The 55878-nt window shown below is 61.1% G+C and carries 53 protein-coding genes and 1 tRNA gene (2 of these 54 running past the window's edge); 32 read left to right on the top strand and 22 right to left on the bottom strand.

Annotated features, from left to right (window positions below):
* The 3 genes in view from V7Z56_RS09710 to gloA are tightly spaced (each overlapping or abutting the next) and all read left to right on the top strand, a layout consistent with a single transcriptional unit that may run on beyond the window.
* Positions 1-549 carry the 3' portion of an LpxI family protein gene (locus V7Z56_RS09710; RefSeq protein WP_334129223.1) on the top strand. 327 nt of this gene lie to the left of the window's left edge, so the window shows 549 of its 876 coding nt (coding positions 328-876); its start codon lies off the left edge, out of view; it ends in the stop codon at positions 547-549.
* Positions 549-1718 (top strand): lipid-A-disaccharide synthase, encoded by a 1170-nt coding sequence (gene lpxB, locus V7Z56_RS09705; protein WP_334129222.1) that lies wholly within the window; start codon positions 549-551, stop codon positions 1716-1718. The genes V7Z56_RS09710 and lpxB overlap by 1 nt, the downstream gene beginning before the upstream one ends.
* A complete protein-coding gene (gloA, locus tag V7Z56_RS09700; RefSeq protein WP_334129221.1) occupies positions 1715-2122 on the top strand; it encodes a lactoylglutathione lyase in 408 nt (135 codons plus the stop codon). Before lpxB ends, gloA begins: the two co-directional genes overlap by 4 nt.
* Positions 2123-2125: 3 nt before the next feature.
* Here the strand turns inward: gloA and V7Z56_RS09695 are convergent, their stop codons facing one another.
* The 3 genes from V7Z56_RS09695 to gltX all read right to left on the bottom strand — a co-directional run bounded on the left by V7Z56_RS09695 (position 2126) and on the right by gltX (position 5175).
* The gene (locus V7Z56_RS09695) at positions 2126-2329 is read right to left on the bottom strand and encodes a hypothetical protein (protein WP_334129220.1); all 204 of its coding nucleotides are present in this window, start codon (positions 2327-2329) and stop codon (positions 2126-2128) included.
* A gap of 5 nt (positions 2330-2334) precedes the next feature.
* The gene (gltA, locus tag V7Z56_RS09690) at positions 2335-3642 is read right to left on the bottom strand and encodes a citrate synthase (protein WP_334129219.1); all 1308 of its coding nucleotides are present in this window, start codon (positions 3640-3642) and stop codon (positions 2335-2337) included.
* Between the two features lie 129 nt (positions 3643-3771).
* Entirely contained in the window at positions 3772-5175 is a 1404-nt protein-coding gene (gltX, locus tag V7Z56_RS09685; protein WP_334129218.1) for a glutamate--tRNA ligase, read from the bottom strand.
* Between the two features lie 112 nt (positions 5176-5287).
* Between gltX and V7Z56_RS09680 the strand changes: the two genes are divergently transcribed.
* Positions 5288-7396 (top strand): ComEC/Rec2 family competence protein, encoded by a 2109-nt coding sequence (locus tag V7Z56_RS09680; RefSeq protein WP_334129217.1) that lies wholly within the window; start codon positions 5288-5290, stop codon positions 7394-7396.
* Positions 7397-7714: 318 nt separating this feature from the next.
* On the opposite strand, the gene lexA is transcribed toward V7Z56_RS09680, so the two are convergent.
* From lexA to V7Z56_RS09650, 6 genes are all read right to left on the bottom strand, one after another.
* Complete coding sequence (gene lexA, locus V7Z56_RS09675; protein WP_334129216.1) at positions 7715-8464, bottom strand: transcriptional repressor LexA; 750 nt, start codon at positions 8462-8464, stop codon at positions 7715-7717.
* 92 nt (positions 8465-8556) lie between these two features.
* A complete protein-coding gene (locus V7Z56_RS09670) occupies positions 8557-9771 on the bottom strand; it encodes a molybdopterin molybdotransferase MoeA (protein WP_334129215.1) in 1215 nt (404 codons plus the stop codon).
* On the bottom strand, positions 9768-10244 hold the full coding sequence (moaC, locus tag V7Z56_RS09665; protein ID WP_334129214.1) for a cyclic pyranopterin monophosphate synthase MoaC: 477 nt from the start codon (positions 10242-10244) through the stop codon (positions 9768-9770). Before moaC ends, V7Z56_RS09670 begins: the two co-directional genes overlap by 4 nt.
* A 10-nt stretch (positions 10245-10254) precedes the next feature.
* Positions 10255-11046, bottom strand: coding sequence for an indole-3-glycerol phosphate synthase TrpC (gene trpC, locus V7Z56_RS09660; RefSeq protein WP_334129213.1), 792 nt, complete (start codon positions 11044-11046; stop codon positions 10255-10257).
* Entirely contained in the window at positions 11043-12083 is a 1041-nt protein-coding gene (gene trpD / locus V7Z56_RS09655; RefSeq protein WP_334129212.1) for an anthranilate phosphoribosyltransferase, read from the bottom strand. The genes trpC and trpD overlap by 4 nt, the downstream gene beginning before the upstream one ends.
* The gene (locus V7Z56_RS09650; RefSeq protein ID WP_334129211.1) at positions 12080-12673 is read right to left on the bottom strand and encodes an anthranilate synthase component II; all 594 of its coding nucleotides are present in this window, start codon (positions 12671-12673) and stop codon (positions 12080-12082) included. Before V7Z56_RS09650 ends, trpD begins: the two co-directional genes overlap by 4 nt.
* 306 nt (positions 12674-12979) lie before the next feature.
* Between V7Z56_RS09650 and V7Z56_RS09645 the strand changes: the two genes are divergently transcribed.
* Positions 12980-14116 carry a divergent polysaccharide deacetylase family protein gene (locus V7Z56_RS09645; protein WP_334129210.1) on the top strand — a complete coding sequence of 379 codons (1137 nt, stop codon included), beginning with the start codon at positions 12980-12982 and terminating at the stop codon, positions 14114-14116.
* Between the two features lie 6 nt (positions 14117-14122).
* Here the strand turns inward: V7Z56_RS09645 and trpE are convergent, their stop codons facing one another.
* Together trpE and V7Z56_RS09635 are read right to left on the bottom strand one after the other, a co-directional pair.
* Positions 14123-15646 (bottom strand): anthranilate synthase component I, encoded by a 1524-nt coding sequence (gene trpE, locus V7Z56_RS09640; RefSeq protein WP_334129209.1) that lies wholly within the window; start codon positions 15644-15646, stop codon positions 14123-14125.
* 4 nt (positions 15647-15650) lie between these two features.
* The gene (locus V7Z56_RS09635) at positions 15651-17525 is read right to left on the bottom strand and encodes a SurA N-terminal domain-containing protein (protein WP_334129208.1); all 1875 of its coding nucleotides are present in this window, start codon (positions 17523-17525) and stop codon (positions 15651-15653) included.
* A gap of 216 nt (positions 17526-17741) precedes the next feature.
* On the opposite strand from V7Z56_RS09635, the gene tpiA reads away from it, so the two are divergent.
* From tpiA to V7Z56_RS09570, 13 genes are all read left to right on the top strand, one after another.
* Entirely contained in the window at positions 17742-18500 is a 759-nt protein-coding gene (tpiA, locus tag V7Z56_RS09630) for a triose-phosphate isomerase (RefSeq protein WP_334129207.1), read from the top strand.
* Positions 18501-18605: 105 nt separating this feature from the next.
* Entirely contained in the window at positions 18606-18926 is a 321-nt protein-coding gene (secG, locus tag V7Z56_RS09625) for a preprotein translocase subunit SecG (RefSeq protein WP_334129206.1), read from the top strand.
* A gap of 91 nt (positions 18927-19017) precedes the next feature.
* Complete coding sequence (locus V7Z56_RS09620; RefSeq protein ID WP_334129205.1) at positions 19018-20649, top strand: CTP synthase; 1632 nt, start codon at positions 19018-19020, stop codon at positions 20647-20649.
* 2 nt (positions 20650-20651) lie between these two features.
* Complete coding sequence (gene kdsA / locus V7Z56_RS09615; RefSeq protein WP_334129204.1) at positions 20652-21485, top strand: 3-deoxy-8-phosphooctulonate synthase; 834 nt, start codon at positions 20652-20654, stop codon at positions 21483-21485.
* A gap of 24 nt (positions 21486-21509) precedes the next feature.
* Positions 21510-22787 (top strand): phosphopyruvate hydratase, encoded by a 1278-nt coding sequence (gene eno / locus V7Z56_RS09610; RefSeq protein ID WP_334129203.1) that lies wholly within the window; start codon positions 21510-21512, stop codon positions 22785-22787.
* Positions 22788-23120: 333 nt separating this feature from the next.
* Positions 23121-23618 (top strand): lysozyme, encoded by a 498-nt coding sequence (locus V7Z56_RS09605; RefSeq protein WP_334129202.1) that lies wholly within the window; start codon positions 23121-23123, stop codon positions 23616-23618.
* A gap of 149 nt (positions 23619-23767) precedes the next feature.
* On the top strand, positions 23768-24079 hold the full coding sequence (locus tag V7Z56_RS09600; protein ID WP_334129201.1) for an FtsB family cell division protein: 312 nt from the start codon (positions 23768-23770) through the stop codon (positions 24077-24079).
* Positions 24080-24365: 286 nt separating this feature from the next.
* Positions 24366-25406 carry a pyruvate dehydrogenase (acetyl-transferring) E1 component subunit alpha gene (gene pdhA / locus V7Z56_RS09595; protein ID WP_334129200.1) on the top strand — a complete coding sequence of 347 codons (1041 nt, stop codon included), beginning with the start codon at positions 24366-24368 and terminating at the stop codon, positions 25404-25406.
* A gap of 30 nt (positions 25407-25436) precedes the next feature.
* Positions 25437-26855 carry a pyruvate dehydrogenase complex E1 component subunit beta gene (locus V7Z56_RS09590; protein ID WP_334129199.1) on the top strand — a complete coding sequence of 473 codons (1419 nt, stop codon included), beginning with the start codon at positions 25437-25439 and terminating at the stop codon, positions 26853-26855.
* A 13-nt stretch (positions 26856-26868) separates the two neighbouring features.
* Entirely contained in the window at positions 26869-28203 is a 1335-nt protein-coding gene (locus V7Z56_RS09585) for a pyruvate dehydrogenase complex dihydrolipoamide acetyltransferase (protein WP_334129198.1), read from the top strand.
* Positions 28204-28213: 10 nt separating this feature from the next.
* Positions 28214-29617: a dihydrolipoyl dehydrogenase gene (gene lpdA, locus V7Z56_RS09580; RefSeq protein ID WP_334129197.1), complete on the top strand. Its 1404-nt coding sequence runs from the start codon at positions 28214-28216 to the stop codon at positions 29615-29617.
* Positions 29618-29679: 62 nt separating this feature from the next.
* Positions 29680-30642, top strand: a complete 963-nt coding sequence (lipA, locus tag V7Z56_RS09575) for a lipoyl synthase (protein WP_334129196.1) — start codon at positions 29680-29682, stop codon at positions 30640-30642.
* Positions 30643-30670: 28 nt separating this feature from the next.
* Positions 30671-31114 (top strand): type II toxin-antitoxin system RatA family toxin, encoded by a 444-nt coding sequence (locus tag V7Z56_RS09570; protein WP_334129195.1) that lies wholly within the window; start codon positions 30671-30673, stop codon positions 31112-31114.
* Between the two features lie 24 nt (positions 31115-31138).
* Here the strand turns inward: V7Z56_RS09570 and V7Z56_RS09565 are convergent, their stop codons facing one another.
* The 3 genes from V7Z56_RS09565 to V7Z56_RS09555 are packed head-to-tail and all read right to left on the bottom strand — an operon-like array spanning position 31139 to position 33271.
* Positions 31139-31642 carry a CinA family protein gene (locus V7Z56_RS09565; RefSeq protein WP_334129194.1) on the bottom strand — a complete coding sequence of 168 codons (504 nt, stop codon included), beginning with the start codon at positions 31640-31642 and terminating at the stop codon, positions 31139-31141.
* Complete coding sequence (locus tag V7Z56_RS09560) at positions 31629-32120, bottom strand: phosphatidylglycerophosphatase A family protein (RefSeq protein ID WP_334129193.1); 492 nt, start codon at positions 32118-32120, stop codon at positions 31629-31631. Before V7Z56_RS09560 ends, V7Z56_RS09565 begins: the two co-directional genes overlap by 14 nt.
* Positions 32117-33271, bottom strand: a complete 1155-nt coding sequence (locus V7Z56_RS09555) for a bifunctional 2-C-methyl-D-erythritol 4-phosphate cytidylyltransferase/2-C-methyl-D-erythritol 2,4-cyclodiphosphate synthase (protein ID WP_334129192.1) — start codon at positions 33269-33271, stop codon at positions 32117-32119. Before V7Z56_RS09555 ends, V7Z56_RS09560 begins: the two co-directional genes overlap by 4 nt.
* Positions 33272-33399: 128 nt before the next feature.
* Here V7Z56_RS09555 and dusB point away from each other — a divergent pair, with 128 nt between their 5' ends.
* The 10 genes from dusB to hflX all read left to right on the top strand — a co-directional run bounded on the left by dusB (position 33400) and on the right by hflX (position 46231).
* Positions 33400-34386 (top strand): tRNA dihydrouridine synthase DusB, encoded by a 987-nt coding sequence (dusB, locus tag V7Z56_RS09550; RefSeq protein ID WP_334129191.1) that lies wholly within the window; start codon positions 33400-33402, stop codon positions 34384-34386.
* Complete coding sequence (locus V7Z56_RS09545) at positions 34387-35505, top strand: two-component system sensor histidine kinase NtrB (RefSeq protein ID WP_334129189.1); 1119 nt, start codon at positions 34387-34389, stop codon at positions 35503-35505. It abuts the gene before it with no gap.
* 1 nt (position 35506) lies between these two features.
* Positions 35507-36949 (top strand): nitrogen regulation protein NR(I), encoded by a 1443-nt coding sequence (gene ntrC, locus V7Z56_RS09540; protein ID WP_334129187.1) that lies wholly within the window; start codon positions 35507-35509, stop codon positions 36947-36949.
* A gap of 68 nt (positions 36950-37017) precedes the next feature.
* Positions 37018-39264, top strand: coding sequence for a sensor histidine kinase NtrY-like (locus V7Z56_RS09535; RefSeq protein ID WP_334129186.1), 2247 nt, complete (start codon positions 37018-37020; stop codon positions 39262-39264).
* Between the two features lie 2 nt (positions 39265-39266).
* Positions 39267-40673: a nitrogen assimilation response regulator NtrX gene (gene ntrX / locus V7Z56_RS09530; protein WP_334129185.1), complete on the top strand. Its 1407-nt coding sequence runs from the start codon at positions 39267-39269 to the stop codon at positions 40671-40673.
* A gap of 24 nt (positions 40674-40697) precedes the next feature.
* Positions 40698-42074 (top strand): Trk system potassium transporter TrkA, encoded by a 1377-nt coding sequence (trkA, locus tag V7Z56_RS09525; RefSeq protein WP_334129184.1) that lies wholly within the window; start codon positions 40698-40700, stop codon positions 42072-42074.
* A gap of 4 nt (positions 42075-42078) precedes the next feature.
* The gene (locus tag V7Z56_RS09520) at positions 42079-43566 is read left to right on the top strand and encodes a TrkH family potassium uptake protein (protein WP_334129182.1); all 1488 of its coding nucleotides are present in this window, start codon (positions 42079-42081) and stop codon (positions 43564-43566) included.
* 13 nt (positions 43567-43579) lie between these two features.
* Positions 43580-44440 (top strand): D-amino-acid transaminase, encoded by an 861-nt coding sequence (locus V7Z56_RS09515; RefSeq protein WP_334129181.1) that lies wholly within the window; start codon positions 43580-43582, stop codon positions 44438-44440.
* Between the two features lie 201 nt (positions 44441-44641).
* Positions 44642-44884 carry an RNA chaperone Hfq gene (hfq, locus tag V7Z56_RS09510; protein WP_334129180.1) on the top strand — a complete coding sequence of 81 codons (243 nt, stop codon included), beginning with the start codon at positions 44642-44644 and terminating at the stop codon, positions 44882-44884.
* 33 nt (positions 44885-44917) lie between these two features.
* Positions 44918-46231 carry a GTPase HflX gene (hflX, locus tag V7Z56_RS09505; RefSeq protein ID WP_334129179.1) on the top strand — a complete coding sequence of 438 codons (1314 nt, stop codon included), beginning with the start codon at positions 44918-44920 and terminating at the stop codon, positions 46229-46231.
* On the opposite strand, the gene mazG is transcribed toward hflX, so the two are convergent.
* The gene (gene mazG, locus V7Z56_RS09500; protein WP_334129178.1) at positions 46228-47088 is read right to left on the bottom strand and encodes a nucleoside triphosphate pyrophosphohydrolase; all 861 of its coding nucleotides are present in this window, start codon (positions 47086-47088) and stop codon (positions 46228-46230) included. The two genes, hflX and mazG, sit on opposite strands and share 4 nt — an antisense overlap.
* A gap of 81 nt (positions 47089-47169) precedes the next feature.
* Between mazG and V7Z56_RS09495 the strand changes: the two genes are divergently transcribed.
* Positions 47170-47769, top strand: coding sequence for a regulatory protein RecX (locus V7Z56_RS09495; protein ID WP_334129177.1), 600 nt, complete (start codon positions 47170-47172; stop codon positions 47767-47769).
* A gap of 346 nt (positions 47770-48115) precedes the next feature.
* Here the strand turns inward: V7Z56_RS09495 and V7Z56_RS09490 are convergent, their stop codons facing one another.
* From V7Z56_RS09490 to V7Z56_RS09460, 7 genes are all read right to left on the bottom strand, one after another.
* Positions 48116-48874 (bottom strand): MBL fold metallo-hydrolase, encoded by a 759-nt coding sequence (locus V7Z56_RS09490; RefSeq protein WP_334129176.1) that lies wholly within the window; start codon positions 48872-48874, stop codon positions 48116-48118.
* Positions 48874-49659 (bottom strand): TatD family hydrolase, encoded by a 786-nt coding sequence (locus tag V7Z56_RS09485; RefSeq protein ID WP_334129449.1) that lies wholly within the window; start codon positions 49657-49659, stop codon positions 48874-48876. Before V7Z56_RS09485 ends, V7Z56_RS09490 begins: the two co-directional genes overlap by 1 nt.
* Positions 49660-49679: 20 nt before the next feature.
* The gene (locus V7Z56_RS09480; protein ID WP_334129174.1) at positions 49680-50780 is read right to left on the bottom strand and encodes a DNA polymerase III subunit delta'; all 1101 of its coding nucleotides are present in this window, start codon (positions 50778-50780) and stop codon (positions 49680-49682) included.
* Complete coding sequence (gene tmk, locus V7Z56_RS09475) at positions 50777-51418, bottom strand: dTMP kinase (RefSeq protein WP_334129173.1); 642 nt, start codon at positions 51416-51418, stop codon at positions 50777-50779. Before tmk ends, V7Z56_RS09480 begins: the two co-directional genes overlap by 4 nt.
* 12 nt (positions 51419-51430) lie before the next feature.
* A complete protein-coding gene (locus V7Z56_RS09470; RefSeq protein WP_334129172.1) occupies positions 51431-52582 on the bottom strand; it encodes a D-alanyl-D-alanine carboxypeptidase family protein in 1152 nt (383 codons plus the stop codon).
* A gap of 88 nt (positions 52583-52670) precedes the next feature.
* Complete coding sequence (locus V7Z56_RS09465; RefSeq protein WP_334129171.1) at positions 52671-53681, bottom strand: septal ring lytic transglycosylase RlpA family protein; 1011 nt, start codon at positions 53679-53681, stop codon at positions 52671-52673.
* Between the two features lie 42 nt (positions 53682-53723).
* The gene (locus V7Z56_RS09460) at positions 53724-54716 is read right to left on the bottom strand and encodes a lytic murein transglycosylase (protein WP_334129170.1); all 993 of its coding nucleotides are present in this window, start codon (positions 54714-54716) and stop codon (positions 53724-53726) included.
* A gap of 243 nt (positions 54717-54959) precedes the next feature.
* Between V7Z56_RS09460 and V7Z56_RS09455 the strand changes: the two genes are divergently transcribed.
* The 3 genes from V7Z56_RS09455 to V7Z56_RS09445 form a co-directional block, all read left to right on the top strand.
* Positions 54960-55049 (top strand) — tRNA-Ser (locus tag V7Z56_RS09455).
* Between the two features lie 38 nt (positions 55050-55087).
* Entirely contained in the window at positions 55088-55582 is a 495-nt protein-coding gene (locus V7Z56_RS09450) for a GNAT family N-acetyltransferase (protein ID WP_334129169.1), read from the top strand.
* 111 nt (positions 55583-55693) lie between these two features.
* On the top strand, positions 55694-55878 hold the 5' portion of the coding sequence (locus V7Z56_RS09445; protein WP_443023785.1) for a DUF423 domain-containing protein. Its footprint extends 157 nt past the window's final position; 185 of the gene's 342 nt are visible here — the first part of the coding sequence; it begins with the start codon at positions 55694-55696; the stop codon falls past the right edge of the window.

Genomic DNA, 55878 nt, shown 5'->3' with positions numbered 1-55878 from the left:
CTCGCGCGCATCGCCGCCGCCGCGCGCAAGGGCGATGACGGGCTGATGCGCGCCATTACGGGCTTTCTGAAAGAGCGGGGCTTCGCCATTGTCGGCGCCCATGAAGTGGCGGAGCAACTTCTGACGCCTGCCGGTCAGCTTGGCCGTATCGCGCCGAGCGAGGCGGATGAGAAGGATATCGCCGAAGGCATCCGCATCGTTCGCGCCATCGGGGCGCTCGACATCGGCCAGAGCGCGATTATCCGCAATCAGTATGTGCTTGCCGTTGAAGCCGCGGAGGGCACCGATCGCCTGCTTGCGCGGAGCGCCGAGTTCGCCTGGGAGACGCCGGCGGGCGTCTTCGTCAAACTTTCCAAGCCCGGGCAGGAGCTTCGTGCTGATATGCCGACGCTTGGTCCCGAAACCGTCTCCCTCGCGGCGGCGGCGAACCTTCGCGGCATTGCCATGGAAGCCGGCAGAACGCTCATCATCAACTTGAATGAAATGATCGATCGTGCTGATAAACTTGACCTATTTCTTATCGGTATCGACCCCGGCCGTGAGAGATAATGCGGACGGATGAGGCATATCGTGTCTTTATCGTCGCCGGAGAGCCTTCAGGCGATGCGCTTGCCGCGCCGCTGATGCGGGCGCTTAGATCCCGCGCGCCCCATATCTCTTTTTTTGGCGTCGGCGGCCCGTTGATGGCGGCGGAGGGCTTGAAAAGTCTGTTCCCAATGGACGAGCTCAGCGTCATGGGGCTTTTCGAAGTACTGCCGCGCCTGCCGCGCCTGCTCCGGCGGATCGACCAGACGGCAGACGCGGCGAGACGGATCGCGCCTGATGTCTTTATCACCGTCGATGCGCCCGACTTTAGCTTCCGCGTCGCCCGCAAGTTGCTGGGAACGGCGTTTCCGAAAATTCACTATGTCGCGCCGTCGGTCTGGGCGTGGCGGCCGGGCAGGGCGAAGAAAATCGCTGCCCTTTACGATCATCTGCTGACACTGCTGCCGTTCGAGCCGCCCTATTTCGAGGCGGAAGGATTGCCGGCGAGTTTTGTCGGGCATTCGGTCGTTGAAAGCGGTGCGAACCTTGGCGACGGCGCGGCATTTCGGGCGCGGGGCGGGATCGGCGATAGCGAGCGGCTGCTGATGCTGCTGCCCGGCAGCCGACGGGGCGAGGTGACGCGCCATCTGCCCATCTTCCGCGACGTGGTGACCGAGCTTCGCGCCGGGATCGGAGAGTTCCGGCTGCTTGTGCCGGTAATCGGCCGGGCCGGCGACATTGTCCGGGCCGAGATTGAAAGCTGGGGGTTTGAACATCATATAATTGAGACGGCAGGCGAGAAATATGACGCCATGGCCGCCGCCGATGTGGCGCTCGCGGCCTCCGGCACTGTCGCCCTTGAGCTTGCGCTTGCCCGTCTGCCGGCGGTGATTGCCTATCGCATGAACCCGCTCACCTCGGCCATCGCACGGCGCCTGGTGAAAGCGGATTATGCCAATATCGTCAATATCCTGCTGGGGCGGGAGGCGGTACCCGAGTTCGTGCTCGAGAAGTGTACGCCGGGGCGGATTACGCCCGCGCTTGCCCGTTTGTTCCGCGAGCCGGAATTGCGGGCGGCGCAGATTGCCGCCTGCACGCAAGCCATGCTACTTTTGGGTGAAGGCGGGCCGCCGCCGGCCGAGCGGGCGGCGGGCATTGTCCTTGAAATTCTGAAGGAGGTTGAAAAGCCATGACTGCACAGAGCAGCGATTTCAAGATGCTGCATACGATGATCCGGGTCCGGGATCTGGACAAATCCCTCGCGTTCTACTGTGACCGGCTCGGGATGAAAGTGCTGCGCAAGCAGGATTACCCGGGCGGGAAATTCACCCTCGCGTTCGTCGGCTATGGAGATGAGAAGAACAACACGGTCATTGAGTTGACGCACAACTGGGATCAGGAAGAGCCCTATGACCTCGGCACCGGCTTTGGCCATATCGCGCTTGGCGTTCCCGATATTTACGGCGTCTGCGAGCGGCTCGCCGCCGAAGGGGTCAGCATTCCGCGCCCGCCGGGGCCGATGAAGCATGGCGGCACAGTGATCGCCTTTATCGAAGATCCGGACGGCTACAAAATCGAGCTGATCGAGCGGAAGTAACGCTCAGCCGCCGCGGAAATACCAGACTGCCGCGAAGAACGCCAGCATGGCGAGCGGCAGGATGATCATCGCGAGTTTGCGAATCCGATAGGAGAGGGGCGCCCGGTTGTCGTTGGCGGCCTTGAGGTGCAGCCGCTTCGCCTGTGTGACGCCTTCGGGTCGGACCGAAGGCGCCTTTTTTCTATCCGTATGCGGCGCCCCGCTCATTTTCCTTAACGTTGACTGATGTCAACATACGGGCGTTCGGTCGGGCCCGTATAAAGCTGGCGCGGACGGCCAATTTTCTGCGACGGATCTTCCATCATCTCGTTCCACTGCGCCACCCAGCCGACGGTCCGGGCGAGCGCGAACAGCACGGTGAACATGCTGGTCGGGAAGCCGAGCGCCTGGAGAATGATGCCGGAGTAGAAGTCAACGTTCGGGAACAGCTTCTTCTCGACGAAATAAGGATCCTCGAGCGCAATCTTCTCAAGCTCCATGGCGAGTTTCAGCATCGGCTCATCCTTGATGCCGAGCTCGTCCAGAACCTCGTGGCAGGTCTGCTGCATCACCTTGGCGCGCGGATCGTAGTTCTTGTACACCCGGTGCCCGAAGCCCATCAGGCGGAACGGATCATTCTTGTCCTTCGCCTTGGCGATATATTCCTGGACGCGATCGACGGAGCCAATCTGGTGCAGCATGTTGAGAACTGCTTCGTTCGCGCCGCCATGCGCCGGACCCCAGAGGCAGGCGATACCGGCCGCGATGCAGGCGAACGGGTTGGCGCCGGACGAGCCGGCAAGGCGCACCGTCGAGGTGGAGGCGTTTTGCTCATGATCGGCATGGAGAATAAAGATCCGGTCCATGGCGCGGACCAGCGTCGGGGACAGCTTGTAACGCTCCGCCGGGACGCTGAAGGTCATATGCAGGAAGTTTTCGGCATAGGACAGCTCGTTGCTCGGATAAATGAACGGCTGGCCAATGGAATATTTATAGGCCATGGCGGCAATCGTCGGCATCTTTGCGATCATCCGGTAGCTTGCGATCATGCGCTGCTTCGGATCCGTGATGTCGGTGCTGTCATGGTAGAAGGCGGAGAGCGCGCCGACGATGCCGACCATAACGGCCATCGGATGGGCGTCGCGCCGGAAGCCGCGGTAGAATTGCGTCAGCTGCTCATGCAGCATCGTGTGGTATGTGATGTCGTGGGTGAATTTGTCTTTTTGTGCCTGGTTCGGCAATTCGCCTTTGAGGAGGAGATAGCAGACTTCCATATAGTCGCTTTTTTCGGCGAGTTCCTCGATCTTGTAGCCGCGGTGCATCAGAATGCCCTGGTCGCCATCAATATAGGTGATGGCGGATTCGCACGACGCTGTCGACGTGAATCCCGGATCAAATGTGAAATGCCCGGTGTCGGCATAAAGTTTGCGAACGTCAATGACGGAGGGACCTATCGTGCCGCCCAGCAGGGGGAGCTCGTAGGATTTGCCGTCTTTCCCTTCGGTGAGGGTAACGTTGCCAGTAACAGTAGAGCTACTCATTCATCCACTTCCTTTGTTATTTGCGGACGTCTTTGCCGCCCGGTCATATGAAAAAATTCCGGATGGAATCTTCCCGTTATTATTGCAGACGTCTTGCTCGCGGCGCCTTCAACTGTCGTCCACCGGCACTCAGTCCGATATTGCATCCCTGATCCGCCCGATTGATTGTTCCCGGCCGAGGACGTCGAGAACATCAAAGATACCGGGCGATACTGTCGTCCCCGTAAGCGCGGCCCGCAAAGGCTGCGCAATCTTGCCCAATTTGAGGCCTTCGGCCTCCGCCGCTGCCCGGACGGCGTCTTCGACAAGTTCCATATTCCATGCTTCGAGCCCTTCCAGTCGGTCGGCCAGCCGCTGCAGCACGGCGCATGCCTTTTCGTCCAGAAGACTTTTGGCTTTCACATCAAGGACAAGTGGTCGCTCGGCGACCAGAAATAGAGAACTTTCTGCGAGCGAGTTTACAGATTTCGCACGTTCTTTCAAGCCATTCATGGCTTTTTCTATTCGTCTCAAGTGATTGGAATTTAGGTCGATTCCCGCCAGGCGTTCGACGATCGGTGCGATCAGGCGGGTCAGATAGGCGTTATCGGCATTGCGAATATAGATGCCGTTGAGGTTTTCCAGTTTGGCGAAATCAAAGCGCGCTGCCGATTTTCCAATATTATCAATATTGAACCATTCAATGGCCTGTTCGGTGGAAATCACCTCATCATCGCCATGCGACCAGCCGAGGCGGAGCAGGTAGTTGCGGAGCGCCTCCGGCAGGTAGCCCATGTCGCGATAGGCCTCGACGCCGAGGGCGCCGTGCCGTTTCGAAAGTTTTGCCCCGTCGGCGCCGTGAATCAGTGGAATATGCGCATATTCGGGCACATCCCAGCCGATGGCGGCGATCAGTTGCTGCTGCCGCGCCGCGTTGGTGAGATGATCATCGCCGCGAATGATATGGGTGACGCCCATGTCATGGTCATCGACGACAACGGACAGCATATAGGTCGGGGTGCCGTCGGCGCGGAGCAGAATCATGTCATCGAGCTGCTTGTTGGAGAAGGTGACATCACCTTGCACAAGATCGCGCACCACCGTCTCGCCGTCATCGGGCGATTTGAAGCGGATAACGGGCGCGACGCCGGCCGGTGCTTCGTCGGGCGCGCGATCGCGCCAGCGGCCGTCATAGACCGGCGGACGGCCTTCGGCGCGGGCGCGCTCGCGCATTTCCGCCAGCTCTTCAACGGAGGCGTAGCAGTAATAGGCTTTCCCCTCGGCGAGCAGCTCGCGGGCGACTTCGGCATGGCGATCGCGGCGGGAGAACTGAAAGACCGGCTCGCCGTCCCAATTAAGGCCGAGCCATTTCATGCCCTCGAAAATCGCCTCGATCGCCGCATCGGTGGAGCGTTCGCGATCGGTATCTTCGATCCGGAGCAGGAATTTGCCGTTGTGATGCCGCGCGAATAGCCAGTTGAAAAGGGCGGTCCGGGCGCCGCCGATATGCAGGAAGCCCGTGGGGGAAGGAGCGAAGCGGGTTACAACAGTCATAAGAATTTACTTATATTCCGATCGATTATAAATTAGCGGTCCAAGATCACGCGAAGCAGGCCTTTTTACCCTTTGTCCCGGCGAAGGGCAAGTGCGCCGTTGGAATGCGCCGATGACCCTTTTTGACCGGTACCGAGTGATGCGCATCGTTGATCCGTTCCTGCGGGACCGCTCCCGCTGGTTTATCTGGTCACCGGTGCTGATTGCTGCCGGGATTGTCTGTTATTTCTCGCTTCAAAGCGAGCCGCCGCTCTGGCTCGCGCTCCTGCCGCTCGCGCCGCTGCTTCTGATTATAGGCTCGAGAAACAGATCGGAAGCCATTCTTTCCATTGTATTTCTGGTGATATTCCTTGTCACGCTCGGGTTTGCCGCTGCGCTCCTTCGAACTCATATGGTCGCCGCGCCAGTCCTGCAGAAAAAACAGACCGTAACCCTGGAGGGCACGGTTTTTGAGAAGGAGACGGGATATAGCTCCGCGCGCTTCGTGATTGGAGAGGTGAGGGCGGTGCAGAATCAGCGGCTCCCCCGGCTCAGTCATGTCCGCCTCACCTCGCGCATCAATTTCGAGGAGATTCAGCCCGGTCAGCGTGTCCGCGTGCGCGCGGTGCTGCTGCCGCCGCCAGAACCGGCCTACCCCGGCGCCTATGACTTTCAGCGACGCTCCTTCTTTGAAGGCATCGGCGCGGTCGGCTACACGATTTCGCCCTTCGAGGTGATCGGCGCGGGCGGCGGCGTGCTGCCACGGCTTCGCGCCGCCTCGGCCGGCCTTCGCGCACGGATTGCGGATTTCGTGCTCGCCCACGCCTCGCCCGACAATGCAGGCTTCATCATCGCCATCATGACCGGCGACCGGATGGCCATCCCGGAGGTCCAGAATGAGGAGATGCGGATTTCCGGTCTTGCCCATATTCTCTCCATTTCCGGGCTGCATATGGGCATGATCGGCGGCCTCGTCTTTTTTGCCGTGCGCCTGCTGCTGGTCCTCTCCAGCCGGATTGCGCTTTACTATCCGGTCAAGAAGATCGCCTGCGTCATCGCGCTTCTTGCGCTCCTCGGATACCTCTTTGTAAGCGGGATGAGCCCGCCGGCGGTCCGCTCCTATATCATGGCCTCCGCCGTGCTCTTTGCCGTCTTCTTCGATCGGCGGGCCCTCTCGCTTCGGATGGTGGCCCTCGCGGCCATCATTTTGCTGCTGGTCACGCCTGAAAGCCTCACCGGACCAAGTTTCCAGATGTCGTTTGCGGCCGTTGTGACACTGATCTCGCTCTATGAATTCGTGAGCGCGCCGTTTGCGCGCTTTGCCCGTGGCGGCGGCGTGTGGCGGCGCGGGGCCGTCTATGCGGCGGGCGTGATCCTGACAACGCTCGTCGCCGGTCTCGCGACAGCGCCGTTCGCGCTCTATCACTTCGGGCAGGTCGCCGTCTACAGCGTCATCGCCAATCTCCTTGCCATCCCGCTGATGGGGGTCTGGGTGATGCCGGGCGTGATCCTCAGCTTCATCGGTTATCCCTTCGGCTTCAGTTTTCCGATTGAGTTTCTAGGGTTTGGCGTTGATATCATTATAAAAATAGCGCATGAGACGGCATCCTGGCCGCGCTCGGCCCTCTATTTTCGCACCTTTTCCGTCTCGCTCCTGATCATTCTCACCCTGCTCGGCCTCTGGTTCATCATCTGGCGGGAGAGGATACGCTGGCTCGCCCTGCCGCTTGCCGCGGCCGCGATGATTCTGTTACCGGCTGAGCGGGCGCCCGATATCCTCGTCTCGAAAAGCGGCAATCTCTATGCCATTCGCGCCGGCGGGGAGAAAGTCTATTTTTCTTCGGCCCGGGTGGAGCGGTTCGAAGCGGAACGCTGGCAACTGATCATGGGGAATGAGATGGCCAGCGCGGGCGACGTTCCAATCCGCTGCGACCCTTACGGTTGCGTGCTGCAATGGCGGGAGAGGCGCATCGCCTTTCCGGAAACGGCGCAGAGTATCGAGGACGACTGCCGCCGCGCCGATATCATCATCAGCCGTGTCCCGGTGCCAGAGCGCTGTGCTCGGCCTTATCTTGTCATCGACAGGTTCGACCTGTGGCGCGAAGGCGCGCATAGCCTTTATTTCGGGGAAGGCGGCGAGGTGCAGACTTTAAGCGCGAATAGGATCCGCGGCGAGCGTCCCTGGGTGCCGCTCCATGCCCGAAGTGATCGCGCCAGAACCGGATCCGACGCCGACGAGTAGGGCCGCTGGATAATCGTGATATGATGGCCAGGCAAGAAGTACCGGATTGATCCCTCGGTTAGTGGTAGCGAATTGCCATCCCGGGCAACAGTAATCACGCCGCATAGCACATCTTCAGCGCATCGCGTGAGCGACAGAAGACGCGATCACCGCTCTTTGCGGCTTCCCGCGGCGCAGCCCTGACGGCCGCCCTGAAGTCGACAAATGATAGGTTCCGTACGGTCGCTCGCAAGGATGAGCGGCGTCGCGGCCGACTTTAAAGTGCGCGCCTTTCCTACTGCCTTCATCCGCCGATAAAACTATCCGGCGTAAAACGTTTTAATAACGGCGATAAAGGCCGACCAGATGACCCTGTACCTTCACCTGATCCGGGCCAAAGATACGGGTCTCATAGGCCGGGTTTGCGGCCTCCAACGCGATCGAGCCGCCTTTGCGCCGGAGCCGTTTCAGTGTCACCTCGTTATCATCGATCAGGGCGACGACGATCTTGCCGTTTTCCGCCGTCTGGCTTTCGCGGATGATGACCGTATCGCCATCGAGGATACCCGCCTCAATCATGGAATCGCCCGCAACCTCAAGGCAGAAATGCCGCCCGTTGCCGACCATGTCCGCCGGTATATCGATATAGCTGCCGGGATCGGTCAGCGCTTCGATCGCAAGGCCCGCCGCAATCCGCCCGTAAAGAGGCAGGGTGACGACATTTCGCTCATCGATGAGGTCAAAATCGTCGTCGTCCTCCTCCGCCCAGGACGGGGTGGAGGGGATATCTCCGCGCTTGGCGAAATTCACTTCGACGAGATTTTCCTTGCTTTGCGGCTGCGCCGTCTTCTCCTCATTCAGGCGGCGGCGGATATCTTCGGGAAGTTTGACAACCTCAAGCGCACGCGCCCGATGCGGCAGGCGACGGATGAAGCCCCGTTCCGTCAGTCCCGTAATCAGCCGATGGATGCCGGATTTCGATTTAAGATGAAGCGCTTCCTTCATTTCGTCAAAGGAGGGGGAAACGCCCCGCGTCTCCAGGCACTGATGGATATAGAGGAGGAGCTGGTGCTGTTTTTTTGTCAGCATGACGGGGTTCCTGACCAGAACAAAGCAAAAACATATTTCAAATGTTCTACAAAGGTTCTTCGCTGCCGTCAAGAAAAAACCGCGAACACCACCTAGACGTGCGGCAGGAACGCATCGAAGGGAATGACGCTCACGCTTGCGCCCTTTGCAAGCGCCGGGGCGAGCGGCGGGCGCACGAGGAGGCAGTCCGCGGCGGCGAGGGTGGAGAGCATGGAGCTGTCCTGCCGGCCGAAAAGCTGGACGAGCGGCAGCCCGTCCTCTTCGCCGACGATGCGCCCACGCATGTAATCCTCGCGCCGGTCATTTTCGCCAAGATCGTGGGCGAGACGGGCGGGACGGTGGGCGATTTTTGCAGGCGGCAGCCCTCTAAGCGCGCCAAGCGCGGGCAGCAGGAAGAGGAGGCCGCACACCATTGCCGAGACCGGGTTGCCGGGAAGGCCTAGAACGGGCTGGCCTTTGACGGCGCCGAACATCAGCGGCTTTCCCGGGCGCATGGCGATGCGCCAGAAATCGACGCGGAGGCCTTCATTTGCGAGCGCGGGCTGGATCAGGTCATGATCGCCGACAGACGCGCCGCCAAGGGTGACAAGCATATCGGCCCGCGCGCCTTCGCGGAATTTTTCGCGAATATCCTCAAGGCTGTCGCGGGCGATGCCAAGATCGAGCGCGATGCCGCCCGCCGCGTCAATCATCGCACTGATCAGCAGATTGTTGGTTGAAATAATCTGGCTTTCCCCAATAGGCTCGCCCGGCCTTACCAGTTCATCGCCGCTTGAGAGCAGCGCGATCACAGGTTTGCGCCGGACCGTCACCCAGGGGATATTCATCGCGGCGAGAAGGCCGATATCCCGGGCGGTGAGCCGGCGCGGGGCGGCCAGAGCAACCTCGCCGGCGCGAAAATCAAGGCCGGCCCTTCGCACATAGGTTCCCGTGGGCGCGGCTTCGCGAACGGTGACGCGCGCCGCATCGAAGTCGGTGTCTTCCTGAATGATGATGGTATCCGCGCCATCCGGGAGCGGTGCGCCGGTAAAAATTCGCACCGCTTCGCCCGACCCCACATGCCCTTTAAAACGGCGACCTGCTGCGGCCTCGCCAATGACCTTGAGCGTTACCGGCACCGCCCTGACATCTGCCGCCCGGACCGCGAAGCCGTCCATCGCCGACATATCGGCAGGCGGCTGCGTTCGGCGCGCCGTGACATCTTCGGCAAGGATGCGGCCCATCGCCTGCGGCAGGGGAACAACCTCCGTCCCGATGCAGGCGAGATCCTGAAGGATCCGCATCCTCGCTTCATCCACTGAAATCATGACGCCGTGTAAGTTCCTGATTTTCCGCCTTTTTTGAGAAGCAGGCGGGTGTCGGTGATAACCATGCCGCGATCGGCCGCCTTGCACATATCATAGATGGTGAGCGCCGCGATCGAGGCGGCGGTGAGCGCCTCCATCTCAACGCCCGTGCGGCCTTTGAGTTTGCAGCTCGCCTGCACCTCAATCGCGCTTGCGGTCTCATCGATGACGAAGTCGATGGAGACTTTACTGAGGCTGAGCGGATGGCAGAGCGGGATCAGATCGGCCGTTTTCTTGGCGGCCATGATCCCGGCAAGGCGGGCGACGCCAAGAACGTCGCCTTTTTTTGCATCGCCGTCCCGGATAAGCTTCAGCGTTTCGGGCGCCATGCGGATGGTGGCGCTCGCCGTCGCTTCGCGCGACGTAATATCCTTTTCGCCCACATCGACCATATGGGCCGCGCCCTTGCTGTCGAAATGGGTCAGCTTGCTCATAATTCTATCCTTATGTCCGGGCGAGGAGGGTGCGCACCGCCGCCGCAACATCCGCCTGCCGCATCAGGGATTCACCGACGAGGAAGCAGCCGCAGCCGGCTTTTTTCATGCGCGCAAGGTCCGCAGGTGTGTAAAGCCCGCTTTCGCTCACCGCAACGCACCCCTCCGGCAGGCCGCTCGCCAGTTTCTCCGTGGTCGCGATATCCACATCCAGCGTCTTGAGATTGCGGTTGTTGATGCCGATCAGCGGACTTTTGAGCTTTACCGCGCGCTCGAGCTCGTCGCCGTCATGCACTTCGATGAGGACATCCATACCAAGCTCGTGAGCGGCGGCTTCCAGATCGGCAGCTTCCGCATCATCGAGCGCCGCCATGATGAGGAGGATGCAGTCCGCGCCCAGCGCGCGCGCCTCCACCACCTGATAGGGGTCGATCATGAAATCCTTGCGAAGGACGGGGAGCGTCACCGCCGCCCGCGCCGCAACGAGATATTCATCCGCACCCTGGAAATAGGGAATGTCGGTGAGGACCGAAAGGCAGGCCGCGCCGCCCTCGGCATAGGCTTTGGCGAGCAGCGGCGGATCGAAATCATCGCGGATCACGCCTTTCGAGGGAGAGGCTTTCTTGATCTCCGCGATCAGGCCGTAGTCGCCGTTCGCAAGCTTTGCTTCAAGCGCCCGGATAAAGCCGCGCGGGGCGTCCTGCGCTTTCGCGCGGGCTTCCTGTTCGGCGAGCGACAGGCGGGCTTTTTGTGCGCGCACATGCTCGCGCTTGTCATCGCAGATTTTGGCGAGAATGCTCATGCCGCGGCTCCCGCTTCATTGGAGATGCGTTTCAGCGTCTCGAAGGCCTTTCGCGCCGCGCCGCTGTCGATGGAGCGGCGGGCGAACTCGATCCCATCCGCGACACGCTCGCACTTGCCGCCGATCATGATGGCGACGCCCGCATTCAGAAGCGTCACATCGCGATACGCCCCGGCGGCGCCATTGAGGACGGCCATCAGCGCCTCGGCATTCTCCTCCGGTGCGCCGCCTTTCAGCGCCTCCAGAGGCACGCGGGGGAAACCGAATTCTTCCGGCGTGATCTCAAACTCGCGGATCTCGCCCGCTTTCATCTCGACCACCTGCGAGGGGCCGGTCGTCGAAAGTTCATCGAGCCCGTCGGCGCCATGCATGACCCAGATATGCACCGAGCCTAGCTCGCGCAGCGTTTCCGCCATCGGCCGCATCCAGGCCGGGTCATAGACGCCGATCAGCTGCCGCTTGACGGCGGCCGGGTTCGACATGACGCCGAGCAGGTTGAAAATCGTGCGGATGCCAAGCTCGCCGCGGACCGGGCCGACATGGCGCATCGCGCCGTGATGGCGATAGGCGGCCATGAAACCGATACCGGCTTCCGCAAGCGCCCGCTCGGTCAGCTCGAAATCGCATTCTGTATTGATGCCGAGTACGGCCTGCACATCGGCAGTGCCGGAGCGCGACGAGGCCGCCTTGTTGCCATGCTTGGCGACGGGCACGCCCGCGCCTGCGGTAACGAACGCCGCTGCGGTCGAGATATTGAGCGTCCCGTGGCCATCGCCGCCCGTGCCGACCACATCGACAGCATTTTCGGGCGCCTTGATATAGGTCGCCTTTTCGCGCAGGACCGAAACGCCGCCGATCAGCTCATCGACCGTTTCGCCGCGAAGATGCAGCCCCATCAGGAACGCGCCCATCTGCGCCGGTGTCGCATCGCCTGAAAGGATGATATTGAAAGCGGCCTTCGCCTCTTCCACGGAAAGGGTTTTGCGAGACGCGATCCGGGCGATCAGCGCCTTGAAGTCGGGCTCTCGAGTGCTCATGCGGCGGCCTTGTTATCCGGGCGGGGCAGATCGAGGAAATTGCGCAGCAGCGCATGCCCATGTTCAGACGCGATGCTTTCGGGGTGGAACTGCACGCCGTGGATCGGCAGCGACTTGTGGCTGAGGCCCATGATCACGCCATCGGCGGTCGTCGCGGTGACCTCGAGCGTATTGGGAACCGTCGCCGGATCCACCGTCAACGAATGATAGCGCGTTGCCGTGAAGCGATTGGGCAGCCCTTTGAAGAGGCCGGTGCCGTTATGGATAATCTCCGACGTTTTGCCGTGCATCAGTTGATCGGCGCGAACAATCTTGCCGCCGAACACCTGCCCGATCGCCTGATGGCCGAGACAGACGCCAAGGAGCGGCAGCCCCGTCACCGCCGCGCGCTTTACCACCTCGAGGCAGATGCCGGCGCGGTCCGGATCGCACGGGCCGGGGGAAAGAACGATGCCGCTCGGGTTCTCTGAAAAAACCGCATCGACCGTCACAACATTGTTGCGATAGACCTTCACCTCGGCGCCCATTTCGCCAAGATAATGCACAAGGTTGTAGGTAAAGCTGTCGTAGTTATCAATAAGCGTAATCATATCAGTATCGTATCATGTTTCCGCGGATCTCGGGACGGATTTTCAAGGCTTTTCGCGCCGCGCAGGTATAAACAGCAAGTTTCGCTCATTCTGCTGTAAAATCAAGGGGCAAACGCGGCGCCATGCGTAAGCTCGCGGCGCTTTTATGCCTTGTTTACCATGACCGATTGGAATTACCATAGGGAATGAACAGTATAGTGTGCGTAACCGGGGCAAAGGGGCCTGATTTTTATGACAACCCGGAAGAAGAGTAACCGGCGCGAGAAACGGACCGGACCGGCGAAAGGCGCGCGGGCGGACGGGTTTATGTCATCGCCGATTCGGATTGTCATCCTCTGCGTCGCCGTCCTGATGATCAGCGTGAGCGGCGGCATATTGATCGGCAAGATTTTCGGCCCGAACGGGGCTCCGGATCACTCGGCGACGGAGACAGCGTCCGCCGGGCATGCGGGCGAACCTCCAGCAGCCTTGGACAGCCGTACAAGGGATCCACGGCCGGTCGCAAAAGACACAAACCGTTCCGTCTCCGCGCTTGAAACGCCGCCCCCGCCCTATGGGCGCGTCCTTCCGACCGACCTTACAGCGAGCGCAAGCCCGCCGCCGCTGCGCTATGAGGAGGCGCTGCCCGATCAGGACACCGCGCCGCAGAGGGACGCGGGCGAGGAGGAGTTCGGGACGTCATCGCGCGCCCTCCCTGATGCGTCGCCTGAGCTTATGGGCTCGCCCGCCTGGAAACGGTATGCCGCGCTGTCTCCGGATCCGGATGGCCGGCCGATGATTGCCATCGTCATTGATGACGTCGGGCTCAATATGCAGCGGGTGAGGGACCTCAACGCGCTTCCCGCGCTGCTGACGCTGTCCTTCCTGCCTTACGCCCCGGGGCTGCAGGAAAAAGTCGATATCGCCCGATCGGAGGGCAACGAGGTGATGCTGCATCTGCCGATGGAGCCGACGAATGGCAGCGTCAACCCGGGGCCGGACGCGCTGCTGACGGGCCTCGATGAGGGGGAGCTGCTGCGACGCACGCGCGATAATCTCGATCGCTTTACGGGATATGTCGGCGTCAACAACCATATGGGCAGCCGCTTTACGGCGGATGAGCAAAAAATGGCGCTCGTGATGGATGAGATGGCGAAGCGGGGTCTGCTGTTCCTCGATTCCAAGACAACCTCGGCGTCGGCCGGGTACCGTCTCGCGGTGGAGCGGGGTATGCCGTCCGCCAAGCGGGATTATTTCATCGACCATGTGATTGACGAGCCGACAATCCTCGCGCAGCTCGCCAAGGTCGAGGCCTCGGCGCTCCGCCACGGGGTTGTGATCGCGATCGGCCATCCGCATCCCGAGACGATCAGTGCGCTTCGCAAATGGATCCCGGAAGCGCGGCGCAAAGGCTTCCAGTTCGTCCCCGTCAGCGCCGTAACCGCGCTTACGTTCAAAGGATAGGCTGACTTAGCGGTTGGCGCGTCCGGTGTCGGAGGCGTAGCGTATGGCTTCCTGCGCAGCGCGCACGAGCGCTTTCGCCTTGTTGACGGTTTCCTGATATTCCGATTCCGGATCACTGTCGGCGACAACGCCGCCGCCGGCCTGGATGTAAACCTTGCCATCCTTCACGAGCGCGGTGCGAAGCGCGATGCAGGTGTCCATCGAGCCGTTGGCGGAGAGATAGCCGACGGCCCCGGCATAGATGCCGCGGCGGCTCTTCTCCAGCTCGTCAATGATCTCCATCGCACGGACTTTCGGCGCGCCCGACACGGTGCCGGCCGGAAAGCCGGCCCGGAGCGCATCGACCGCGGTCAACCCCTCGGCAATCTCCCCCTCAACATTGGAGACGATATGCATGACGTGGGAGTAATTCTCGATCATCATTTTCTCGGTCACCTTGACGGTCCCGATCTTGGCGACGCGGCCGACATCATTGCGGCCGAGATCGAGCAGCATCAGATGCTCGGCAAGCTCCTTCGGATCGGAGAGCAGCTCTTCGGCGAGCGCGGCATCTTCCGCCGGCGTTGCGCCGCGCGGCCGGGTGCCGGCGATGGGGCGCACGGTGACCTTGCCATCGCGCAGGCGAACGAGGATTTCCGGGCTCGAACCGACAATCGAAAACTCCCCGAAATTCAGGTAGAACATGAAGGGAGAGGGGTTGGTGCGGCGAAGCGCGCGGTAGAGCGCGAGCGGCGGCAAGGCGAAGGGCAGTTCAAAGCGCTGCGAGGGGACGACCTGGAAGATGTCGCCTTCGCGGATATACTGCTTCGCCTTTTCCACCATCGCGTAATATTCCTCGCGCGTGGTGTTGGAGGTCGGCTCCGGCAGATCGAGCCGGCCGGCATCGAGTGTTGCGGTATGGGGCAGGCTGCGCTCGAAATCATGCACGACGTCGGCGATCCGCTCGGCGGCGTGGTTATAGGCATCCTGCGCAGAGCGGCCATCGGTTCCCCAGACCGGCGTGACGATGGTGACGACATCGAGGATGGAATCGAAGATCGCCATCACGGTCGGGCGGATGAACATCCCTTCGGGGATTTTCAGATCATCCGGATTGCCGTTCGGGATATCCTCCATCAGCCGCACCGTGTCATAGGACATATAGCCGACGAGGCCGGCGGCCATCGGCGGCAGGTTGGCGGGGAGGTCGACGATACGGCTTTCATCAAAGAGCGCCTGGAGGCTTTCCAGCACCGGCTTGTCACAGGCGATGAAGGCGTCAGGGTCGAACCGCGCCGTGCGGTTGATCCACGCCTTCCGGCCGTCGCAGCGCCAGATCAGGTCCGGCTTCAGCCCGATGATGGAATAGCGGCCGCGCACCGCGCCGCCTTCCACCGATTCCAGCAGGAAGGAGTTGGGCTGGCCTTCCGCCAGCTTCATGATGGCGGAGACCGGGGTTTCAAGATCGGCGACCAGGGTCGTCCAGACGATCTGCGACTGTCCGCTTTCGTGCTTCGACTTGAAATCGGAAAAGGCGGGCTGAATGGACATGGGTTTAGAAATATTCCCTGATCAGCTCTTCCTTGACGGATACGCCGATTTCTTTCTGAAGGTGGTTTTCATACTCGGCGACGATGCCGGCGTTGAGGCTGTTGAGGATACGGCCCGAAATCTGCTCGTAAGTTTCCTTGTCCGCCTCGGCATTGGCCGGGACAATCTCCTTGAGGCCATAGATCAGAACGCCGTTGCCGGCATTGTTGGCGCTCATGCCATAGCTGCCGGGCTGCAGGGTGAAGAGGTCCTGCAGTGCTTCGGCCGAGAGCGCTCCGGCCCGCTCATTGCGAAGGACCGGGTTTGATGTCTCCACCGTCAGCGATTTCTCAGTTGCAATGGCCGCGAGCGTCTCGCCGCCGTTCAGCCGGTTGACCAGCGCCTCCGCCTGCTTCAGGTTTTCGCTGTGGCGCCAGTTGTTCTGCCAGTCCGCCGTTGCCTGCTCCTTCACTTCGGCGAGCGGGCGCACGGTGGCTTCCTCGATCTCCTGGATGCTGAGCGTGTAATAGCCGCCGTCGGGCAGCTCGCTGACTTCCGGCTCATCGTCGGGGAGGCGGGCGAAGGCTTCGGCAAGGAAACCCGCTGCCTCGGGGAGCCCCTCGGCGCGCGTGCCGGATTTATCAAGGCCGCTGCGGTCGATCCAGTCTGTCGAGACGACGCTGAGGCCGAGGGTTTGCGCCGCATCGCGGAGCGTTGAGCCGGCCGCGAATTCATCCTCAAGCCGCGCCGCGCGCTCATAAAGAAGATCATGCGAGCGCTGCAGCTGGAGTTCCTTGCGAAGGTCGTCCCTGACATCGGCGAAGCTGCGCGCTTCACCGGGCTCGATCGCCGTTACGGTCGCAAGATGCCAGCCGAGCACAGTTTTCAAAGGCTCCGTGACGCCCCCTTCTTCAAGGCTGAAGATCGGCGCCTGCAGTTCCGGCAGCAGATCGCTGCGGACCAGCTCGCCAAGGTCGATATCGGTCGTTGTCAGTTGCAGATCCGCCATCGCGACATCGGCGAAGCTCTCGCCGCCGAGGATCTTCTCCCGCGCCGCCGCCGCCGCTTCCTCGGTCTCGAAAATCATCTGCGCAACGCGGCGCTTTTCCGGCACGTCGAACTGGTCCTTGTTCGCCTCATACTGCGCCTGCAGCTCCTCATCGGTGACTTCAGTCTCCGCCGCAACGCTTTCCGGCGTCAGCAGGAGATAGCTGATCTTGCGATATTCCGGCGCCGTGTAATTCTCCGGCGCCTCCTTGATCAGCGCTTCAAGCTCCTCATCGGTCGGGGCGGGTGCAAAGCCGACGTTATTGTCGAGCAGCGTGATATATTCCGCCGAGCGCCGCTCCCCGAGATAGCCGTAAATGGTGCTGCTGAGGGTCGCAGGCGCGGCGCCGACGCCAAGCGCGAGCGAGCCGAACAGCTGCTCGCCGGTAATATTGTTCCGCGCGATAGTCACATAATCCGCCTCGCTGTACCCGTTCTGGGCAAGAAACTGCTCGAACATAAAGCGATCGAACTGGCCGAACTGGTTGCGGAAGGCGGGCTGGTTTCGAATGACGCTGCGAATGGTCTCATCATCCGTATCTAGGCCGAGGCGACGGGTCTTCTCCGCCACCAGCACGCGCGAGGCGATCTGGTTGATGGTCATCTGGGCAAGACCGAACTGGCGCGCCTGTTCCTGGGTCAGCTGCGTGCCGAGCCGCATCGACAGGAGATTGAGATTGCGCTGATAGTCGCGCTGAAACTCGCCGAGGGAAACCTGTGTCTCGCCGACCTCGATGACGTTGCTTCCGACGGAACTTGTCAGCATGTCGCCGCCAATACCCCAGACGGCGAAGCTCGCCACCAGAAGCGCCAACATACTTTTTGCGAGCCAGCCGCTGGCTCCTTTTCGCATCGCCTGAAGCATAATTCTGTCTACCAGATCCTTTTAAATTTCAACTTCCCCCATTCCCGCCCTGCCGGCAGGGGGAGGCGCGGCAGATTATAGGTGCCACAGGAAAGGGAGCAACATGGAATTTCGCAACCCTGTATCTTTATCGGACAAAAAATGGCATATGGAGCGGGAAAATACGGTATACGTCCCATATTGTTTCAGATTTCGAGGAAGAATATGTCACAGCAAAGACGCCCGCTGATCGCCGGGAACTGGAAAATGAACGGTCTAGCCGCCGCCGCTGCCGAGGAAATCGCGGAACTGCGGCGCCTGCTGAAAGAGAAAGAAACGCCAGCCTGTGATGTCCTGATCTGCCCGCCGGCAACGCTGATCGCCGCACTTGCGGCGGCGGCGCGCGGCAGCAGCATCGCCATCGGCGGACAGGATTGTCATGCCAATGCGAGCGGCGCCCATACCGGCGATATCGCGGCAGAGATGCTGAAAGATGCGGGCGCGACCCATTGCATCGTCGGTCATTCAGAGCGGCGCGCGGATCATGGGGAGACAAACGCTATCGTCAAGGCGAAGGCGGAGGCGGCGCTCCGTGCCGGGCTCACGGTCCTCGTCTGCGTCGGCGAGACGCTGGCGGAGCGCGACGGCGGCAAGACGCTTTCCGTGATCAGCGACCAGGTGAAAAATTCGCTTCCCCAAGTGGCAAGTGCGGCGACCACGGTCATTGCCTATGAGCCGGTCTGGGCGATCGGTACGGGCAAGACGCCAACGCCGGAGGATGTCGCGGCGGTTCACGCCCATATCCGCGCCGAACTGAAGGCGCTGATGAATGATTCGGAAGCGGTTCGCATTCTCTATGGCGGCTCCGTCAAGGGCAGCAATGCGGCCGAGCTGATGGCGGTGGAAAATGTTGACGGCGCACTCGTGGGCGGGGCGAGCCTGAAGGCCGCAGACTTCTGGCCGATCATCGAAACCGTGATCTGAAAATTGCCTGCAAAGTGACTGGTAATCGGTTCGGCTTTGGTGTAGAAGCCGGTCTATATTTGCAGATGGCGGAGGGATCCGCCCGGTAATTCAGGATTGAAAAGAATGGAAACTGTCCTTCTGGTCATTCATCTCATCATTGCGCTGGTGCTGGTTGTCGTGGTGCTGTTGCAGCGTTCCGAAGGCGGTGCGCTCGGCATTGGCGGGGGCGGCGGCGCGATGAGCACGCGCGGCGCGGCCAACCTGCTGACCCGGACGACGGCCGGCCTTGCCACGGCGTTCATGCTGACGAGCATCCTGCTCGCACTGATGAGCGGTGCCCATACCGAACAACGCTCCATTCTCGATATGCCCTCAAGCGGCGCGCCGGCGGCCCCGTCCGGCCCCGCCGCTCCGACCGAGCCATCGGCTCCGCTTTCGGAATAAGTGGCGTCCTTTCATAAAATAATTCAGAGGCGGCGAAATTGCCGCCTCTTTTGCTTCCCGTTGTTTACAGAATTGGTTATAACGTAACTCCATGGCTCGGTTCATTTTCATTACCGGTGGTGTGGTTTCCTCTCTTGGCAAGGGTCTCGCAGGGGCGGCATTGGCCTCCCTTCTGCAGGCGCGCGGCTTCAAGGTGCGGCTCCGCAAACTCGATCCCTATATCAACGTCGATCCGGGCACGATGAACCCGTATGAACATGGCGAATGCTATGTCACCGATGACGGGGCGGAAACGGATCTCGACCTTGGCCATTACGAGCGCTTCACCGGCGTTTCCTCCCGCCAGACCGATAACGTCACCACGGGGCGGATTTATCAGACCGTTATTCGCAAAGAGCGGCGCGGCGACTATCTCGGCGGCACCGTCCAGGTCATTCCGCATATCACCAACGCGATCAAGGATTTCGCCACCGCCAACCTTGATGATGAGGATTTCGTCCTCGTCGAGATCGGCGGCACCGTCGGCGATATCGAGGGGCTGCCGTTCCTCGAAGCGATCCGCCAGCTCGGCTATGAGCTGGGCGATAAGGCGGTGTTCATTCACCTGACGCTGCTGCCCTATATCGCGGCGGCGAAGGAGCTGAAAACCAAGCCGACGCAGCATTCTGTGAAGGAACTGCGCTCGATTGGTATCCAGCCGGATATTCTCCTCTGCCGCAGCGAACAGCCGATCCCGCAGGGGCAGCGGCGCAAGATCGGCCTTTTCTGCAACGTGCCGGAAGAGGCGGTTATTCAGGCCCTCGATGTCAGCAGCATTTACGAAGTGCCGCTCATCTATCATGAGGAAGGGCTGGATGAGCAGGTCCTCAAAGCCTTCGGCATCACGGACGCGCCGAAGCCGGATCTGTCCATCTGGCGCGATATCGTTAACCGCGTGCTGCATCCGGAAGGCGAGGTCAATGTCGCGGTCGTCGGTAAATATATCGAGTTGCAGGACGCCTATAAATCGCTCAACGAATCGCTGATCCACGGCGGCATCGCCAACAATGTGCGGGTCAATGTCACCTGGGTCGAGGCGGAGCAGTTTGAAGACGAGGACAGCAACCCGGCGAGCGTCATCGGCGATGCCCATGCCATTCTGGTGCCGGGCGGCTTTGGCGCGCGCGGGGCAGAGGGGAAAATCCGCGCCGTGCAATATGCGCGGGAGGCAAAAATACCCTATTTCGGGATCTGCTTCGGCATGCAGATGGCAGTCATCGAAGGCTGCCGCAACCTTGCCGGCATGCCGAATGCGGGGACGTCGGAATTTGGCGACTATGATCCGAAGGTGGTCGGGCTGATGACCGAATGGACGCGCGGCAATATGACCGAAATCCGCAGCGAAGACGGCGATCTTGGCGGCACCATGCGGCTTGGCGCATACCCCTGTACGCTCGCGCCCGGCTCCCGCGTTGCCAAAATTTACGGCGCGGATCAGATCGAGGAGCGTCACCGCCATCGCTATGAGGTGAATATCGCCTATAAGGATGTGCTGGAAAAGGTCGGTTATCGCTTCTCAGGCCTGTCGCCCGACGGCGATCTTCCCGAGATTGTCGAGATTGTCGATCACCCGTGGTTTATTGGCGTTCAGTTCCATCCTGAGCTAAAATCGAAGCCCTTTGCGCCGCACCCGCTCTTCAAGAGCTTCATCGATGCGGCCGTCAAACAGTCAAGGCTGGTATAATCATGGTTGAAACGCAGCATGTTAAAATCGGCACTATCACCGTCGGCAATGATCTGCCCTTTGCGTTGATCGCCGGACCCTGCCAGATGGAGAGCATGGACCACGCCATGGAGATGGCGGGCCGGCTTGTCGAGATCACGCAAAAGCTCGGCATCGGGCTGGTTTATAAAACCTCGTTTGACAAGGCGAACCGCACGTCGCTTTCGGCGGCACGCGGCCTTGGCCTTGGGGGCGCCATTCCGGTCTTTGAGCGGATCCGGAGCGAGTTCGATATTCCGGTGCTCACCGATGTGCATCTGCCCGAGCATTGCGCCGCTCTCGGCGATGCCGTGGATGTGCTGCAGATCCCGGCCTTTCTCTGCCGCCAGACGGATCTTTTGCTCGCCGCCGCCGCGACGGGCAAGGTCGTGAATGTGAAGAAGGGGCAGTTCCTCGCCCCCTGGGATATGAAGAATGTCGCCAACAAGCTGATCGCGAGCGGCAACAGCAATGTGTTGCTGACCGAGCGCGGCGCGAGCTTCGGCTATAACACGCTCGTCTCCGATATGCGCGGGCTTGCCATCATGGCGGAGCAGACGGGGCTTCCCATCGTCTTCGATGCGACCCATTCGGTGCAGCAGCCGGGCGGGCAGGGCACCACCTCGGGCGGGCAGCGGGAGTTTGTCCCGGTGCTGGCGCGCGCCGCGGTTGCCGTCGGCGTCGCCATGCTGTTCATGGAAACCCATCAGGATCCGGACAATGCCCCCTCTGACGGCCCCAATATGGTGCCGATCGATCAGATGGAGGCGCTGCTTGCCACGCTGCAAAAATACGACCGGGTCACCAAGAATCTTTAAAAAACCAAACGGGAATAATGTTTGATGAGTGCAATTATTGATATTATCGGCCGCGAAATCCTCGACAGCCGCGGTAATCCCACTGTTGAAGTCGATGTTGTTCTGGAAAGCGGCGCGTTTGGCCGCGCGGCGGTCCCCTCTGGCGCCTCCACGGGCGCACATGAGGCGGTGGAACTCCGCGACGGCGACAAGGCGCGCTATGGCGGCAAGGGCGTTTTGAAGGCGGTCGAGTTCGTCAACGGCGAGATTTTCGACATTCTTTCGGGCCGTGATGCGGATGACCAGATCGCGCTCGATCGCGCTATGATCGCCCTTGACGGAACAGAGAACAAGGGCCGCATCGGCGCCAACGCCATTCTCGGCGTCAGCCTCGCCATTGCCCGCGCCGCGGCGGAAGACGCCGGCCTGCCGCTTTATCGCTATGTTGGCGGTGCGGCGGCCCGCACGCTTCCCGTCCCGATGATGAATATCATCAACGGCGGCGAGCATGCCGACAACCCCATCGATATCCAGGAATTCATGATCATGCCGGTCTCGGCGGCATCATGTGCGGACGCCATCCGCATGGGCTCGGAGGTTTTCCAGACGCTGAAGAAGGAACTCTCCAAGGCCGGGCACAACACCAACGTCGGTGATGAGGGCGGCTTCGCCCCGAATATCGCAAGCACGCGCGATGCCCTTGATTTCATTATGAAATCCATTGAGGGCGCCGGCTACAAGCCGGGTGAGGATATCTATCTCGCGCTCGATGCAGCCTCGACCGAATTCTTCAAGGACGGCAAATACCATCTAAAGGGCGAGGGCAAAATTCTCGAGCCCGGCGCGATGGTCGAGTACTACGCCGCTCTCGTCGGCGATTATCCGATCATCTCGATTGAGGATGGGATGAGCGAGGACGACTGGGAGGGCTGGAAGCTGCTGACCGAGAAAATCGGGGGGCGGGTGCAGCTTGTCGGCGACGATCTTTTCGTCACCAACCCGAAGCGCCTGCGCGATGGGATCAAGCGCGGCGTCGCCAACTCCATTCTCGTCAAGGTCAACCAGATCGGCTCGCTGACGGAGACGCTGGAAGCGGTCGAGATGGCGCACAAGGCGCGCTACACCGCCGTAATGTCGCACCGCTCGGGCGAGACCGAGGATGCGACGATCGCCGATCTTGCGGTTGCCACCAACTGCGGCCAGATCAAGACCGGCAGCCTCAGCCGCTCCGACCGGCTCGCGAAATATAACCAGCTCATCCGCATCGAGCAGGAACTCGGCGAGGCGGCCGAATATGCGGGCCGCGGCATCCTGAAGGGCTGATCCCGTGACGGGCGATGCGGCCGATTTTGCGGACTCGCCCTGAAAACGCAGGAAGTTTATGAGCGGAGCGCGCAAGTCTTTGGTGCACTCCGCGACAAATCCCTTTTCGAGAGGGGCTGGCTCGACCGGTTCCTCTCGCATCTTCCCGACACTCCCGTCCTCCTCAATCTCGGCTGCAATGCTGGTGAGTTGATCACGGCCTACCTGATCAGCCGCGGTGCTGGCCGAAAAATCTCGTAAATAGAGAACAGTCTATTTCATACACTACTATATATTGCATTTCCTGATCTAATAAACATCTAAAACGCGATGACCCCGATCAGGAGAATGACTATGCCACATCAGCTATCACAACAGGGCGCGGATCTTATCAAGCATCTCGAGGGCCTCCGCCTCGATGCCTATCAGGACAGCGCCGGCGTCCTCACCATTGGTTATGGCCATACCGGCGATGTGTATGCCGGCCAGAAAATCTCGGAAGCCGAGGCCGACGCCGATTTTCTAAAGGATATCGGCTGGGCAGTCGATGCCGTCAACAGCGCCGTTCATGTCGCCCTCAACCAGGCGCAGTTCGATGCGCTCGTCTCCTTCACCTTCAATGTGGGTGGTGGGGCGTTCCGTAGCTCGACGCTGCTGAAAAAACTGAATGCGGGCGACTATGCCGCGGTGCCTGTTGAAATGGGCCGCTGGGTCTATGCCGGCGACAAGAAGGGGATGCTCGCAAGCTTTGTCCGCTGGGCGCATCTCGGCAGCGGTAAGGAAGTCTCGAAGGTGCTGAAAAACCGGCGCGACAGGGAAGGAAAGCTGTTCGCAACCGGCGCCTACAGCTAGGCGAAGGGCGGCGTCAGCGGGGCTGCGCGTGCCCGGGTGCGGGCCGCCCGGACGCGACAAGCTCGCAACCTCACGCGACGAAACGACTATTTTCCCCGCAAGGTTAATTTCCGGTTGACCTGATCCCGCGTATTTGATTCACTCAAGCCATGACCGTCAGCCATGAGATAAAAAAGCGCGCAAAAGCAGGACTTGGGCCGATTATCGGCATCCTTGCTGTTGCCTATTTCAGCTACCACCTGATCGAGGGAGATCGGGGGCTGTTTGCCTATCTCAAACTGCAGCACGATATCGAGCGGGCGGAGGACATCTACCAGATCACCGAACGCGAGAAGCAGGCGCTTGAAAAGCGGGTCGATTTGCTGCGGCCGGAGAATCTGGATGTCGACATGCTGGAGGAGCGGAGCCGGGACGTTCTCGGGCTCGCGCATCCGGATGAGATCGTAATCTACCGCAAGTAATATGCCGCCCCGTCAGTTGATTTTTTCTGTCCTTTTTGCGGCCCGCACGCGCGCTTTGTTGCGCAGTAGTGGAGTGGAAGGAAAGTATCTTTCCTGCGAGATTTATTAACTTGATTGAAGTTAATTATTCAGATTCCCGCTCGCAAACGCAACAATTAACTGGAATATAGTTAATAAATAAAATCTGCTTGTCTATCCGTATCGAGTTCGCCACATTCCGGGGGAGAGACTACATCCGTTTCAGGGCCCGGGGGATGCCCTGATCGTCACACTAACGGGAGAAATCATGGCACGACAAACCGCGAGCCGGACAAAATCCACTGCCAGCGCCAAAAAGCCCGCTGCGGCAGCGCGCAAGTCCGCACCGAAATTTTCAAACGACGATATTCGCAAGTTTTACTGGGAAATGCTGCTGATCCGCCGCTTCGAGGAGAAGGCCGGGCAGATCTACGGGATGGGGCTGATCGGCGGCTTCTGCCATCTCTATATCGGGCAGGAGGCCGTCGTTGTCGGCATGAATTCCGCGATCACCGATAAGGATACCGTGATCACCTCGTACCGCGACCACGGTCATATGCTCGTCTGCGGCATGGATCCGAAAGGCGTGATGGCCGAACTTACGGGCCGCGAGGGTGGCTATTCCAAGGGCAAGGGCGGCTCCATGCATATGTTCTCGCGCGAGGCCAACTTCTTCGGCGGGCATGGCATTGTCGGCGCCTGCGTCCCGCTTGGCACCGGCCTTGCCTTCAGCCAGAAATATCAGGGCAGCGATGCCGTCACGCTCTGCTATATGGGCGACGGCGCGGTCAACCAGGGGCAGGTCTATGAGGCTTTTAATATGGCCGAACTCTGGAGCCTGCCGATCGTTTATGTGATCGAGAATAACGAATATGCCATGGGAACTTCGGTCAAGCGCTCCTCGGCGCAGACTGAGCTTTACCGCCGCGGCGAGAGCTTTAATGTGCCGGGCGAGCAGGTGGATGGCATGAACGTCTTCGCCGTCGCCGAAGCGGGGCGCAAGGCCGTCGACTGGGTACGGAGCGGTAAGGGCCCCTATATTCTCGAGATGAAAACCTATCGCTACCGCGGCCATTCCATGTCCGATCCCGCGAAATACCGCTCCAAGGAAGAGGTCAACAAGAAGCGCGCCGAGCATGACCCGATCGATCATCTCCGCCAGTATATGCTGGAGAACAAGATCAATAGCGAGGAGGAGCTGAAAGAGGTCGACCGCGAGATCAAGGCGATCATCGCCGATGCAGTCGAATTCGCCCAGAACAGCCCCGAGCCGCAGCCCGAAGAGCTTTATATCGATGTGCTGGCGTAAGCGCCGATCCGCTTGAGAGGATAACAACAGATGCCAACTGAAATTTTGATGCCGGCGCTGTCGCCGACCATGACCGAAGGAAAGCTGGCCCGCTGGCTGGTCAAGGAAGGCGATCGGGTGAGTTCCGGTGATGTGCTGGCGGAAATTGAGACCGACAAGGCGACGATGGAAGTCGAAGCGGTCGATGAAGGCGTGATTGGCAAGATCCTGATCAAGGACGAGACGGAGAATGTTGCCGTCAATACGCCGATCGCCCTCTTGCTGGAAGAAGGCGAGAGCGCCGACGATCTTGAGGGCTATGCGCCCGCCGCCGCCAAGGCGCCGCAGGCCGATGAGGAGCCGGAGCCGGGTGCGCGCGAGGAGAAATCTGAGACGCCCGCCTCCGATAAGCGCGAGGTCCGCGTCGAGACCTCCGAGCCGCATGCCGCCTATGACGCGAGCGATGAGATCCCGGCCGGGACTGAAATGGTCAAGATGACGGTGCGCGAGGCGCTTCGCGATGCGATGGCCGAGGAGATGCGCCGCGATGAGCGCGTCTTCGTGATGGGCGAGGAGGTTGCCGAATATCAGGGCGCCTACAAGGTGACGCAGGGCCTGCTCGATGAATTCGGTGCCCGCCGCGTTATCGATACGCCGATTACCGAGCATGGCTTTGCCGGCGTTGGCGTCGGCGCGGCGTTTCATGGGCTGCGTCCGATTGTCGAGTTCATGACCTTCAACTTCGCGATGCAGGCGATCGACCAGATCGTCAACTCGGCGGCCAAGACACGCTATATGTCGGGCGGCCAGATGTCCTCGCCGATGGTGTTCCGCGGACCCAACGGCGCCGCCTCGCGCGTTGCCGCGCAGCATTCGCAGTGCTTTGCCGCCTGGTATTCCCATGTGCCGGGGCTGATCGTTATTGCGCCGCATTCGGCGGCCGATGCGAAGGGGCTCCTGAAGGCCGCGATCCGCGATCCGAACCCGGTCATCTTCCTAGAAAACGAAATCCTTTACGGCCAGAGTTTTGAGGTGCCGGTTCTCGATGATTTCGTCCTCCCGATCGGCAAGGCGAAGGTCGCAAGGCCCGGCAGTGACGTTACCATCGTTTCCTTCGGCATGGGGATGCGCTATTCGCTGGAGGCGGCGGACATGCTCAGCAAAGATGGGATCGAAGCGGAGGTGATCGACCTTCGAACGCTCCGTCCGCTCGATATCGAAACTGTCCTTGCGTCAGTGCGGAAGACCAACCGCTGCGTGACTGTCGAGGAGGGTTGGCCGCAGAGCGGGATCGGCGCGGAAATCTCGGCGCAGGTGATGGAGAAGGCGTTTGACTATCTCGATGCGCCGGTGCTGCGGGTAGCGGGGAAGGATGTCCCGATGCCCTATGCCGCCAATCTCGAGAAGCTGGCGCTGCCATCCGCGGCGGAGGTTGTCCAGGCGGCCAAATCCGTCTGCTATCGCGATTAAGGAGGGCTCCAAAATGCCGATTACCGTTACCATGCCCGCCCTGTCGCCGACGATGACCGAGGGCAAGCTCGCCACATGGCATGTCAAGGAAGGCGACCGCGTTGCCGCCGGCGACGTGCTCGCCGAGATCGAGACCGACAAGGCGACGATGGAGGTCGAGGCCGTCGATGAGGGGACAGTTGGAAAAATCCTCATCCCCGGCGGCACCGAGAATGTCGCGGTGAATACCCCCATCGCCGTCCTGCTGGAAGAGGGCGAGGAGGCCTCCGCCCTCGAAAATTATGAGGCAAAGGGCGCCGTGCCGCCTGAGGCTCTGGAAAGCGAGACGAAAGAGGCCGCGAAAGCCGCCAAAAAACCCGAGGCTGAAGAAGCACCGGCGGAGGCGAAGGCCGCACCGCGCAGCGCCAAGGACAGTGCGCCCGCGCCGCGCTCTGGCGAGGGGGAGCGGATCTTCTCAAGCCCGCTCGCACGGCGCATTGCCGCGGACGAGGGGCTCGATCTCGCGAATATCACAGGGAGCGGGCCGCATGGCCGCATCGTGAAATCCGATGTCGAAGCCGCGCTCCGGTCCGGCGTGCCTGCGAAAGCCGCCGCACCCGAGACGCCGAAAGCGGCCGCCGCTGCGCCCGCGCCTGCCGCCGCGGCATCCGTACCGCTGCCGGGTGGGGACTATACGGAAATTCCGCTCAGCGGCATGCGCAAGATCATTGCCCGTCGGCTCACGGAATCGAAGCAGACCATTCCGCATTTCTATCTCACAATCGAATGCGAGCTCGACAAACTGCTGGCCATGCGCAAAGAGCTGAACGCCCGCTCCGATGACTATAAAATCTCCGTCAATGATTTTATCATCCGTGCCTCGGCGCTCGCGCTGCGTAAGGTGCCGGCGGCCAATGCCTGCTGGGGCGGCGACAATATCCTGCAATATAAGGATTTCGATATTTCCGTTGCCGTTGCGATCGAGGGCGGGCTGATTACGCCGGTGGTGCGCCGGGCGGATCAGAAAGGGCTCGCCACCATCTCGGCGGAGATGAAGGAACTCGCCGGGCGGGCGCGCGCGCAGAAGCTGCTGCCAGAAGAGTATCAGGGCGGCTGCTTCTCCATCTCCAATCTCGGCATGTATGGCATCCGCGAATTTTCCGCCGTCATCAATCCGCCGCAGGCCGCCATCCTCGCGGTGGGTGCCGGCGAAATGCGCCCCGTGGTGCGCGACGGCGCGCTTGCCATCGCGACGATGATGAGTGTAACACTCTCGTGCGATCATCGCGTGATCGATGGCGCACTCGGAGCGGAATTACTGAAATATTTCAGAGGCTATATCGAAGATCCTTTGACCATGCTGCTGTAGGAGCGGGGATATGAGTGAGACGAATTTTGACCTGGTCGTGATCGGCTCCGGCCCCGGCGGCTATGTGGCGGCGATCCGCGCGGCCCAGCTCGGAATGAAGACGGCGGTTATTGAGCGCGAGCATCTTGGCGGCATCTGCCTCAACTGGGGCTGCATCCCGACCAAGGCGCTGCTCCGCACGGCCGATGTTTATACGCTGATCAAGCAGGCCGAGACCTTCGGCATCAAGGTCGAGGGCGCGAGCGTTGATCTCAAGAAAACCGTCGAGCGCTCGCGGCAGGTAGCGAAGCAGCTCTCGAACGGCGTCCAGCATCTCCTGAAGAAGAACAAGGTCAGCGTCATCGATGGCCACGGCAAGCTCGCCGGCAAGGGCAAAATCGAGGTCTCGAAAGACGGCAAGGCGGTCTCGACGGTTGCCGCCAAGCATATCATTCTCGCGACCGGCGCGCGGGCGCGCACCCTGCCGGGGCTGGAGCCGGACGGCAAGCTCGTCTGGACCTATAAAGAGGCGCTCGTTCCCGATGTGATGCCGAAAAAGCTGCTGGTTATCGGCTCAGGCGCCATCGGGATCGAGTTCGCGAGCTTCTTCAACGCGCTCGGCGCCGATGTGACGGTGGTCGAGGTACTGGACCGGATCCTTCCCGTCGAGGATGCGGAGATTTCTGCATTCGCCGAAAAATCCTTCAAGAAACAGGGCATGACCATCAAGACGGCAACGACCGTCACGGAACTCAAGAAATCCGCAAATTCCGTCACCGCCACCTTCAAGGACAAGGCCGGCAAAACCTTGAGCGACACCTTCGATCGCGTCATTCTGGCGGTGGGTATCGTCGGCAATGTCGAGAATATCGGCCTTGAGGGAACGAAAGTGAAGGTCGAGAAAAGCCATGTGGTGGTCGATGAGTACTCGCGCACCAGCGAGCCCGGCGTCTATGCCATCGGCGATCTGACCGGCCCGCCGTGGCTCGCCCATAAGGCGTCGCATGAAGGGGTCATCTGCGTTGAGAAGATCGCCGGCGAAAAGGACGTGCATCCGCTCAATACATCAAATATCCCCGGCTGCACCTACTGCCATCCGCAGGTTGCCTCGGTCGGTCTCACGGAGGCCGCCGCAAAAGAGGCGGGCTATGAGATCCGCGTCGGGCGCTTCCCCTTTATTGGCAACGGCAAGGCCATCGCGCTTGGCGAGCCGGAGGGGCTGATCAAGACGATTTTCGATGCCAGAACCGGCGAGATGCTGGGCGCGCATATGATCGGCGCGGAAGTGACCGAACTCATCCAGGGCTACGGCATCGCCCGCACGCTCGAGACGACCGAGATCGATCTGATGCAGACCGTGTTCCCGCATCCGACCATATCCGAGGCGATGCACGAATCGGTACTTGACGCTTACGGCAAAGCAATCCATTTCTAGTGGAAGCAAAAGAGCTTCTTTTCAAGGGTGAGCGCCCGCGCCGCCCGTAACTTCGAGGCGACATGATGAATGAGACAACGCCAATTAAACGGGTGCGCCATCCGGAAAAGGTCAACCGCCCCGACAATCCGATCCAGCGCAAGCCAAGCTGGATCCGGGTGAAGGCGCCTGTCTCGAAAACCTATCATGAAACGCGCGAGCTGATGCGCGGCCTCAACCTCACCACGGTATGCGAGGAGGCGGCGTGCCCCAACATCGGCGAATGCTGGTCGAAGAAGCATGCCACCATGATGATCATGGGCGAGATCTGCACGCGCGCCTGCGCCTTCTGCAACGTCTCGACCGGCAAGCCGAACCCGCTTGATCCGTTCGAGCCTTTCAATGTCGCGGCGGCGGTCAAGAAGCTGGGCCTCAATCACGTGGTCATTACCTCGGTCGACCGTGATGATCTGAAGGATGGCGGCGCGCAGCATTTTGCCGACGTTATCAAGGCGATCCGCGAGGCCGCGCCCACGACCACGATTGAAATCCTGACGCCGGACTTCCTTAAAAAACCGGGCGCGCTCGAGATTGTCGTCGCGGCAAAGCCCGACGTTTTCAACCACAATCTCGAAACGGTGCCGAAGCTTTATCCCTCCGTCCGGCCGGGTGCGCGCTATTATCATTCGCTCCGGCTCCTTGAGCGGGTGAAGGAGATTGACCCCGAGATGTTCACCAAATCCGGCCTGATGGTCGGGCTTGGCGAAACGAAGGATGAAGTGTTGCAGGTGATGGATGATATGCGCGTCGCCGATATTGACTTCATCACCATTGGCCAGTATCTCCAACCCACGGTCAAGCATCACGCAATCGACCGCTTTGTTACCCCGGACGAGTTTGCGGCGCTTGAGAAGCAGGCGTACGCCAAGGGGTTCCTGATGGTCTCGGCGTCGCCGCTGACCCGCTCAAGCCACCATGCGGGCGAGGATTTTGCGAGACTGAAAGCTGCGCGGGAGCGAAGCGTTGCCGCAAGGGCGCACGTCTGACAGCCCCCCGCGCGTAAACGTAGAGAGTATGCCGACACACGCCGAAAAACGGGTTCTGCCCTACAAACCTGAGGAAATGTATGAACTGGTCGCCGCAATCGACCAGTATCAGGAGTTTTTGCCCTGGTGCATCGGATCGCGGATCAAGGAGCGGCGGGATAATGTCGTGCTCGCCGATCTCGTTATCGGCTTCAAGCTGTTCCGCGAGAAATTCACGAGCCGCGTCACGCTCGATGAAGAAAACTGCCGCATCGATGTTGAATATATGGACGGACCATTCCGCTATCTCAACAATCACTGGAAATTCACCCCTCACCCCAAGGGCTGCGAGGTCGATTTTTTCGTCGATTTCGAGTTTCGCTCGATGATCCTGCAAAAAACCATCGGCATGCTGTTCAATGAGGCGGTGACGCGCATGATTTCGGCCTTTGAAGCGCGGGCGGCCGAACTCTACGGATCGAGCGCCGCCTGAGTGGGCGGCGCAGCTTCTCTCCCGTTACCCGGCATCGAGCGCGGTATTCAGCATCTGAAGCGCAGTCTTGACGGTTGCAAGGCGCACCTCGGAGCGGCCGATATCGCCATATTCCATCTTCCGATGTTCGGCGATCCCTGCCTCGGTCGCAACGGCGAAGTGGACAAGTCCGGCCGGCTTTCCGGGTGCGGCGCTCCCCGGTCCCGCGATACCGGTGACCGCGACCGTGATATTGACGCCAGCGGTCTTCAGCGCGCCGAGTGCCATCTCCCGCGCCGTTTCTTCCGAGACCGCGCCGTGGGCGCGGAGCGTCTCGGTGCTGACGCCGATGACGCGCGCCTTGGCCTTGTTGCTGTAGGTGACGAAGCCGCGGTCAAAAACATCTGACGATCCCGCGATATCGGTCAGCGCGCCGCCGATCAGCCCGCCGGTGCAGGATTCGGCCGTTGCCAGCGTCCATTTGCGGGCTCGGCATTTGGCAAGCACGTCCGTTGCCAGTCGCTCGATTTCCGGCTCAAAAATTCCCATAGTAAACCCCTTTTATTATTATCAGCAGGACGAAGGCGATCAGCCCCGCCACATAGTCATCGATCATCACGCCAAAGGCGCCTTTGACCTTTTTGTCCAGCCAGCCGATCGGCCAGGGCTTTACGATATCAAGAAAGCGGAACAGCAAAAAGGTGAGAAGAATCATCAGCAGGGATAAATCCGCCGCCGCGAGCGCAAGCCAGATGCCCGCGACCTCGTCGATCACAACTTCACCCGGATCCTCCCGGCCGGTCCGCGCGACATAAATCTTCGTGCTCCACCAGCCGATGCAGAAGATCGCGAGTGACGAAAGGACAAGGGCGGGCGCGCCGGCATAATGGAAAATCAGAATGCCGAAGGGGAGCGCGGCGAGCGATCCCACCGTTCCCGGCGCTTTCGGGCTGAGGCCGCTCCAGAACCAGGTGGAGAGGATGACCGCAGGATGCAGCAGGGGGAGGGGCGCCGTTTTCGCCGTCATTCGGGAAGTCTCACGGTCGCGACCGCTTGCGCTGCGATCCCTTCCTGCCTGCCGGTGAAGCCGAGTTTCTCCGTCGTCGTGCCCTTGATGGAGACGCGATCCTCAGGAAGGCCAAGCAGACCCGCAATGCGTTCGCGCATGGCCGCACGGTGCGGGCCGATGCGCGGCGCCTCGCAAATGAGGGTGAGATCGACATGCGCAATCACGCCGCCGCGGGACGCGATAAGCCCTGCCGCATGGGTGAGGAACTGATCCGAGGGCGCGCCCTTCCAGCGCGTATCAGAGGGCGGAAAATATGTCCCGATATCCCCTGCGCCGATTGCGCCGAGCAGCGCATCGGTCAGCGCATGGAGCGCGACGTCGGCATCGGAATGGCCTTTCAGCGCCGCGTTATGGGGAATATGGATCCCGCCAAGCCAGACGCCGTCGCCCGCCGTGAATGCATGCACATCGAAGCCGAACCCGGTCCGTACATCGGTAAGAGCGCCGGCGATCCGCTGGCGCGCAGTCGCGATATCATCGGGCGTCGTGATCTTGATGTTGCCAGTCTCCCCCTCAATGCGGACGATCTCGATCCCGGCCCGCTCGGCAACGGCGGTATCATCGCCAAGGCCCTCGCCAGCGAAAGCGCGGTGCGCGGCGAGAATGGGCGCAAAGGCGAAGCCCTGCGGCGTCTGCGCAGCGACGATACGGTTCCGGTCGAGCGAGCCGGCGATGCGCCCATCCTCCAGCGACTTCAGGCTGTCGGCGATAGAGAGGGCGGGGAGTGCGGCCTCGGCTCCCGCCTCAAGCGCCTGCAGCGTCCGGGAAATGAGATCACCGCTCACAAAGGGCCGCGCCGCGTCGTGAATGACCACATACTGCGGTACGTGGGCCAACAGCGCTTCCAGCCCGCGCCAGACCGATTCTTGTCGCTCCGCCCCGCCAATGACCGGCGCCAGCAGCGAAAGCCCCTCCGTTGCCGCCGCATATTGCGCCCGCCCGTCTTCAGCAATCACCACCTGAACGGCGTCGATATCGGGGTGCTGAAGAAACGCCTCGATCGTCCAGCGCAGGATCGTTTTTCCTGCAATTTCAATATATTGCTTCGGGATATCAAGGCCTGTCCGGGTGCCTTTCCCGGCGGCGACAATAAGGGCGATGTTCGTCATGCGCCGACAATAGGGCGCGTTCGGAAAAGGTTCAATAAAATTGACGGGAGGGCGATGAATCTATTGCGGTGCAGCAAAAATCGCACTACATTGCCCAATTAATAGTCATCTTATTTATTGCTTAAAAAATGGTCATCCGCCTCGGAAATATCGACATCGACCCGCCTGTGCTTCTTGCGCCAATGGCGGGCATTACCGATCTTCCGTTCCGCCGGCTCGTCAGCCGCTACGGGGCGGGGCTCGTCTTTTCGGAGATGGTCGCAAGCAAGGCGATGGTTGCGGAGACGCGCCGTTCGCTCCGCATCAGCCGGACGGGGGACGATGCCGGGCCAATGGCGGTCCAGCTCGCCGGATGCGATCCCGAGATTATGGCGGAAGCGGCCAAGCTCAATGAAGATCTCGGCGCGAAGATCATTGATATCAATATGGGCTGCCCGGTCAAGAAGGTGACCTCCGGTATGGCCGGCTCATCCCTGATGCGCGATCTTTCGCACGCCGCAAAAATTCTTGAAGCCACCGTCTCGGCAGTCCGCATTCCCGTCACGCTTAAAATGCGCACCGGCTGGGATGATACGAGCCGCAACGCGCCCGAGCTTGCCCGCATCGCCGAGGATGTCGGGATCCAGATGCTGACCGTGCACGGACGGACCCGCTGCCAGTTCTTCAAGGGATCCGCCGATTGGGCCTATATCGGCGAGGTGAAGCGAAGCGTCTCGCTTCCCGTGATTGCCAATGGTGATATCGAGACCGTGGAGGATGCCGAGGCGGCGCTCAAGCTGTCGGGCGCGGACGGGGTGATGATTGCGCGCGGCAGCTATGGCCGGCCGTGGTTCGCAGGCCAGGTCGCCGACTATCTGAAATCCGGCCGGCTCCGTCCGGATCCCGACCTTGAGGAGCAGCGCGATGTCCTGCTTGAGCATTATGAGGCGCTGCTTCGCCATTACGGAACCGACGTTGGCCTTCGCAATGCGCGCAAGCATCTCGGCTGGTATGCGGCACGGCTGCCGGGCGGGGAAGCCTTCCGCCAGCGCGTCGTTCGCCTGAACGATCCGGCCGCGGTGCGCCGCGCAATTGAGGATTTTTACATGGGACTTCGCTGGAAGGAGAGTGCCTAGATGGCCAAAGCCGGAGCCGCCGCCCCCCTCCGCCGCAAGCGGAACGAGATCGATCCGCTGGCCGTTCTGAACGCCTTGCCCGATCCGTTGATCGTCGTCGGCGATGACGGCTTTGTCTGCATGACCAACCCGGCGGGCGAGGAGTTTTTCGCCCTCTCCGCGAAACGGCTGCTGCGCCTTCGCCTGACCGATATCGTACCCTTTGACAGCCCGCTCATCAGCCTCGTCGAGCAGGTGCGCGAGGAGGGCGATTCTGTCGCCGAATATGGCGTCGATCTCGGCACTCCGAAAATCGGCATCAAGAATGTCAACCTGCAGGTCTCGCGCCTCTATGATACGCCGGATGTGATCATCCAGATTGCCGAGCGGACGATGGCCGCCAAGATGGACCGCCAGTTGACCCATCGCGGCGCGGCGCGGTCGGTCACAGCAATGGCGACCATGCTCGCCCATGAGGTGAAGAACCCGCTCTCCGGCATTCGCGGCTCGGCGCAGCTTCTCGAGATGAATGCCTCCGACGCCGACCGGGCACTGACGCGACTCATTTGCGACGAGACGGACCGTATCTGCGCCCTCGTTGACCGGATGGAAGCCTTTTCCGATGATCGCCCGATTGCGCGCGAGGCGGTCAATATCCACGAGGTGCTGGAGCATGTGCGGCGCATCGCCGAGACGGGTTTTGGCCGCCACGTCAGCTTTCGCGAGCAGTATGACCCGTCGCTGCCCTTCGTTTACGGCAATCGCGACCAGCTTGTGCAGGTCCTCTTGAACCTCGTCAAAAATGCCGTCGAGGCGGCGCCGGAGATCGGCGGCGAGGTGACGCTCAGCACCGCTTATCGTCACGGCGTGCGCCTCGCCATCCCGGGCGCGCAGGAGAAAATGCAGCTGCCGCTTGAGGTCGGTGTGCAGGACAATGGCCCCGGCATCTCCGAAGAGCTTCTGCCGCATATCTTTGACCCGTTCGTCACCACCAAGGCGGGCGGCAGCGGACTTGGCCTTGCGCTGGTCGCAAAAATTGTCGGTGATCATGGCGGCACGGCCGAGTTTGATACCTCCGGCGTCGGCAGCAAAGTGCTGATCCGGCTGCCCGTCTATCACATCAGCAAAGGAGCCGACTGACATGGCCGGAACGATACTCGTTGCCGACGACGATCAGGGCATTCGCACCGTTCTCGAACAGGCGCTGTCGCGCGCCGATTATATCGTGCGCTCCACCTCCAACGCGGCGACGCTTTACAACTGGGTTCTGGAAGGGGCGGGCGATGTGATCCTGACGGATGTCGTCATGCCCGATGAGAATGGCCTCGATCTGCTGCCGCGGATCAAGAAAATCCGCCCCGAGATCCCGGTCATCGTCATGAGTGCGCAGAACACGCTGCTGACCGCCATCAAGGCGACAGAGCGCGGCGCCTATGACTATCTGCCGAAACCTTTTGATCTGAAGGCGCTTCTGCAGGTTGTCGAGCGGGCCCTGTCGCGGCCGAAGAAAATGGCGGCGAGCCGCTTCGGAGCGGAGGATGATGAGGCGCCGACGCCCCTGATCGGTCGCTCGCCGGCGATGCAGGAGATTTACCGCGTGCTGGCCCGGCTGATGGGAACGGATCTCACTGTCCTCGTCTCGGGCGAAAGCGGCACGGGGAAGGAGCTGGTTGCCCGCGCGCTCCATGAATATGGCAAGCGCAAGAACGGCCCGTTCGTTCCCATCAATATGGCGGCGATCCCGCGCGAGCTAATCGAATCCGAGCTCTTCGGCCATGAGAAGGGCGCCTTCACGGGCGCCGATTCCCGCGCCATCGGCCGTTTCGAGCAGGCCCAGGGTGGTACGCTCTTTCTCGATGAGATTGGCGATATGCCGATCGAGGCGCAGACCCGCCTCCTTCGCGTGCTGCAACAGGGCGAATATACCACCGTCGGCGGTCGGACGGCGATCCGCACCGATGTCCGTATTGTCGCGGCGACCAACCGCGATCTCCGCCAGTTTGTCCGCCAGGGACTGTTCCGTGAGGATCTATACTATCGCCTCAATGTCGTTCCGCTTCGCCTGCCGCCGCTGCGGGAGCGGACCGAGGATATCCCCGATCTCGTCCGCCATTTCCTTGCCCAGGCGCGCGAGGAGGGGCTGCCGGTGAAAAGCATCGACAAGGAAGCGCTCGATGCGCTGAAGCGGCATAAATGGCCGGGCAACGTGCGCGAGCTCGAGAATCTCGTCCGCCGGCTCGCGGCGCTTTACTCCGATGACGTGATCAATCTCTCCGTTATCGAGCAGGAATTGCAGCCGCAGGAGGTTGTCAGCCTTGACGAGACGCCGGCCGAGGATGAGAGCCTCGGCCGCGCCGTCGAGCGGCATATTGCAAAATATTTCGCGGCGCATGCGGGCGGGCTGCCGCCAAGCGGCCTTTACGAGCGGGTTCTTCGCGAAATTGAGCGCCCGCTGCTGTCGCTTTCGCTCGATGCGACGGGCGGAAATCAGATCAAGGCGGCCGACTTGCTCGGCCTCAATCGAAATACTTTGCGGAAAAAGATCCGGGAACTGGATATTCATGTTGTACGCGGCCTCAAGTGATGCTTGAATGTCACAATGTGATATTTTGAGCAAAGATTTCGTCCCGTACCGGCGGAAATTGCGTCGATATGGCGGGAGAGGCGGACAGTTCTGGTCAGGATATGGCAAAGCAGCAACAGGAGAGCGTAAAGCAGCCGTTTTCGTTTGTCCGCTGGACACGGAAAATCGGCCTTGGACCGAAGACGTCCTTTTTCGTCGCGATGCTGGCCATCCTGAGTGGGATCGCGACCTATAAATCACTGACCATCGACAACCCGGCCTATACGCGCGTGCTGCTGATTGCGGACGTGGTGATTGTCGTCATTCTCGCCGTGATCATCACGCACCGGCTGATCCGCACCTGGCGGAAGGGGCAGGCGGGCGGCTCGGGCAGCATGATGCACCGGCGTATCCTCCGCCTCTTCTCGCTGATTGCCGTGGCCCCGGCGCTGATGGTGGCGCTCTTCTCGGCGCTCTTTTTCAATATCTATTTCCAGCGGCATTTTTCGGACCCGGTGAATATGGCGGTCTCCGAATCCATCGTTGTCGCCAATGCCTATATCAAGGAGCATATCCAGAATATCCAGTCCGATGCCCTTGCCATGGCGGCGCAGATCAACCGCGCGCCGCCGCAGGTGCTGGAGAGCCGCATCCATTTCGAAAATTACCTCAGCGACCAGGTGATCGCCCGCAACCTCAGTGAAGCGGTCGTCATCAACAGCAATCAGGACATCATCGCGCAGTCGGAATTCAGCTTCGGGCTTGAGTTCGACAAGATCGACCCGCAGGCCTTTCGCGATGCGCGCGAGCGGGAGGTGGTGATCACGACCAATGAGGGCGACGATCAGGTCCGCGCGCTGATCCGTCTCGACCGGCTGCTCGACGGCTTCCTTTATGTCGGTCGCTATATCGAGCCGCGGGTGCTCGCCCATCTTGAGCGCACTCGCGCCGCCGCCGCGGAATATGAGGCGCTGAAGGAAGAGGGCTTCGGGATCCAGATCCAGTTCGCCGTCATCTTCTTCATCATCTCGCTGATGGTGGTGCTGGCGGCGGTCTGGTTCGGGCTGGTCATCGCCTCGCGCATCGTCGGGCCGATCGAGAATCTCGTAAAGGCGGCGGAGCGGGTGAGCGCGGGCGATCTCGGCGTGAAGGTGGATGAGAGCCGCGCCCATGACGAGATGGCGATGCTCGGCCGCGCCTTCAATCGCATGACCGGGCAGCTTGCCGCGCAGCGCCGCGAGCTTGAGAAAACCAACCGCCAGCTTGATGAGCGCCGCCGCTTTACCGAGGCGGTGCTCGCCGGCGTCTCCTCGGGTGTCATCGGCCTCGATCGTGACGGGCTGATCCACCTGCCGAACCGCAAGGCGATGGAACTCCTCGGCCTGTCGGAAGCTGAGATGATCGGCCGCAGCCTTGCGGACCTCCGCCCGCAGATGGCGGGACTGATCGAGGAAATCCGCGATCGGCCTGCGCGCGTCGCCGAGCGGCAGATGCAGTTGCCGACGGAGGAGGGGCATCGTCACCTGCTGGTGCGGGGCGCGGGCGAAATGTCGAAGGGCGATATCCAGGGCTTCGTCGTCACGCTCGATGACATCACCGATCTCGTCTCGGCGCAGCGCATGGCCGCGTGGGGCGATATCGCGCGGCGGATCGCCCATGAAATCAAGAACCCCCTGACGCCGATCCAGCTCTCGGCGGAGCGCATCAAACGCAAATACGGCCGCCAGATCCAGAATGATATCGAGGTCTTCAACCAGTGCACCGACACCATCATCCGGCAGGTCGGCGACATCGGCCAGATGGTCGATGAATTCTCCGCCTTTGCGCGGATGCCAACGCCGGATTTCAAGCCCGAAGATCTTGGCGAGCTGGTCGGGCAGGCGGTGTTTTTGCAAAAAATCGCCCATCCCGAAATCGACTATCTGTTCGATGCGCCGCGCAGCCCCGTCATCTGCTCCTGCGATGCGCCGCAGGTCAACCGCGTGCTGACCAACCTGCTGCAGAACGCCGCAGACGCTATCGAGGGCCGCGACGGCGCGCCGGAGGAACTGCCGCGCGGGCGCATCGAGGTCGATCTTATCGTCGGCGCCGATGAGATTATCGTCGAGATCATCGATAACGGCCGCGGCCTGCCCAAAGAAAACCGCAACCGCCTGACCGAGCCTTATGTCACGCATCGCGACAAGGGAACCGGGCTTGGTCTTGCAATTGTCAACAAGATTATGGAAGAGCACGGCGGAACGCTCACGATGGGCGATCCCGAGAGCGGCAGCGGGGCCATCGTCCGCATCGCTTTTCCCGTTACCGAAAGCCGATTGAAAACAGGGAATGATTAACGATGTCTGCAGACATTCTGATTGTGGATGATGAAGCTGATATTCGCGGCCTTGTCGCCGGAATTCTCGAAGATGAAGGCTATGAGGCGCGCATGGCCGCCGACAGTGACGCGGCGCTTGCCGAGATTGCCCACCGCCGGCCCGGCCTTCTGATCCTTGATATCTGGCTGCGCGGCAGCAAGATGGACGGCATCGAAATCCTGCAGGCGGTAAAGAAGGAGCATTCCGATCTGCCGGTGCTGATGATCTCGGGGCATGGCAATATTGAAACCGCCGTGCAGACCATCAAGCTCGGCGCCTATGATTTTATTGAAAAGCCCTTCAAGGCGGAGCGGCTGATCCAGCTTGTCGAGCGCGTGCTGGAAGCGGCGCGTCTTCGCCGCGAAGTCAATGAACTCAAGACCCGCGGCGGCGAGGTGATGACCGAACTCGTCTGCCGTTCCAACATTATGCTGCAGCTGCAGCAGTCGATCGACAAGGTCGCGCCGACCAACAGCCGGGTGCTGATCACCGGTCCCTCGGGTTCGGGCAAGGAGGTGGTGGCGCGCCTCATCCATAATCGTTCGCACCGCAAGAACGGCCCGTTCGTCGTGCTGAACGCGGCGATGCTGGCGCCCGAGCGGCTGGAGATCCAGCTTTTCGGGGTTGAGGACGGACGGATGAGCTCCGTCAAGGGGGCGCGGCGCGGCCTGCTGGAGCAGGCGCATGGCGGCACATTGTTCCTTGACGAAATCGCCGATATGCCGCTTGAGACGCAAGGGAAAATCTTGCGCGTTCTCGTCGATCAGTCGTTCCAGCGCGTTGGCGGGACAGAAAAAATCCGCGTCGATGCGCGTATTATCTCGTCTTCCAGCCGCGATCTGCATGCGGAGATGGCCGCGCATCGCCTGCGTGAGGATCTCTATCACCGCCTCGGCGTCGTCCCGCTCTCCATCCCGCCGCTGAAGGAGCGGCCGGAGGATATCGGGCCGCTGTCGCGCTATTTTGTTGAGCGCTTCTCGCGAAGCGCCGGCGTGCCGCCGCGTAAAGTCGGCGAGGACGCCATCGCGGTGCTGCAGGCGGCAAGCTGGCCCGGCAATGTGCGCCAGCTTAAGAACGTGATCGAGCAGATCATGATCATGGCCGGGGAGGATCGCACCGCGCCGATTACGGCGGCCATGGTGCCCGCCGATGCCGGCGCCGCGCAGATCGTGATGACGGGAAAGAACGAGCATACCGAGATCATGGCGCTGCCGCTCCGCGAGGCGCGCGAGCGGTTTGAAAAGGAATATCTGGAGGCACAGATCAACCGCTTCGGCGGCAATATCTCGCGCACCGCGAGCTTCGTCGGCATGGAGCGCTCGGCGCTGCATCGCAAGCTGAAGACGCTCGGTATCGGCAACGGGGATCGCAAACGTCCGTTCGAGTAGCAAGAGGCGGGAGGGGAGAGTGAGATGAAGGTCATTATCTGCGGCGCCGGCCAGGTCGGCTCAAATATTGCCCGCCAGCTTGCGCAGGAAAAAAATGACGTCACCATCATCGACATGTCGCCCGAACTTGCCCGCAAGATCGGCGATGAGCTCGATGTCCGCAGCATGGTCGGCCACGCGTCGCATCCGGCCGTGCTGGAGGAGGCCGGCGCCGATGATGCCGATATGCTGATTGCGGTGACCTACAGCGACGAGGTGAATATGGTCGCCTGCCAGGTCGCGCATTCGATTTTCAATATCCCGAAGAAAATCGCCCGCATCCGCGCGCAGGATTACATCCGGCCGCAGTGGGCGCAGCTCTTCGCCCGCGAAAATATGCCGATCGATGCAATCATTTCGCCCGAGATGGAGGTCGCGCGCGCCATCGAACGCCGGCTGAAGGTGCCGGGCGCCTTCGATACCGTGAGCTTTGCGGACGGCAAGGTGCAGGTGATCGGCGTGCGGCTCGATGAAAACTGCCCGATCATTCACACGCCGCTTGAGCAGCTCACCGAGCTTTTCCCGGGCCTCAACGTCACGGTGCTTGCCATCTATCGCGACGGACGGATGCGGGTGCCCGAGCGCGAGGACCAGATGTTCCCGGGTGATGACGTCTATTTCGCTGCCGATGCCAACCATGTCGAGCGCGTCATGCCGCTGTTCGGCCATGAGGAGGAGGAGGCGCGCAGCATCGTCATCATCGGCGGCGGCAATATCGGGCTGCATCTTGCGCAGCTGATCGAGAAAAAGATGCGCAATGTCTCGGTCAAGCTGATCGATTCCAACCGCGCCCGCGCCGAGCGCATCACCGATGATCTGGAGCGCACCGTCGTGCTGCATGGCAGCGCGCTCGATCCCGATCTGCTGCAGGAGGCGAACGCCGCGCGCGCCGAGACCATCGTCGCGCTCACCAACGATGATCAGGTCAATATTCTCGCCTCGCTGCTCGCCAAGGGGCAGGGGACCCGCAAAGCGATCACCCTGATCAATAACCCGGTGTTTGGCAATCTCGTCACCTCGCTCGGCGTCGACGTCGTGGTCGATCCGCGCGCCACCACGGTTTCGGAAATTCTCCGCCACATTCGCCGCGGCCGGATCCGCGGCCTGCATTCCTTCCGCGACGGCGCGGCCGAGGTGGTGGAAGGGGTGGCGCTCGAAACCTCGCCGCTCGTCGGCAAGCCGCTCCGCGATCTCAAGCTGCCGCCCGGCATCATCATCGGCGCCGTGATCCATGACGGGGAGGTCATCCTGCCGCGCGGCGATTCGGTGATCGAGCCCAATGACCGTGTGATTATCCTCGGCCTTCAGGATGTCATCCAGAAGATGGAGAGCATGTTCTCGGTCGGGCTAGAGTTTTTCTAGGCCGATGCAGCTCGCGCACGTTTTCACAATCGTCGGCTGGGGAATTTCCCTGCATGCGCTCCTGATGCTGGCGCCGATGGCGTTCAGCCTGCTGTCGGGCGAGGGGGCGCTCGCCTTCGATTTCTTTGTCGCCGGGCTCGTCACCCTCTTTGTCGGAGGCGGGATGCTGCTCGCGATGCGCCAGGAGTTCACCACCCTCGGGCGGCGCGAAACGTTTTTTGCCGCGACGCTGATCTGGATCATGGTGCCGGCCTTCGCGGCGCTGCCCTTTTATCTCAGCGGCGCCATCCCGTCAGCGACCAACGCCTATTTCGAGGCGCTGTCGGGCTTCAGCACCAACGGCGCGACCATCCTTGCGGATGTTGCCGCCGCGCCGCGACCGATCCTCTTCTGGCGCAGCCTCCTGCAATGGTCGGGCGGCTTTTCGGTTCTCGTTTTCCTCTCGATGCTGGCGGGGGTGCTTAACCTGCCGGGCACGACGCCGCTCACCCGCGCACTTGCGAAAGTGAGCGCCCGTCCGGTGACGCAGCGGCTCGGCCACGCCGTTCTCTCGCTGCTGAAGATCTACGCGCTGCTGACGGCTGCCTGCATCGCGGCGCTGCTGGTTGCCGGGACGGGCCTTTTCGATGCCGTCTGCTATGCCTTCAGCGTTCTCTCGACCGGCGGGTTCCTGACCAGTAGCGGCGCCGACGCCTTTCTCTCGGATCGCATCGTCGAAGCAGTGCTGATGGTTTTCATGACCATCGCCGCCATCAATTTTTCATTCCACTGGTCCTTCTTCAACGGCGACCGGCGCTCCTATTTCAAGGATCCGGAGTATCGCTACCTGCTGGCGATGATCGTCTTCGCCAGCCTGCTCGTCTTTCTCCTCATGCTGCCGCATTCCGATCTGCCGGCGCTCGAGACATTGCGATATGCGATCTTCAACACCGTCTCCGCCGTCACGACGACGGGCATCAATATGCCGGTTATCACGGGCGAGGGGGTGTACTACTGGCCGGTCGGCGCGCTGCTGCTGCTCCTGCTGCTGATGATCGTCGGCGGCGCCACGGTCTCGACGGCGGGCGGTATCAAGCTGATGCGCCTCAGCATCCTCGCGCGCCTTGCCGGGCAGGAAATCAGCCGCCTCAGCTATCCGAGCAGCGTCGCGGTCATCAAATATGGCGGCGAGCGGGTGGAGCGCCAGCAGATTCTCTCTGCCTGGAGCGTCTTCGTCCTCTACTGCCTCAGTCTCGTGGCGGTGACCCTGCTGCTCACCGCGGATGGCCTGCAGATGCCGACCGCGCTGATCCTTGCGACAACCAATCTCGCCACCGCCGGATCGGCGGCAACGACATTCCTTGCGGATGGATTGACGGGCGGCGGTGGATTTCACGGTTATGATGCCTTGCCCCGCTTCTCGAAATGGATACTCTGTATAACAATGCTGATCGGGCGGCTCGAGATCCTGGCCGTTCTCTCACTTCTCAACCCGGCCATCTGGCGACGGTGAAAGGTTACGAAAAATGTCGAGAATCGCCTATGTGAATGGCCGCTATGTCCGCCACCTCGATGCCGCCGTGCATATCGAGGATCGGGGCTATCAGTTCGCTGACGGCGTGTATGAGGTGGTGACCATATCGGGCGGACGCCTGATCGATGAAGCCGGGCATCTCGATCGCCTGTGGCGCAGCCTTGGCGAGCTTCGCATTGTCGCGCCGATGGCGCGCGAACCGCTTAAAATGGTGATGCGCGAGGTGATCCGCCGCAACGGGATCGTGAACGGCATCATTTATCTGCAGATTACCCGGGGCGTCGCACCGCGCGATCATCCCTTCCCGAAGAATGCGACACCGTCGCTTGTAATAACCGCGCGCCGGCTGCCCCTTGCCAAGGCGGCAAAAACCGCGGCGGAGGGGGTTGCGGTCATCACGCTTCCCGACATTCGCTGGGCGCGGCGGGATATCAAATCCGTCTCGCTGCTTCCCAACGTCCTCGCCAAGCAGGAGGCGCGCGAGCGCGGCGCCTATGAAGCCTTCCTCGTGGATGAAGAGGGCATGGTGACGGAGGGGAGCTCCACCAACGCCTGGATCGTGACAAAAGATGGGAAAATCGTCACCCGACCGACCGGAAATTCAATTCTGGCGGGTATTACCCGCGCCGCGCTTCTTCTGGAACTCAAAGAGAACGGCATCGCGTTTGAACAAAGAAGTTTCTCGGTCGCGGAACTTCTTGACGCGCGGGAGGTTTTTCTTACCAGCAGCACGTCCTACGTCCTGCCGGTGGTAAAAGTTGACGACAAGGTGATCGGAAACGGCCACCCCGGGCTCGTTTCGCAAAAGTTGCGCGCGCTTTACGAAAAATTCATGGCGAGGGAAACCGCATGAGGGCCCCGCAAAGAGTGTGTCGCATTTTATGACAGTGCTGGAAATTGTTGCAATTTCCGCGTTATAATGCTTGAGTTTGTTCCTACAAATCCTTATGTCAGGGAGACTTTTTCCGAATAACCGCGTAAATAATAAAACAGGCCGAAAGAGTATCGTAAAAAGGCGAGACAACGTAACAGGATAGACGAAAGATAATTCGAGATGGGTGCTGAAAAGTCACAAAACGTACAGGATGTTTTTCTGAACAAAGTACGTAAAGAAAAGATGCCGGTAACGGTATTTCTGGTTAATGGTGTGAAGCTGCAGGGGGCTATCAGCTGGTTTGACAACTTCAGCGTTCTTTTACGCCGGGACGGTCATGAACAGCTGGTCTACAAGCACGCCATTTCAACCGTAATGCCGGCTGGACCGATACAGCTTTTCGATCCTTCGGCTGACGGGTGACGGAACTGTCGGCGATGCGGGTTTGATTCCTGAATGGATGAACCATCGGAACGGGAGGGAATACGTTCGGGGGAGAGGGCGCTTGTCCTGCATCCTTATCTCAGGAAAACCACCGATAACAGATTACGCGACCCCTCGGGTCGCCTTGAAGAGGCCGTGTCTCTGACCGCGGCGATTGCGCTCGACGTTGTCCACGCGGAAATCGTTCCACTCGCAAAGGCGAAGCCCGGCACGCTGTTCGGCGAGGGGAAGATCGACGAACTCGGCGAGTTCATCCGCAACTCTGAAATCGACGTTGTCATCATCGACGGGCCGGTAACGCCCGTCCAGCAGCGCAATCTCGAGCGCCGCTGGCAGGTCAAGATCGTCGACCGGACGGGCCTTATCCTCGAAATTTTCGGCGAACGGGCGCAGACACGTGAAGGCGCGCTACAGGTCGAGCTTGCCCATCTCAGCTATCAGCGCACCCGGCTTGTCCGCTCCTGGACGCATCTGGAGCGTCAGCGCGGCTCGCTCAGCTTTATTGGTGGGCCCGGTGAATCGCAGCTCGAACTCGACCGCCGGCTGATTGACGAGCGCATCACGAAGCTGAAGCGCCAGCTTGCGACCGTCGTCCAGACGCGCGAGCTTCACCGCGCCAAGCGAAAACGCGTGCCGTACCCGATCGTTGCGCTTGTTGGCTATACCAACGCCGGAAAATCGACGCTCTTCAACCGCATGACGGCGGCCGATGTCTATGCGGAGGATCTTCTCTTCGCGACGCTCGATCCGACCATGCGACGCGTATCCCTGCCGGGCGGGCAGCCGGTGATCCTCTCGGATACCGTCGGCTTTATCTCGCACCTGCCGACCGAACTTGTCGCCGCATTCCGCGCAACGCTCGAGGAGGTGCTGGAGGCCGATCTGATCGTCCATGTCCGCGATATCACCCATCCCGAGACGGAGGCGCAGCGGCAGGATGTGCTCGATGTGCTGAAGCGGCTTGGCGTCGATACCGATGATGCCGACCTCTATCTCGAGGTTCTGAACAAGATCGACCGCCTCGCGCCCGATGAGAAGGAGAAGCTCGAGAACAGCACCAGCCGCTCGGACGGGCAGGTGGCGATTTCGGCGATAACGGGCGAGGGGATCGAACGTTTCCTCGCCCTTGTTGAGGCGCGGCTGACGGCGCGCCAGAAAGAGCTTAGCCTCGATATCCCGGCCTCGGACGGGGCGACGCTCTCCTGGATCTATCGCCACGGCACCGTGCTGGCGCGCGAGGATCGGGACGATATGGTGCATATCGATGTCAAATTCTCAGCCGAGAACCTCGGCCGACTTGAGAAAATCCTAAAAGATATCCGCTAACTATCTGAACTATTTGCGAGTTTATCCGCTGCGCGGATCTCGTTCCAGATCGCATCCATCTCTTCGAGCGTGCTTTCCGCGGGCGTTTTTCCGTCTCTTGCAAGGATTTTCTCGACGCCTTGAAAGCGGCGGACGAATTTCCGGTTGGCAGCGCGCAGTACCGTTTCAGGGTCAAGCGCGAGATGCCGTCCGAGATTGGCGATGACGAAGAGGAGATCGCCATATTCTTCCGCGATACGCGCCGCGTCGGCCTTTGTATCAATCTCCGCCTGCAACTCGCCGAGTTCCTCGCGAATCTTGTCGAAAACCGGCCTGACGTCGGGCCAGTCGAAGCCGACCCGGGCGGCGCGCTTTTGCAGCTTTACGGCGCGGGTGAGCGCGGGCAGGGCGAGGGCGACACCATCGAGCGCCGAGGGCGGGGTGAGGGCGTCGGCGTCCGCCTCGAGGCCCGCGCGGGCACTTTTCTCGGCCCGCTCGCGCGCTTTGACCTCTTCCCAGGCGGCGGTCTGCGCTTCGGCGGTTGGAATATCTTCCGTTCCGAAGACGTGCGGATGGCGGCGGATCATCTTCTCTGAGACCGCGCGCACCACATCATTGAAATCGAATTCACCAATCTCCCTGGCCATTTGTGCATAGAAGACAACCTGAAACATCAGGTCACCAAGCTCGTCCTTCAGCTCCTGCATGTCGCGCCGGGCGATGGCCTCCGCCACCTCATAGGCCTCCTCGATGGTGTGCGGCGCGATGGTCTCGAAACTCTGTTCCAGATCCCACGGGCATCCGCCGTCCGGATCGCGCAATTTCGCCATGATTTCAAGAAGTTGATCGATAGGAGACGGGATGGTTGAGGACGACATGGGCAAACTTTCAGCAAATTGGCGTGGGTTCGGTCAGTTTAAGGGATTTCCTTCTCAAATAGCCATAAGTAACATGGGCCTATGAGTGACGAGACGGACGATAGGGCGCGCCGCCGCCCGCGCAAGATTATGGAGCCCGGCGAGAAATGGCTCTACGAGCAGGCGCTTCGCTATCTCAACCGCTTTGCCGCGACGAGCCACAAGATGCGCCGCCATCTGCTTGCCAAGGCGGCGCCGCATGCCGAGGCGCTCGGCCTTGATATGAGCACTGTTGCAGCGGATGTCGAGACGGTGATCGCGCGGCTGATCAAGGCCGGCTTTCTCAATGACACGGAATATGCCGCGAGCAAGGCGCGCCTTATGGTGCGGGACGGGCGCTCGCTTGCGCAGATCGAGGCGCGGCTTCAGGCGATGGAGTTTACCGAGCCGGACCGCGACAATGCGATCGGGGCGCTTGGCGCGGATCGGCGTGCGCTCGATCTCAAGGCCGCCGCGAAGCTGGTGAAGAAGCGGCGCTTCGGTCCGTATCGCAAGGCGGATGCGAAGGAAGGCCAGCGCGAGAGAGAACTGGCATCGCTCGCGCGGCAGGGATTTTCCTATGACGTTGCGGTAACCGTCATCGACGCCGGGGACCCGGAGACGATCGAGGCAATTCTTTACGGCCCGGCGGACGGTGCGTGAGCGAGCGTGGTCTCGGGCTGCGGGCGCATCACCTCATGGAAGCCCGCGCGCAGACCCGGAACAGCATGCAAGATTATTTGCCGCGCAAAGACAAGAGGGAGGATCAACTACCGTCCGCTTTCTGAAATCCGTTTTGCGCATAATATATATTATGGAAAATATTGGATGTGGCAGAAAGCCACTTTCCGGGCGAAAGGCCCCCTGTACCCCAAAGCCCCCCGGTAGATCTCAAAGCCCCCTGTGCAGGAAAATGCTCTCGCGGCATCCATTACGCCGCGCTCCGTTCTCATGATTGGAAAACGCAAGCCGACGCGCCTGTGGCAACCTGCGACAGTCGCGCACCGGCTTACGCGCGGATCACCATGCCGTCATAGGCCGGCTCGACGCCCGCCGGCAGCTCTTTAAGCAGTGTCTGGTAATCGAGATCGACATGCATGTTGGTCAGCACCGCCCGGCGCGGTTTCAGCCGCTCGATCCATTTGAGCGCCGTCTCAAGGTTCACATGCGTCGGATGCGGCGTATAGCGCATGGCATCGACGATCCAGGTATCGACGCCTTCCAGGATCTCGAACCCCCGGTCATCGAGATGGACGAGATCGTTGGAATAGCCGATCGGCCCCATGCGAAAGCCGAGGCTGGTGATCGTGCCGTGATCCTGCTCGAACGGAATAAAATCAATATCGCCAATGCTGAACGGCCCGTTGATGACATGTTCGTTGAGGACCGGCGGATACGGATTTCCGTCAAGCTGGCGAAAGCAGTAATCGAAGCGCCGCATCAGGATATCGAGAGTTTTCTGGTCGCCCCAGACATTCACCCGGCCCCGGTTGCGGATGGCGAGCACGCGCAGTTCGTCAATGCCGTGGCACTGGTCGGCATGTTCATGCGTCCAGACAACGCCGTCCAGCCGGTCGATATTGGCGTCGAGAAGCTGCTCGCGGATATCGGGCGATGTGTCGATCAGCACCTGCGTCGCCTTATTTTTCACAAGGATCGAGCAGCGGCGGCGGCGGTTTTTCGGCTCATTGGGGTCGCACGCGCCCCACTCATTGCCAATCCGCGGAACCCCGCCGGAGGTTCCGCAGCCGAGGATTGTCACCTCCATTAAACTGTCCGTTCTATCTTATTGAAAAGGTTAAAGAAATTATTCGTGGTTATGTCCGCGAGCTGGTCCGGCTCAACGCCTTTCAGCGCCGCGACCTGGGCGGCCGTATGGGCGACGAAGGCGGGCTCATTTGTCTTGCCGCGCTTTGGCACGGGCGCGAGAAACGGTGCATCCGTCTCGACCAGCAGCCGCTCAAGCGGGATCTTTTTCACATGAGCGCGAAGCTCGTCGGAGGGCTTGAAGGTCACGATCCCGGAGATTGAGATGTAAAATCCGATTTCCATTGCTTTTTCAGCAACTTCCCAACCGGAACTAAAGCAGTGGATGACGCCCGTGAAGGGCCCCTTCGCATATTCATCGTGCAAAATCCCGATAGTGTCCGCATCGGCGTTGCGGGTATGCACGATGAGCGGCAGACCCGTCTCGCGCGCCGCGGCGATATGCTGGCGGAAGGATTTCTGCTGCAGCTCGCGCGGCGAATGATCATAGTAGTAATCGAGCCCCGTCTCGCCGATGCCGACGACCTTGGGGTGCGCCGCAAGTTTGACCAGCGTTGCCGTTGAGACCTCATCACTCTCGCTTTCCGCCTCATGCGGATGGACGCCGACGGAGCAGTGGATATTCTCGAACCGCTCGGCAATGGCGCGCACGCTCGCAAACTCCCGAAGCTTCGTGCCGATGGTCAGCATATGGCCGACGCCGGCGTTCTTCGCCCGCGCGACGACGGCGTCAAGATCGCCTGCAAGCGCCTCGAAATTCAAGTGGCAATGGCTGTCAACTAACATCACAAATCTTTTCCCGCAGGTTATTCACCCATGCGTTCTACATTCAAAAAGAGGTTGAGAACAACCTGTTTGGAGTCGAGATTGACCTCGTCCGCCTTCTTTATCAATTCATTTCCCCGCTCCCAGAGCGCCGACCAGTCCGCAGGGGAATGGCGGGCGATCATCTTTCGCATGATCTCCGCCTCGCCGGCCACCAGATAATCGCCCTCGAAATTCTCGGCTGCGGCGCGCACAAGACGGGTCAGCCACCAGGGGTAAAGCTCGCAGATGCTGCGATAGACGGCTTCGGCTTCCCTGCCCCCGCTACTGTCCGCGAGCTTGTGCAGCGTTGCCGTGTCGAGACGCGGGTAGTCTTTGAATATATCGAGGATCGCCTTGAAGATATCAAGCCCCTTCGCCTCCAGCAGGCGGAGCGCCTTGCCGGGGCTGCCCTCGGCAAGGGTCAGCAGCTTTTCCATATCACCCGGTTTGATATCCACTTTGTGGTCATCCAGAACGCGGCCCATATCGGCATCGCTGAGCGGACGGAGCGCAAGTTGCCGGCAGCGCGAGCGGATAGTTGGCAGGAGCCGCGCCGGCGTGTGCGAGATCAGCAGAAACAGGACGCGCTTCGGCGGCTCTTCAAGGATTTTCAAAATCGCGTTGGCGGCGCTTGCGTTCATCTCGTCGACCGGATCGATGATCACGATACGCCAGGCGCCCTCCGCCGCGGTGAGCTGGAAAAACGGGCTGAGGGCGCGCACCTCATCGACCCGGATGACGGAATAGAAGCGCTTGTTCTTGACATCATACTGACGTTTGAGAACGGCGAGGCCGGGATGGGCGCGGGCGCGAATGAGCGGCAGCGCCGGATCCCCCTCCGGCACATCGAGACTGTCCGGCGGGCCGAACAGCCCCCCTCCCCCTTGCGCCGCGTCGCTCAGCAGGAATTTCGCGGCGCGGTAAGCAAAGCTCGCCTTGCCGACGCCGCGCGCGCCGGTAATCAGCCAGGCGTGATGAAACCGCCCGCTCAGAAAATTCTCAAGAAAGCGCGTCTCCTCCGCCGCATGGCCGATCAGCCGCCCGGTCTCACGCGGATGCGGATAGCCCTCCAGACGGTCCGATTGCGGCACATCGCTCACGGCAGCAACCGGCTTGTCACAATCTTGCGCATCTCACTCTGGATCGCCTCGACGCCCTGCAGCGCATCGATCAGCACGCAGCGCGCCGGGTTGGCCCTCGCTATCTCAAGAAAGCCGCTTCGCAGCCGCTCGTGAAACGCGAGGTCCATCTTCTCGAAGCGGTCCTCGTTATCGCCGCGACCGCGGGCGCGTTTCAGCCCCTCCTCCGCCGGCAGGTCGAGGATGAAGGTGAGATCGGGGACGAAATTGCCCATGGTGAAATGGTGGATCCGCTCCACCGCCTCGGTGCCGAGACCGTTGCCGTAGCCCTGATAGGCCATGGTGGAATCGGCGAAGCGGTCCGAGATGACCCATTTCCCGGCATCGAGCGCCGGCCAGATGGTGAGGCGAAGATGATTGCGCCGCGCCGCGTTGAAAAGCAGCGTCTCGCCGATGGCGTCCCAGCGGTCAACCTCGCCGGTCACCAGCAGGGCGCGGATATCCTCTGCCCCCGGCGCGCCGCCGGGCTCGCGCGTCAGCAGCGGCTCGATGCCGGCGTCTTTCAGAAACTCGGCCAGCAGGCGGCTCTGGGTCGATTTCCCGCTGCCGTCCCCGCCTTCAAGAGTGATGAAATAGCCCGCCCCGGCCCGCTTTTTCATGCGTTTGACCCGTCAGTTCACCGACGGGCCGAAGACGAGATAGTCGATGGCCGACGTCAGGCGCTTGAACAGGCCCGGCTGGCCGATATCCTCGGTCGCGACGAGCGGCACGCTGATCGTCTCCATATCGGGACCCGAAACCATGAGCTGGGCAACCGGCGTTCCTTTCAGGATCGGCGCCGGGATCGGCTCGGTATAGACGACCTTCACGGTCATGGATTTGCGCGCCTGCCGGTTGAGGGTGACGGTGAGATCCTTCTCAACGGTGAGCGGCACGGTATCCTTGTCGCCAAGCCAGACGCGGGCGTGATCGACGATATCGCCGGCCTTGAAGAGCGCATAGTTGTTATATTCGCGGAACGCCCATTCCATCAGCCGTTCGGATTCGCGGCTGCGGGCGCTCGCATTCTCAAGGCCGTGAATGACCATGACGAGGCGGCGGCCCTCCCGCTCGGCCGAGGCGACAAGACCATAGCCCGACTCTTCCGTATGGCCGGTTTTCAGCCCGTCCGCGCCATTATCCTTGTAAAGCAGCGGGTTGCGGTTGCCCTGCTTGATGCCGCTGAAGGTGAATTCTTTCTCTGCGAAAATCTTGTAATATTCCGGGAAATCGCGGATCAGATGCTCGGCAAGAATGCCAAGCTCGCGCGCCGTCATGCGATGCTCGGGCTCCGGCCAGCCGGTGGCGTTGCGAAAGGTGCTCCGCGCCATGCCGAGCTCGCGCGCCCGCGCCGTCATGGCGTCGGCGAATGCCTCTTCCGAGCCGCCGAGGCCTTCCGCGATAACGATGCAGGCGTCATTGCCCGACTGTACGATAATGCCGCGCAACAGATCGCTGATGCTGACGCGGCTGTCGACCTCGACAAACATCTTCGAGCCACCCTTGCGCCAGGCCTTCTCGCTCACGGGAAGCGTATCGTCGAGCTTGAGGGAGCCTTCCTTCAGCCGTTCGAACACCATATAGGTGGTCATCAGCTTGCTCATCGAGGCCGGCGCCATCAACTCATCGGCATTCTTCTCCAAAAGCACTGCCCCGGTATTTATATCGAAGATATAGGCTTCCCGCGCCGCAGTTTCGATCGGGTCGGCCTGTGCGCCCGCAGTGCACAGGATCAGGCCAAAACATAGCGGCAGGATAGTCCGGGTGAAGTTCCTCAAAGTCATTGCGCTCACGCTTTCCGTCATTAACAAATCTATCTTCAGTCTGCCGGGGCCACTCCCGGCGGGCATCCGTATCGACCGGCGCTGCCCGTCATTCAATGATGATCCGGGCATCATGATGGCCGGTATCAATGAGGCTGCTGAGCACCCGGTCGGCCTCGTTGATATCACCGACAGGCCCGACGCGGACACGATAGAAATCCTGTCCGTTGACCAGCACCTGGCTGACCTTGGTCGGGCCGAGGCTCGAGAGCCGGGCGCTCAGTATATTGGCATTGTTATAATCGATAAAGGCGCCAGCCTGGATAAAAATCTCGCTGCTGCCGACCGGTTGCAGGCTGACAAGCTGTTGCTCGCCGGCAGGCGCGCTCGCCGCCGCCACATCCGCCGCTGCCGGCGCGGGCGTTGGCGCAGGCGCAGGCAGTGTCTCCACGCGCGGGGCGGCGGCGATTTTTGCGCCAGACGGCGGTGCAAGGCTCGCGGACTGCACCTCGGCCCGCGGTGCGGCGGCGACATTGTTGCGCTCGCTCTCCGGCGTCTCCGGTTTTGCCGCAATCCGCGTATCGCCGAAGCCGTCGCTGTTGATCACCTCGACCCGGACTTTGGCCGTCCCCTTCTGCACCATATCAAGAAGCTGCGCCGCGCGGTAGGAAAGATCGATGATGCGCGAATGGGCAAACGGCCCGCGATCATTGACCGTGACGATAACGGAGCGGCCGTTTTCAAGGTTTGTCACCCGCACATCCGTCGGCAGCGGCAGCGTCTTGTGGGCCGCGGTCATGTGATACATGTTGTAGGTGGCGCCGTTCGCCGTCTTGCGCCCGTGAAAGGGCTCGCCATACCAGGAGGCGATGCCCGTCTCGCTATAGGTCGGATCGGCCTTCGGATAATACCAGATGCCGTTCACCTGATAGGGGCTGCCGAGCTTCGGCGCGCCGCGGTCGATATCGCTGATGCTGGCGTTGGTTATCTCGGGGTCTGAGCCGCGGGAATTCAGCTTCTTGGCGCCATAACTCAACAGGCTCACCTCGGCGCAGCCCCCAAGCAGGAGGGCTGTTGCCGCGAGGGCGAGGAGACTGGATCTCGGGATTGCTTTCAACATACTTCACGAACCTTTTACGCTACGCATAGAGCGGACATCATGTCAGCCGTCTCCTATTCTGTCAGCGAGAAAGCCGACGGACATGGCAAAATAGGTGGACCGGTTCCATTTCAGCAGGGTCCGGTAGTTATCATAAACAAGGAAGGTCTGGCCACGGCTTTCTTTCGGCTGGACAAGCGAGGCGACAAGCTGGCGGCCCGGCAGATCGCCGCCGCCGATTTTCCGCACGCCGAGCGCCTGCCACTCGGCCATCGGCTTGGCGACTTTAAGATCGATCAGGGAAGGGTTGAACCCGGCCGGCAGCGTCACCTCCCGTCCCCAGGTCTCATCATATTTCCAGCCCGAACGCGCGAGATAGTTGGCGGCGGAGGCGAACACATCGGCTTTCGTCGTCCAGATATCGCGCTTGCCGTCACCGTCGTAATCGACCGCGAAGCTGACAAAGCTCGACGGCATGAACTGCGACTGCCCCATTGCGCCGGCCCAGGAGCCTTTCATCTCGCCAAGCGGGATATGCCCCTCATCGAGGATCTTGAGCGCGAGCAGCAGTTCGCCGCGGAAATAGTCGGCCCGCCGGTCGTCATAGGCGAGCGTCGTCAGCGCGTTGATGACGCTGAACCCGCCGGTATAGCTGCCATAGCGCGTCTCGACGCCCCAGAGGGCGACAATAAAGCGCGGCTGCACGCCGTATTTCGCGCCGATCTCCTCCAGCAGCGCGCGGTTCTCATTGAGCAGCGCCTTGCCCTTGTCCACGAGCGCCTGCGGCAGGCGCTGCGTCATATATTCCTGGAAAGTCTGGACGGTTTCGGGCTGTTTGCGATCGAGGGAGACGACTTTCTCGATCAATTCGACCTCGGCGAAGGCGGCCTCAATGGTCGTATCGCGGATCCCCGCCGCGCGGGCATCCGTCTTCAGTTTGGTCAGCCAGATATCGAAGGGTTCGGAGGCGGCCTGAACCGGCAGTGCCATGGCAAGCAGACAAAAACCCGAGAGCAGGGTTATCAGAACGCGCGCCAGCGCCGATTTTCTCGCCATAGGAACTCCACTCTACGCATTAACCATTTCCTTTTGCCATAAGCTTGGCCGATTGGCAACGTTTTCGGGCCGAAATGCGCCCGCCTCGCGGCAATTTGAAGCGCCCGCAAGCGCGCTCCGGGCGGCGGCGGCGCAGAGCGAAAGAGATTGACAGCACTGCCGCGGAACTTTAAACGATCAGGACCGTTCCCGGGCGGAATGGCCGCCTCATTCGGGCGGCGATCCCTCATCCCCGGACAGCACGGAGGGTTGGCAGAGCGGTTGATTGCACTGGTCTTGAAAACCAGCAAGGGTGCAAGCCCTTCCGGGGTTCGAATCCCCGACCCTCCGCCATTTAATGCGTGACGCTATTCCCGGCTGATGGAACCTCAATGAGTAAACAATATCACTGGACGCCTGCCCCTGGTGAGGCCGCCGGCGAGATCGCGGCGATTGCGGCGGCGGTCCATGCCGGTCATCCGGAAGCCGAGGCTGTGTTTCAGAACCGGCTTTCGCTTTATCCCGAAGGCTGCCTCCTGCTCACCGAGCGCGCGAGCGGGCGGGCGGCTGGCTATCTCCTCTCCCACCCGTGGCGACGCGCGGACAGCATCGCGCTCGACAGCCTGATCGCGCGGCTGCCGGAGGCGCCGGACTGCCTTTATCTTCATGATATTGCTCTCCTATCAAAGACCCGTGGGCGTGGCATGGGCGCGTCGGGCCTTGCCGCCGTTGAGGCCATCGCGCGGCGCGAAGGGTTAAACGAGATCGTCCTCGTCGCGCTGCCAGGCGCGCTTCGCTTCTGGGAGGAGACCGGCTTTCGCCCCGCCGGCAAAGCCGCCCATCCGAGCTATGGCGCGGGCGCGGCCTGTCTTATGAAGCGGCTTTAGTGCGGCAAAAGCACCTCCTCACGCCTCTTTCGTCTTGACAGGCGGGGCGCTCTTTTCCATAGCAGTCGTCGGATCCGCGTTCAGACATTTGGGGAGCGAAACGAGATGAGGATGATTGGCATCGCGGCAGCCGTCACGGGCGCCATTGCAGTTGCCGCCGGGGCGTTTGGCGCGCATGGGGCGGCGGGGCCGGCTGAGGCCGGCTGGCTCACGACAGGCGCGCAGTATCAGATGGTTCACGCCGTTGCGGCCATCGCGCTCCTTCGTCGCGCGCCGGGCGCGGCCGTGACCTTGCT

This window comes from Sneathiella sp. (assembly GCF_036844445.1).
Classification (GTDB): Bacteria; Pseudomonadota; Alphaproteobacteria; order Sneathiellales; family Sneathiellaceae; genus Sneathiella.
The sequence above is the reverse complement of the archived record's forward strand: the minus strand, read 5'-3'. Positions and strand labels throughout refer to the sequence as shown.

What these genes read in the sequence shown, in the direction of transcription:
- V7Z56_RS09560 (WP_334129193.1), bottom strand. Translation starts at nt 32,120, where the DNA reads ATGACGGCGAAAACGGCGCCCCTCCCCCTGCTGCATCCTGCGGTCATC.
- V7Z56_RS09535 (WP_334129186.1), top strand. Translation starts at nt 37,018, where the DNA reads ATGGCGGGAGAGGCGGACAGTTCTGGTCAGGATATGGCAAAGCAGCAA.
- mazG (WP_334129178.1), bottom strand. Translation starts at nt 47,088, where the DNA reads ATGTCGTCCTCAACCATCCCGTCTCCTATCGATCAACTTCTTGAAATC.
- V7Z56_RS09605 (WP_334129202.1), top strand. Translation starts at nt 23,121, where the DNA reads ATGCCACATCAGCTATCACAACAGGGCGCGGATCTTATCAAGCATCTC.
- V7Z56_RS09460 (WP_334129170.1), bottom strand. Translation starts at nt 54,716, where the DNA reads ATGGCGAGAAAATCGGCGCTGGCGCGCGTTCTGATAACCCTGCTCTCG.
- hflX (WP_334129179.1), top strand. Translation starts at nt 44,918, where the DNA reads ATGGATGAACCATCGGAACGGGAGGGAATACGTTCGGGGGAGAGGGCG.
- V7Z56_RS09695 (WP_334129220.1), bottom strand. Translation starts at nt 2,329, where the DNA reads ATGAGCGGGGCGCCGCATACGGATAGAAAAAAGGCGCCTTCGGTCCGA.
- V7Z56_RS09600 (WP_334129201.1), top strand. Translation starts at nt 23,768, where the DNA reads ATGACCGTCAGCCATGAGATAAAAAAGCGCGCAAAAGCAGGACTTGGG.
- tmk (WP_334129173.1), bottom strand. Translation starts at nt 51,418, where the DNA reads ATGAAAAAGCGGGCCGGGGCGGGCTATTTCATCACTCTTGAAGGCGGG.
- trpE (WP_334129209.1), bottom strand. Translation starts at nt 15,646, where the DNA reads ATGTCCATTCAGCCCGCCTTTTCCGATTTCAAGTCGAAGCACGAAAGC.
- V7Z56_RS09485 (WP_334129449.1), bottom strand. Translation starts at nt 49,659, where the DNA reads ATGTTAGTTGACAGCCATTGCCACTTGAATTTCGAGGCGCTTGCAGGC.
- lpxB (WP_334129222.1), top strand. Translation starts at nt 549, where the DNA reads ATGCGGACGGATGAGGCATATCGTGTCTTTATCGTCGCCGGAGAGCCT.
- V7Z56_RS09670 (WP_334129215.1), bottom strand. Translation starts at nt 9,771, where the DNA reads ATGATTTCAGTGGATGAAGCGAGGATGCGGATCCTTCAGGATCTCGCC.
- V7Z56_RS09570 (WP_334129195.1), top strand. Translation starts at nt 30,671, where the DNA reads ATGCCGACACACGCCGAAAAACGGGTTCTGCCCTACAAACCTGAGGAA.
- secG (WP_334129206.1), top strand. Translation starts at nt 18,606, where the DNA reads ATGGAAACTGTCCTTCTGGTCATTCATCTCATCATTGCGCTGGTGCTG.
- gltX (WP_334129218.1), bottom strand. Translation starts at nt 5,175, where the DNA reads ATGACTGTTGTAACCCGCTTCGCTCCTTCCCCCACGGGCTTCCTGCAT.
- trpC (WP_334129213.1), bottom strand. Translation starts at nt 11,046, where the DNA reads ATGAGCATTCTCGCCAAAATCTGCGATGACAAGCGCGAGCATGTGCGC.
- lpdA (WP_334129197.1), top strand. Translation starts at nt 28,214, where the DNA reads ATGAGTGAGACGAATTTTGACCTGGTCGTGATCGGCTCCGGCCCCGGC.
- trkA (WP_334129184.1), top strand. Translation starts at nt 40,698, where the DNA reads ATGAAGGTCATTATCTGCGGCGCCGGCCAGGTCGGCTCAAATATTGCC.
- eno (WP_334129203.1), top strand. Translation starts at nt 21,510, where the DNA reads ATGAGTGCAATTATTGATATTATCGGCCGCGAAATCCTCGACAGCCGC.
- V7Z56_RS09565 (WP_334129194.1), bottom strand. Translation starts at nt 31,642, where the DNA reads ATGGGAATTTTTGAGCCGGAAATCGAGCGACTGGCAACGGACGTGCTT.
- ntrC (WP_334129187.1), top strand. Translation starts at nt 35,507, where the DNA reads ATGGCCGGAACGATACTCGTTGCCGACGACGATCAGGGCATTCGCACC.
- tpiA (WP_334129207.1), top strand. Translation starts at nt 17,742, where the DNA reads ATGTCACAGCAAAGACGCCCGCTGATCGCCGGGAACTGGAAAATGAAC.
- V7Z56_RS09680 (WP_334129217.1), top strand. Translation starts at nt 5,288, where the DNA reads ATGACCCTTTTTGACCGGTACCGAGTGATGCGCATCGTTGATCCGTTC.
- V7Z56_RS09620 (WP_334129205.1), top strand. Translation starts at nt 19,018, where the DNA reads ATGGCTCGGTTCATTTTCATTACCGGTGGTGTGGTTTCCTCTCTTGGC.
- gltA (WP_334129219.1), bottom strand. Translation starts at nt 3,642, where the DNA reads ATGAGTAGCTCTACTGTTACTGGCAACGTTACCCTCACCGAAGGGAAA.
- V7Z56_RS09555 (WP_334129192.1), bottom strand. Translation starts at nt 33,271, where the DNA reads ATGACGAACATCGCCCTTATTGTCGCCGCCGGGAAAGGCACCCGGACA.
- kdsA (WP_334129204.1), top strand. Translation starts at nt 20,652, where the DNA reads ATGGTTGAAACGCAGCATGTTAAAATCGGCACTATCACCGTCGGCAAT.
- V7Z56_RS09515 (WP_334129181.1), top strand. Translation starts at nt 43,580, where the DNA reads ATGTCGAGAATCGCCTATGTGAATGGCCGCTATGTCCGCCACCTCGAT.
- hfq (WP_334129180.1), top strand. Translation starts at nt 44,642, where the DNA reads ATGGGTGCTGAAAAGTCACAAAACGTACAGGATGTTTTTCTGAACAAA.
- lexA (WP_334129216.1), bottom strand. Translation starts at nt 8,464, where the DNA reads ATGCTGACAAAAAAACAGCACCAGCTCCTCCTCTATATCCATCAGTGC.
- V7Z56_RS09490 (WP_334129176.1), bottom strand. Translation starts at nt 48,874, where the DNA reads ATGGAGGTGACAATCCTCGGCTGCGGAACCTCCGGCGGGGTTCCGCGG.
- V7Z56_RS09495 (WP_334129177.1), top strand. Translation starts at nt 47,170, where the DNA reads ATGAGTGACGAGACGGACGATAGGGCGCGCCGCCGCCCGCGCAAGATT.
- dusB (WP_334129191.1), top strand. Translation starts at nt 33,400, where the DNA reads ATGGTCATCCGCCTCGGAAATATCGACATCGACCCGCCTGTGCTTCTT.
- V7Z56_RS09650 (WP_334129211.1), bottom strand. Translation starts at nt 12,673, where the DNA reads ATGATTACGCTTATTGATAACTACGACAGCTTTACCTACAACCTTGTG.
- V7Z56_RS09470 (WP_334129172.1), bottom strand. Translation starts at nt 52,582, where the DNA reads ATGACTTTGAGGAACTTCACCCGGACTATCCTGCCGCTATGTTTTGGC.
- lipA (WP_334129196.1), top strand. Translation starts at nt 29,680, where the DNA reads ATGATGAATGAGACAACGCCAATTAAACGGGTGCGCCATCCGGAAAAG.
- moaC (WP_334129214.1), bottom strand. Translation starts at nt 10,244, where the DNA reads ATGAGCAAGCTGACCCATTTCGACAGCAAGGGCGCGGCCCATATGGTC.
- V7Z56_RS09520 (WP_334129182.1), top strand. Translation starts at nt 42,079, where the DNA reads ATGCAGCTCGCGCACGTTTTCACAATCGTCGGCTGGGGAATTTCCCTG.
- ntrX (WP_334129185.1), top strand. Translation starts at nt 39,267, where the DNA reads ATGTCTGCAGACATTCTGATTGTGGATGATGAAGCTGATATTCGCGGC.
- V7Z56_RS09635 (WP_334129208.1), bottom strand. Translation starts at nt 17,525, where the DNA reads ATGCGAAAAGGAGCCAGCGGCTGGCTCGCAAAAAGTATGTTGGCGCTT.
- V7Z56_RS09465 (WP_334129171.1), bottom strand. Translation starts at nt 53,681, where the DNA reads ATGTTGAAAGCAATCCCGAGATCCAGTCTCCTCGCCCTCGCGGCAACA.
- V7Z56_RS09645 (WP_334129210.1), top strand. Translation starts at nt 12,980, where the DNA reads ATGTCATCGCCGATTCGGATTGTCATCCTCTGCGTCGCCGTCCTGATG.
- V7Z56_RS09545 (WP_334129189.1), top strand. Translation starts at nt 34,387, where the DNA reads ATGGCCAAAGCCGGAGCCGCCGCCCCCCTCCGCCGCAAGCGGAACGAG.
- V7Z56_RS09450 (WP_334129169.1), top strand. Translation starts at nt 55,088, where the DNA reads ATGAGTAAACAATATCACTGGACGCCTGCCCCTGGTGAGGCCGCCGGC.
- pdhA (WP_334129200.1), top strand. Translation starts at nt 24,366, where the DNA reads ATGGCACGACAAACCGCGAGCCGGACAAAATCCACTGCCAGCGCCAAA.
- trpD (WP_334129212.1), bottom strand. Translation starts at nt 12,083, where the DNA reads ATGAGCACTCGAGAGCCCGACTTCAAGGCGCTGATCGCCCGGATCGCG.
- V7Z56_RS09590 (WP_334129199.1), top strand. Translation starts at nt 25,437, where the DNA reads ATGCCAACTGAAATTTTGATGCCGGCGCTGTCGCCGACCATGACCGAA.
- gloA (WP_334129221.1), top strand. Translation starts at nt 1,715, where the DNA reads ATGACTGCACAGAGCAGCGATTTCAAGATGCTGCATACGATGATCCGG.
- V7Z56_RS09585 (WP_334129198.1), top strand. Translation starts at nt 26,869, where the DNA reads ATGCCGATTACCGTTACCATGCCCGCCCTGTCGCCGACGATGACCGAG.